At 41.6% G+C, this 57,671-nt stretch carries 56 protein-coding genes and 3 pseudogenes (2 of these 59 only partly in view); 29 read left to right on the top strand and 30 right to left on the bottom strand.

From position 1 onward, the window contains the following. The 13 genes and pseudogenes from glgP to HPE63_RS07330 form a co-directional block, all read left to right on the top strand. Positions 1–706, top strand: partial view of an alpha-glucan family phosphorylase gene (gene glgP / locus HPE63_RS07390; RefSeq protein WP_188313611.1) — the 3' end only. The gene continues 935 nt to the left of window position 1, outside the view; only the last 706 of its 1,641 coding nucleotides appear in the window; its start codon lies beyond the left edge, outside the window; its stop codon occupies positions 704–706. A 236-nt stretch (positions 707–942) separates the two neighbouring features. Continuing rightward, positions 943–1,272, top strand: coding sequence for a HesB/IscA family protein (locus HPE63_RS07385; protein WP_188313610.1), 330 nt, complete (start codon positions 943–945; stop codon positions 1,270–1,272). A 226-nt stretch (positions 1,273–1,498) separates the two neighbouring features. Then, on the top strand, positions 1,499–2,944 hold the full coding sequence (sufB, locus tag HPE63_RS07380) for a Fe-S cluster assembly protein SufB (protein ID WP_188313609.1): 1,446 nt from the start codon (positions 1,499–1,501) through the stop codon (positions 2,942–2,944). A gap of 22 nt (positions 2,945–2,966) precedes the next feature. Beyond that, on the top strand, positions 2,967–3,719 hold the full coding sequence (sufC, locus tag HPE63_RS07375; RefSeq protein ID WP_188313608.1) for a Fe-S cluster assembly ATPase SufC: 753 nt from the start codon (positions 2,967–2,969) through the stop codon (positions 3,717–3,719). 56 nt (positions 3,720–3,775) lie between these two features. After that, the gene (locus HPE63_RS07370; RefSeq protein ID WP_188313607.1) at positions 3,776–4,144 is read left to right on the top strand and encodes a four helix bundle protein; all 369 of its coding nucleotides are present in this window, start codon (positions 3,776–3,778) and stop codon (positions 4,142–4,144) included. Positions 4,145–4,198: 54 nt separating this feature from the next. Next, the gene (gene sufD, locus HPE63_RS07365) at positions 4,199–5,515 is read left to right on the top strand and encodes a Fe-S cluster assembly protein SufD (protein WP_188313606.1); all 1,317 of its coding nucleotides are present in this window, start codon (positions 4,199–4,201) and stop codon (positions 5,513–5,515) included. Between the two features lie 49 nt (positions 5,516–5,564). Further along, on the top strand, positions 5,565–6,233 hold the full coding sequence (locus HPE63_RS07360; RefSeq protein ID WP_188313605.1) for a porin family protein: 669 nt from the start codon (positions 5,565–5,567) through the stop codon (positions 6,231–6,233). Between the two features lie 162 nt (positions 6,234–6,395). Then, positions 6,396–7,610 (top strand): aminotransferase class V-fold PLP-dependent enzyme, encoded by a 1,215-nt coding sequence (locus HPE63_RS07355; protein ID WP_188313604.1) that lies wholly within the window; start codon positions 6,396–6,398, stop codon positions 7,608–7,610. Between the two features lie 71 nt (positions 7,611–7,681). Beyond that, entirely contained in the window at positions 7,682–8,104 is a 423-nt protein-coding gene (locus tag HPE63_RS07350) for a SufE family protein (RefSeq protein ID WP_188313603.1), read from the top strand. A gap of 11 nt (positions 8,105–8,115) precedes the next feature. Next, complete coding sequence (locus HPE63_RS07345) at positions 8,116–8,442, top strand: SUF system Fe-S cluster assembly protein (protein WP_188313602.1); 327 nt, start codon at positions 8,116–8,118, stop codon at positions 8,440–8,442. 28 nt (positions 8,443–8,470) lie between these two features. After that, a pseudogene (locus HPE63_RS18600) lies at positions 8,471–8,838 on the top strand (four helix bundle protein). Positions 8,839–8,850: 12 nt separating this feature from the next. Further along, positions 8,851–9,351, top strand: a complete 501-nt coding sequence (locus HPE63_RS07335; RefSeq protein ID WP_188313601.1) for a DUF2480 family protein — start codon at positions 8,851–8,853, stop codon at positions 9,349–9,351. Between the two features lie 77 nt (positions 9,352–9,428). Further along, on the top strand, positions 9,429–10,361 hold the full coding sequence (locus tag HPE63_RS07330; protein ID WP_188313600.1) for a DUF3078 domain-containing protein: 933 nt from the start codon (positions 9,429–9,431) through the stop codon (positions 10,359–10,361). 179 nt (positions 10,362–10,540) lie between these two features. On the opposite strand, the gene HPE63_RS07325 is transcribed toward HPE63_RS07330, so the two are convergent. From HPE63_RS07325 to HPE63_RS07280, 10 genes are all read right to left on the bottom strand, one after another. Beyond that, the gene (locus HPE63_RS07325; RefSeq protein WP_188313599.1) at positions 10,541–13,021 is read right to left on the bottom strand and encodes a ribonucleoside-diphosphate reductase subunit alpha; all 2,481 of its coding nucleotides are present in this window, start codon (positions 13,019–13,021) and stop codon (positions 10,541–10,543) included. A 201-nt stretch (positions 13,022–13,222) separates the two neighbouring features. Further along, positions 13,223–14,209 (bottom strand): ribonucleotide-diphosphate reductase subunit beta, encoded by a 987-nt coding sequence (locus HPE63_RS07320; protein WP_188313598.1) that lies wholly within the window; start codon positions 14,207–14,209, stop codon positions 13,223–13,225. A gap of 606 nt (positions 14,210–14,815) precedes the next feature. Beyond that, positions 14,816–15,235, bottom strand: a complete 420-nt coding sequence (locus HPE63_RS07315; protein WP_188313597.1) for a hypothetical protein — start codon at positions 15,233–15,235, stop codon at positions 14,816–14,818. Between the two features lie 28 nt (positions 15,236–15,263). Further along, complete coding sequence (locus HPE63_RS07310; protein ID WP_188313596.1) at positions 15,264–15,851, bottom strand: hypothetical protein; 588 nt, start codon at positions 15,849–15,851, stop codon at positions 15,264–15,266. A gap of 23 nt (positions 15,852–15,874) precedes the next feature. Beyond that, positions 15,875–16,576 (bottom strand): hypothetical protein, encoded by a 702-nt coding sequence (locus tag HPE63_RS07305; RefSeq protein ID WP_188313595.1) that lies wholly within the window; start codon positions 16,574–16,576, stop codon positions 15,875–15,877. Continuing rightward, positions 16,573–16,929 (bottom strand): hypothetical protein, encoded by a 357-nt coding sequence (locus tag HPE63_RS07300; protein WP_188313594.1) that lies wholly within the window; start codon positions 16,927–16,929, stop codon positions 16,573–16,575. Before HPE63_RS07300 ends, HPE63_RS07305 begins: the two co-directional genes overlap by 4 nt. A gap of 99 nt (positions 16,930–17,028) precedes the next feature. Beyond that, a complete protein-coding gene (locus HPE63_RS07295; protein WP_188313593.1) occupies positions 17,029–17,238 on the bottom strand; it encodes a hypothetical protein in 210 nt (69 codons plus the stop codon). A gap of 253 nt (positions 17,239–17,491) precedes the next feature. Next, complete coding sequence (locus HPE63_RS07290; RefSeq protein ID WP_188313592.1) at positions 17,492–21,532, bottom strand: two-component regulator propeller domain-containing protein; 4,041 nt, start codon at positions 21,530–21,532, stop codon at positions 17,492–17,494. 454 nt (positions 21,533–21,986) lie between these two features. Further along, a complete protein-coding gene (locus HPE63_RS07285; protein ID WP_188313591.1) occupies positions 21,987–22,550 on the bottom strand; it encodes a hypothetical protein in 564 nt (187 codons plus the stop codon). A gap of 30 nt (positions 22,551–22,580) precedes the next feature. Beyond that, the gene (locus HPE63_RS07280) at positions 22,581–22,739 is read right to left on the bottom strand and encodes a hypothetical protein (RefSeq protein ID WP_188313590.1); all 159 of its coding nucleotides are present in this window, start codon (positions 22,737–22,739) and stop codon (positions 22,581–22,583) included. Positions 22,740–23,079: 340 nt separating this feature from the next. Here HPE63_RS07280 and HPE63_RS07275 point away from each other — a divergent pair, with 340 nt between their 5' ends. Both HPE63_RS07275 and HPE63_RS07270 read left to right on the top strand, forming a co-directional pair. Then, on the top strand, positions 23,080–23,814 hold the full coding sequence (locus HPE63_RS07275; protein ID WP_188313589.1) for a LytR/AlgR family response regulator transcription factor: 735 nt from the start codon (positions 23,080–23,082) through the stop codon (positions 23,812–23,814). 8 nt (positions 23,815–23,822) lie between these two features. After that, positions 23,823–25,793 (top strand): tetratricopeptide repeat protein, encoded by a 1,971-nt coding sequence (locus HPE63_RS07270; protein ID WP_223198080.1) that lies wholly within the window; start codon positions 23,823–23,825, stop codon positions 25,791–25,793. Between the two features lie 9 nt (positions 25,794–25,802). On the opposite strand, the gene HPE63_RS07265 is transcribed toward HPE63_RS07270, so the two are convergent. After that, positions 25,803–26,375 carry a DUF3109 family protein gene (locus tag HPE63_RS07265; RefSeq protein WP_188313759.1) on the bottom strand — a complete coding sequence of 191 codons (573 nt, stop codon included), beginning with the start codon at positions 26,373–26,375 and terminating at the stop codon, positions 25,803–25,805. 126 nt (positions 26,376–26,501) lie between these two features. Between HPE63_RS07265 and HPE63_RS07260 the strand changes: the two genes are divergently transcribed. Continuing rightward, the gene (locus HPE63_RS07260) at positions 26,502–27,080 is read left to right on the top strand and encodes a MarC family protein (protein ID WP_188313588.1); all 579 of its coding nucleotides are present in this window, start codon (positions 26,502–26,504) and stop codon (positions 27,078–27,080) included. A gap of 3 nt (positions 27,081–27,083) precedes the next feature. Continuing rightward, positions 27,084–27,287: a hypothetical protein gene (locus tag HPE63_RS07255; RefSeq protein ID WP_188313587.1), complete on the top strand. Its 204-nt coding sequence runs from the start codon at positions 27,084–27,086 to the stop codon at positions 27,285–27,287. On the opposite strand, the gene HPE63_RS07250 is transcribed toward HPE63_RS07255, so the two are convergent. The 4 genes from HPE63_RS07250 to HPE63_RS07235 form a co-directional block, all read right to left on the bottom strand. Then, complete coding sequence (locus HPE63_RS07250) at positions 27,284–28,909, bottom strand: S41 family peptidase (protein ID WP_188313586.1); 1,626 nt, start codon at positions 28,907–28,909, stop codon at positions 27,284–27,286. The genes HPE63_RS07255 and HPE63_RS07250 overlap by 4 nt on opposite strands. A gap of 12 nt (positions 28,910–28,921) precedes the next feature. Continuing rightward, positions 28,922–29,362 carry a deoxycytidylate deaminase gene (locus HPE63_RS07245; protein WP_188313585.1) on the bottom strand — a complete coding sequence of 147 codons (441 nt, stop codon included), beginning with the start codon at positions 29,360–29,362 and terminating at the stop codon, positions 28,922–28,924. Between the two features lie 90 nt (positions 29,363–29,452). After that, positions 29,453–30,058, bottom strand: coding sequence for a HupE/UreJ family protein (locus tag HPE63_RS07240; RefSeq protein ID WP_188313584.1), 606 nt, complete (start codon positions 30,056–30,058; stop codon positions 29,453–29,455). Between the two features lie 87 nt (positions 30,059–30,145). Next, positions 30,146–30,880 carry a TerB family tellurite resistance protein gene (locus HPE63_RS07235; protein WP_188313583.1) on the bottom strand — a complete coding sequence of 245 codons (735 nt, stop codon included), beginning with the start codon at positions 30,878–30,880 and terminating at the stop codon, positions 30,146–30,148. A 133-nt stretch (positions 30,881–31,013) separates the two neighbouring features. On the opposite strand from HPE63_RS07235, the gene HPE63_RS07230 reads away from it, so the two are divergent. The 3 genes from HPE63_RS07230 to HPE63_RS07220 all read left to right on the top strand — a co-directional run bounded on the left by HPE63_RS07230 (position 31,014) and on the right by HPE63_RS07220 (position 32,883). Continuing rightward, entirely contained in the window at positions 31,014–31,424 is a 411-nt protein-coding gene (locus tag HPE63_RS07230) for a BrxA/BrxB family bacilliredoxin (RefSeq protein ID WP_188313582.1), read from the top strand. A gap of 62 nt (positions 31,425–31,486) precedes the next feature. After that, complete coding sequence (locus tag HPE63_RS07225) at positions 31,487–32,224, top strand: lysophospholipid acyltransferase family protein (RefSeq protein WP_188313581.1); 738 nt, start codon at positions 31,487–31,489, stop codon at positions 32,222–32,224. Beyond that, positions 32,221–32,883 carry an HD domain-containing protein gene (locus HPE63_RS07220; RefSeq protein WP_188313580.1) on the top strand — a complete coding sequence of 221 codons (663 nt, stop codon included), beginning with the start codon at positions 32,221–32,223 and terminating at the stop codon, positions 32,881–32,883. The genes HPE63_RS07225 and HPE63_RS07220 overlap by 4 nt, the downstream gene beginning before the upstream one ends. A gap of 53 nt (positions 32,884–32,936) precedes the next feature. Here HPE63_RS07220 and HPE63_RS07215 read toward each other — a convergent pair whose 3' ends face one another. From HPE63_RS07215 to hemH, 14 genes and pseudogenes are all read right to left on the bottom strand, one after another. Next, entirely contained in the window at positions 32,937–34,010 is a 1,074-nt protein-coding gene (locus HPE63_RS07215; RefSeq protein WP_188313579.1) for a PA0069 family radical SAM protein, read from the bottom strand. A gap of 103 nt (positions 34,011–34,113) precedes the next feature. Then, a complete protein-coding gene (locus tag HPE63_RS07210) occupies positions 34,114–35,670 on the bottom strand; it encodes a hypothetical protein (protein ID WP_223198079.1) in 1,557 nt (518 codons plus the stop codon). A gap of 22 nt (positions 35,671–35,692) precedes the next feature. Beyond that, entirely contained in the window at positions 35,693–36,475 is a 783-nt protein-coding gene (locus HPE63_RS07205; protein ID WP_188313578.1) for an enoyl-CoA hydratase/isomerase family protein, read from the bottom strand. 3 nt (positions 36,476–36,478) lie between these two features. Then, positions 36,479–37,912, bottom strand: a complete 1,434-nt coding sequence (locus HPE63_RS07200) for a sensor histidine kinase (RefSeq protein WP_188313577.1) — start codon at positions 37,910–37,912, stop codon at positions 36,479–36,481. A 174-nt stretch (positions 37,913–38,086) separates the two neighbouring features. Then, a complete protein-coding gene (locus HPE63_RS07195; RefSeq protein WP_188313576.1) occupies positions 38,087–38,635 on the bottom strand; it encodes a CopD family protein in 549 nt (182 codons plus the stop codon). A gap of 39 nt (positions 38,636–38,674) precedes the next feature. Beyond that, positions 38,675–40,450, bottom strand: a complete 1,776-nt coding sequence (locus HPE63_RS07190; protein WP_223198078.1) for an arylsulfatase — start codon at positions 40,448–40,450, stop codon at positions 38,675–38,677. 170 nt (positions 40,451–40,620) lie between these two features. Further along, complete coding sequence (locus HPE63_RS07185; protein ID WP_188313574.1) at positions 40,621–40,830, bottom strand: hypothetical protein; 210 nt, start codon at positions 40,828–40,830, stop codon at positions 40,621–40,623. 498 nt (positions 40,831–41,328) lie between these two features. Then, positions 41,329–41,886 (bottom strand): annotated as a pseudogene (locus HPE63_RS07180) (REP-associated tyrosine transposase). Between the two features lie 126 nt (positions 41,887–42,012). Continuing rightward, a complete protein-coding gene (locus tag HPE63_RS07175) occupies positions 42,013–42,528 on the bottom strand; it encodes a hypothetical protein (RefSeq protein WP_188313573.1) in 516 nt (171 codons plus the stop codon). A gap of 62 nt (positions 42,529–42,590) precedes the next feature. Continuing rightward, positions 42,591–43,148 (bottom strand): annotated as a pseudogene (locus HPE63_RS07170) (REP-associated tyrosine transposase). Positions 43,149–43,219: 71 nt separating this feature from the next. After that, the gene (locus HPE63_RS07165; RefSeq protein WP_188313572.1) at positions 43,220–43,942 is read right to left on the bottom strand and encodes a hypothetical protein; all 723 of its coding nucleotides are present in this window, start codon (positions 43,940–43,942) and stop codon (positions 43,220–43,222) included. 189 nt (positions 43,943–44,131) lie between these two features. Further along, positions 44,132–45,235 (bottom strand): lactonase family protein, encoded by a 1,104-nt coding sequence (locus tag HPE63_RS07160; RefSeq protein WP_188313571.1) that lies wholly within the window; start codon positions 45,233–45,235, stop codon positions 44,132–44,134. A gap of 49 nt (positions 45,236–45,284) precedes the next feature. After that, positions 45,285–46,664, bottom strand: a complete 1,380-nt coding sequence (locus HPE63_RS07155) for an MATE family efflux transporter (protein WP_188313570.1) — start codon at positions 46,662–46,664, stop codon at positions 45,285–45,287. Positions 46,665–46,872: 208 nt separating this feature from the next. After that, on the bottom strand, positions 46,873–47,904 hold the full coding sequence (gene hemH, locus HPE63_RS07150) for a ferrochelatase (RefSeq protein ID WP_188313569.1): 1,032 nt from the start codon (positions 47,902–47,904) through the stop codon (positions 46,873–46,875). Positions 47,905–48,160: 256 nt separating this feature from the next. Between hemH and HPE63_RS07145 the strand changes: the two genes are divergently transcribed. Next, complete coding sequence (locus HPE63_RS07145) at positions 48,161–49,234, top strand: mechanosensitive ion channel family protein (protein ID WP_188313568.1); 1,074 nt, start codon at positions 48,161–48,163, stop codon at positions 49,232–49,234. Positions 49,235–49,277: 43 nt separating this feature from the next. Then, positions 49,278–50,123 (top strand): N-acetylmuramoyl-L-alanine amidase-like domain-containing protein, encoded by an 846-nt coding sequence (locus HPE63_RS07140; RefSeq protein WP_188313567.1) that lies wholly within the window; start codon positions 49,278–49,280, stop codon positions 50,121–50,123. Positions 50,124–50,333: 210 nt separating this feature from the next. On the opposite strand, the gene HPE63_RS07135 is transcribed toward HPE63_RS07140, so the two are convergent. Beyond that, entirely contained in the window at positions 50,334–51,224 is an 891-nt protein-coding gene (locus tag HPE63_RS07135; RefSeq protein ID WP_188313566.1) for an AraC family transcriptional regulator, read from the bottom strand. Positions 51,225–51,424: 200 nt separating this feature from the next. On the opposite strand from HPE63_RS07135, the gene hemA reads away from it, so the two are divergent. The 7 genes from hemA to HPE63_RS07100 form a co-directional block, all read left to right on the top strand. Beyond that, on the top strand, positions 51,425–52,681 hold the full coding sequence (hemA, locus tag HPE63_RS07130) for a glutamyl-tRNA reductase (RefSeq protein WP_188313565.1): 1,257 nt from the start codon (positions 51,425–51,427) through the stop codon (positions 52,679–52,681). Further along, complete coding sequence (hemC, locus tag HPE63_RS07125) at positions 52,678–54,270, top strand: hydroxymethylbilane synthase (protein ID WP_188313564.1); 1,593 nt, start codon at positions 52,678–52,680, stop codon at positions 54,268–54,270. Before hemA ends, hemC begins: the two co-directional genes overlap by 4 nt. 102 nt (positions 54,271–54,372) lie before the next feature. Further along, entirely contained in the window at positions 54,373–55,404 is a 1,032-nt protein-coding gene (hemE, locus tag HPE63_RS07120; protein WP_188313563.1) for a uroporphyrinogen decarboxylase, read from the top strand. 18 nt (positions 55,405–55,422) lie between these two features. After that, positions 55,423–55,956, top strand: a complete 534-nt coding sequence (locus tag HPE63_RS07115; RefSeq protein ID WP_188313562.1) for a GNAT family N-acetyltransferase — start codon at positions 55,423–55,425, stop codon at positions 55,954–55,956. A 22-nt stretch (positions 55,957–55,978) separates the two neighbouring features. Then, positions 55,979–56,614, top strand: a complete 636-nt coding sequence (locus HPE63_RS07110) for a hypothetical protein (RefSeq protein WP_188313561.1) — start codon at positions 55,979–55,981, stop codon at positions 56,612–56,614. After that, complete coding sequence (gene hemF / locus HPE63_RS07105; RefSeq protein WP_188313560.1) at positions 56,611–57,516, top strand: oxygen-dependent coproporphyrinogen oxidase; 906 nt, start codon at positions 56,611–56,613, stop codon at positions 57,514–57,516. The genes HPE63_RS07110 and hemF overlap by 4 nt, the downstream gene beginning before the upstream one ends. A 10-nt stretch (positions 57,517–57,526) precedes the next feature. Continuing rightward, positions 57,527–57,671: the 5' portion of a hypothetical protein gene (locus tag HPE63_RS07100; protein WP_188313559.1), read on the top strand. It continues 455 nt past the right edge of the window; only the first 145 of its 600 coding nucleotides appear in the window; the start codon lies at positions 57,527–57,529; its stop codon lies beyond the right edge, outside the window.

The following is a 57,671-nucleotide window of genomic DNA, read 5'->3' as shown; positions in this document are numbered from 1 at the left end:
TACCAAATTGTATCGTGAAAGAAAGGTCGAATTGAAGAAAACCTTGTTCGCCGAGGTAATGAACCAGACGAACAAACTTTTCGACCCCAATGTGTTGACCATGGTTTGGGCAAGACGTTTTGCAGGATATAAAAGAGCCGATCTTTTGCTACAAGACTTGGAGCGTTTTGAAAAGTTGATCACCAATAAAAAATATCCGGTACAGATCATTTGGGCCGGGAAACCGTATCCCCACGATTTCTACGGGATCGATATTTTTAACCATTTGGTGCATTTTTGCAAACAGAAAACCAACTTGGCCGTTTTGGTGGGCTATGAAATTGAATTATCCAGAAAGTTGAAATGCGGATCTGATATTTGGCTCAACACCCCTAGGATAACCAGGGAAGCTTCGGGTACCAGTGGTATGACGGCAGCTATGAATGGCTCTGTCAATGTTTCCACCGATGATGGGTGGATTCCGGAGTTTGCCAAGGACGGTAAAAATTCCTTTATCCTTCCGGCCATAGATCCGAACATGCCGACATGGGATCAGGATAAGCTCGATAGTGAACATTTGTACGATATTCTTGAGAAAAAGGTATTGCCCACATTCTATGATCACCCAAAGAAGTGGCAACAGATCGTCTTCAATAGTATTGATGATGTAATCCCGGAATTTACCAGCAAACGAATGGCCACCCAATATTACAAGGAGCTCTATTGATCAGATCGGTCAACATCGTGATCTAAGAGTCCCTTTTCAGGGTCTTTAATACAATTCATTGTTTTCATGGGCGGTTTTTTTGGGCAATGACCCGAAAATATAACCATGGGGCTTGCCGTGGTTTTCATTTTCGATAGAGATTCCTTATAGATTCATACGTTATAATAATGTTAGGATTTGTTGCAAAACACCACATATAACCTATATTTGTAAACTATTTAGAATCAAAACAAATAATGATACAGGTTTCAGAAACAGCTAAACAAAGGGTCATCGGTCTAATGACCGAAGATGGCTTTGATGCCTCAAAGGACTATGTACGGGTAGGTGTCAAAAGTGGGGGATGTAGTGGACTTTCGTATGAATTGACATTCGATAAGGCTATGGCAGATACCGATAAGGTATTTGAGGATAACGGAGTACGTATTATCGTGGATAAAAAAAGCTTTTTATACCTGGCCGGAACAATATTGGAATATTCCGGAGGATTGAACGGAAAAGGCTTTGTGTTCAACAATCCCAATGCGCAACGTACCTGTGGGTGTGGGGAGAGTTTCTCTTTATAATTTGAAAATGTATTAATGTTCAAATTGAAGCATTTTCAGTGTTGAAATTCGGAATTTGTTCAATGTAATGGATGAAATAGGGTATTCAGACAAGAACCAATTGGCAGGATTGAGAAATGAAGTGATAGGAATTTCCAAACAACTGGCAAATTATATTAAGTATGTTAAAAAGAGGGGTAGTTGATTTTAACTCTTTTACTTTTTTAACTCTGAACTAACAAGAATTATGGCATATACCGAAGAGGAATTAAAAAAGGAACTCGAGACAAAGGAGTACGAATACGGTTTTTATACGGATATTGAATCGGATACTTTTCCGGTTGGATTGAATGAGGAAATCGTGATCGCCATTTCCAAAAAGAAGGAAGAACCCGAATGGATGACCGCTTGGCGTTTGGAATCCTTTAAGGCCTGGAAGGAAATGGTTGAGCCCGAATGGGCGAACGTAACCTATGAAAAACCTGATTTTCAGGCGATTTCCTATTATTCGGCTCCGAATAGTAAACCAAAATACGATAGCCTTGATGAGGTAGATCCCGAATTGTTGGATACGTTCAAAAAATTGGGGATTTCCTTGGATGAACAAAAGAAATTGGCCGGGGTTGCCGTGGATATCGTGATGGACTCGGTTTCAGTGGCCACTACCTTTAAAAAGACCTTGGCTGAGAAAGGAATCATATTTTGTTCCATTTCAGAGGCGATTAGGGAACATCCTGAACTCGTAAAGATGTACATAGGTTCTGTAGTTCCCCAAAGGGATAATTTCTACGCCGCCTTGAACTCGGCCGTGTTCTCCGATGGATCTTTCTGTTACATTCCAAAAGGCGTACGATGTCCGATGGAATTGTCGACCTATTTTAGGATCAACCAGGCCGGAACAGGCCAGTTCGAAAGAACATTGGTCATTGCGGATGAAGGCAGTTATGTAAGTTATTTGGAAGGATGTACAGCGCCTTCACGGGACGAAAACCAATTGCATGCCGCTGTGGTCGAATTGATTGCCTTAGATAATGCGGAAATAAAATACTCAACGGTACAAAACTGGTACCCCGGGAATAAGGAAGGTAAAGGCGGGGTGTATAACTTCGTTACCAAAAGGGGTATTTGCCATAAAAACGCTAAAATTTCTTGGACCCAGGTAGAAACGGGATCGGCCGTCACCTGGAAATATCCTTCCTGTATCTTAAAAGGGGATAATTCCATAGGGGAATTCTATTCCATTGCGGTAACCAATAACCACCAGCAAGCCGATACGGGGACCAAGATGATTCATATTGGTAAGAATACAAGGAGTACCATTATCTCCAAAGGTATTTCTGCCGGAAAATCACAGAATAGTTACCGCGGATTGGTGCAGGTCAACAGTCGCGCTAAAAATGCCAGGAACTTTTCACAATGCGATTCCCTATTGATGGGGAACGAATGCGGGGCACATACCTTTCCGTATATCGAGGTAAAGAACAAGACCGCACAGATAGAACATGAGGCAACGACCAGTAAAATCGGGGAAGACCAGATATTTTACTGCAATCAGCGTGGTATTGAAACCGAAAAGGCCATTGCGTTGATCGTGAATGGTTTCAGCAAGGAGGTATTGAACAAATTACCTATGGAATTCGCTGTGGAGGCCCAAAAACTATTGGAAATAAGCCTTGAAGGCTCTGTTGGATAAAATGAATAATAAAAAGTAGCACATGTTAAAGATCAATAACCTGCATGCAGGTATAGAGGGAAATGAAATACTGAAAGGTATAAATCTTGAGGTCAAGGCAGGGGAAGTCCATGCCATCATGGGGCCCAATGGCTCTGGTAAAAGTACCTTGGCGGCGGTCATTGCCGGTAAAGAGGAATATGAAGTTTCAGAAGGAAGTGTGGTTTTGGAGGGCGAGAATCTTGAGGATGCTTCCCCCGAGGAAAGGGCGCACAAGGGCATCTTTCTTTCGTTTCAGTATCCTGTCGAAATTCCAGGGGTATCTGTAACGAACTTCATGAAAACGGCTATAAACGAAACCCGTAAGGCCAAAGGGTTGGAGGATATGCCAGCCAATGAAATGTTGAAAATGATACGGGAAAAATCCGAGTTATTGGATATTGACCGTAAATTTTTGTCCCGTTCTTTGAATGAAGGTTTTTCCGGTGGGGAAAAGAAAAGAAACGAGATTTTTCAATTGGCCATGTTAGAGCCAAAGCTGGCCATTTTGGATGAAACGGATTCCGGTCTTGATATCGATGCCCTGAGAATCGTTGCCAATGGGGTGAACAAATTAAAAAGCAAGGACAATGCGGTCATCGTCATCACGCATTACCAACGGCTTCTCGATTATATCATCCCCGATTTTGTACATGTCTTGCATGAAGGTAAGATTGTAAAGTCCGGCACCAAGGAATTGGCCCATGAGTTGGAGGATAAAGGATACGATTGGATCAAACAGGAGACAGCGGTATAACTCTAAGTCTTAAAGTCAAAAGTCCAAAAGTCTAATGTTCAATCCAAATGTGCATTATGCCTAAAATAAACTTATTTGAAGAAATAACCGCTTGGAAAGAAAGTAGGGAGTTCAACAGGGATATTTATAGGATAACAAATAGAGGGCTATTTGAAAAGGATTTTGATTTAAAAAGACAGATTAGAAGAGCATCGGTTTCAATAAGTTCCAATATTGCGGAGGGGTTTGAAAGAAATACGGATAAAGAATTTATTTATTATTTATATGTAGCTAAGGCATCCGCAGGAGAAGTAAGGTCACAATTATACCTGTCCTATGACTTGGAATATATAGCTGAAAATGATTTTTTGGAATTAAAAAGTAAAATAGAAAATGTTTCTAAAATGTTGAGCGGATTTATCAAATATCTTGAAAAACGAGATTAATATTCGACTTTCGACTTTCGACTTTCGACATTTTAACATTGTAACACAAAACAGATGGATTTAAAAGATAAATTGATTTCTTCTTTCATGGCCTTTGAAAACAAGGTCGATGTAGAACACCCCGTGCACGATATCCGCTCTGAGGCCATCAAGAATTTTGAGGAAAAAGGGTTTCCGTCCAAAAAGGAGGAAGCTTGGAAGTATACTTCATTGAGAAGTCTGCAGAAGGTTGATTTCAGTATTTTCCCAAAAGAGTCGAATACCTTGGAATATAAAGAGATAAAGAAATATTTCTTGCATGAGATCGATACCTATAAGATTGTTTTTGTAGATGGTATCTACTCTTCCTTTCTTTCGGAAACTACACACGATGGGGTCGATATCTGTTTAATGAGTGCGGCTTTGACCAAGCCGATGTACAAACAGGTCATCGATATGTATTTTAACAAAGTGGCCTCAAAAGAGGAATCCTTGACGACGTTGAATACGGCCTTTTCCAGGGAAGGGGCCTTCATTTATATCCCCAAGAATAAAATGCCAAGAAAACCGGTTGAAATCCTACATTTTTCAACGGGTAACGAAGCATCTATAATGTTACAGCCTAGAAACCTGATTGTGGCCGAGGAAAATGCGGAGCTTCAGGTCATCGAAAGGCACCAAAGCCTGACCTCGAATGAGGTATTGACCAATTGTGTGACCGAGATTTTTGCTGCCGAACGGGCCATTGTAGATTATTATAAGATCCAGAACGATGCCAAGACCGCCTCGTTGATCGATAATACCTATATAGATCAAAAAAGCAACAGTGTCGTAAAAGTACATACGTTTTCCTTCGGTGGAAAATTGACCAGAAACAACTTGAACTTCTATCAGAACGGGGAGTATATAGATTCGACCATGAAAGGCGTGACCATTTTGGGGTATAAGCAGCATGTAGACCATCATACGTTGGTGCACCATATTGAACCTAATTGTGAGAGCCATCAGGATTATAAGGGCATTTATGGGGAGAATTCCACGGGCGTTTTCAATGGCAAGATCATTGTGGATAAGATAGCCCAAAAGACCAATGCTTTTCAGCAGAACAACAATATCCTGATCAGTGACAAAGCGACCATCAATACAAAGCCCCAATTGGAGATTTTTGCGGATGATGTTAAATGTTCGCACGGCTGTACCATTGGTCAATTAGACGAGGAAGCTTTGTTTTATTTACAATCCCGAGGAATTCCAAAGAAGGAAGCCCGTGCTTTGTTGATGTATGCGTTTGCCAATAACGTACTGGAAAGTGTCCGTATTACGGAGTTGAAAACACGTATTAATAAGCTCATAGCTGAAAAACTAGGGGTCCGTTTAGGGTTTGACTTGTAAGACTTACTATTTACATTTCATGGACTGATGTTTGGTTTAATATTTTAGAATGAAAAGTATCTATTTAACATGTATCTATCTTGTTTTTCTATCTACTTCTATATTTGCCCAGGAAACTAAGGTTGGCATCAAGGGAGGATTGAATTTGTCAGAAGTGAATGGGGATTTCACTGAAAGTCACGAATCCAGAATAGGGTATCACTTTGGGGGTTATGCAGACATTCCGTTGACCAATAGATTTTCTTTTAATCCGGAATTGCTTTATTCTTCCATTGGATATGCCTTTGAAAATAGGCTAATTCTATTCGATTTACCTCAGTCTCAAAATGTTTTCCCCAAATTGGTCCGCCGACTTAATTATCTTACCATTCCTTTGATTTTAAGGTTCGAATTCAACAAAAAATTTGGATTGGATTTTGGCCCGCAAATCGGATTTTTACTGAACTCGGTCAGTAAATTAAAAAAATCAACGAACATAGATCAGTCATTTGATAAGATGACTTCATCTGGGGATTTCCGTTTCGACTCCGGTGCAATTATTGGGATGAACTATAAAATCAATCACAAATTAGGTGTTCAGGTAAGGTATATTCATGGATGGACGAATTTAGATACAGGCGGATTGAGTGATAATAACAAACAATTCAACAGGGTTTTTCAGTTATCTTTTGGTTATGCCCTATTTAAAATAAGTTATGATTCTGCACTATTGAACTGATGTTTTTAAAGGGACAAAAACATCTCGACTGTGCTCGATTCGATAGTAAGTTTAAATATTGACCTTTAAGTCAACCACTTTGTTGGTTTAACCAAATTAGGATTTAGATGATGTAGAAGTTTAATGCTTAAACTTAACTTTGTCGCCTATTAGTTTTTCACTATGTTTAATGTGTCCAAAATACGAGTAGATTTTCCTATCCTAAACCGCAAGGTTAATGGGCAACCCTTGGTATATTTAGATAATGCCGCTACCTCCCAGACCCCAAAACAGGTCATCGATGCCATTGTGGATTACTACAGTAATTACAATGCCAATATTCACCGTGGGGTGCATACGCTATCCCAAGAGGCGACCGAAAAATACGAACAGGCCCGAATCAAGATCCAAAAGCACCTGAATGCGGCCAAACCCCAGGAAATTATTTTCACTTCCGGGACGACCCACAGTATAAATTTAGTGGCGAGCGGATTTTCATTCCTCCTAAAAAAAGGGGATGAGCTTATCGTTTCGGCTTTGGAACACCATTCTAACATCGTGCCTTGGCAAATGTTGTGCGAAAGAACAGGGGCCATTCTAAAGGTCATTCCCATGAACGAGGAGGGGGAATTGCTGATGGATGCATACTACACTTTGTTGTCTGACAAAACCAAGTTGGTTTTTTGTAACCATGTCTCCAATGCCTTGGGAACGGTAAACCCGATCAAAAAAATTATCGATGCCGCCCATAAGGTCGGTGCTGCGGTCTTGATCGATGGTGCCCAAGCCGCCCCCCATATCAAAGCGGATGTGCAAGCCTTGGATGTGGACTTTTATACGGTTTCAGCACACAAGCTGTGTGGGCCCACAGGCGTAGGCATGCTGTATGGGAAGGAAGCCTGGTTGAATAAACTGCCCCCTTATCAAGGCGGTGGCGAAATGATCGCCGAAGTGACCTTTGAAAAAACGACATATGCCGAACTGCCCCATAAATTTGAGGCAGGTACCCCCAATATTTGTGGTGGGATCGCTTTTGGCGTGGCTTTGGATTATATGAATGCCATTGGTTTTGATACCATAGCGGTATATGAACAGGAACTTTTGGACTATGCGACCGAACAACTATTGGCGATCGATGGATTGCGCATCTATGGGCCCGCTAAGAACAAGACCTCGGTCATATCCTTTAATATAGCGGGTATTCACCCCTATGATATGGGGTCTATTTTAGATAAATTGGGCGTCGCCGTACGTACTGGACACCATTGTGCACAACCGATCATGGATTTCTATAAGATTCCTGGTACGGTGCGAGCCAGTTTTTGTTTTTATAATACAAAGGAGGAGGTAGATGTTTTGGTAGCAGGGGTAAAAAGGGCCATATCGATGTTACTCTAGGTATACTGCCGGAATCGGCCAAACTATTGAGAACCAATAATACTTATCGTATTTTTGCATAAAGTCAGGTAATGGGAATAAAAGAAATACAAGAGGAAATTGTAGACGAATTCGCGATGTTCGAGGATTGGATGCAGCGCTATGAATATATGATAGAGCTGGGAAAATCGCTTCCTTTGATCGACGAGAAGTATAAGACCGATGATAACATTATCAAAGGGTGTCAAAGCAAGGTATGGGTACACGCCGAGTTAAAAGACGACAAATTGGTGTTCACGGCAGACAGTGATGCCATTATCACCAAAGGGATTATTGCCATCCTAATTCGGGCTTTTAGCAATCAAAGACCGCAGGACATCATCGATGCCGATACGGACTTTATCGATGAGATCGGTTTAAAAGAGCATTTATCGCCTACCCGTGCAAATGGTTTGGTCAGTATGGTGAAACAATTGAAACTGTATGCCATAGCCTACCAAACCCAATTGAACTAAATTTAGAAAAAATGAGTGAGACTGTAATAAATACCCAAGAGTTGGGGGAGAAGATCGTACAGGTGTTAAAGACCATCTATGACCCTGAAATCCCTGTTGATATTTATGAATTGGGATTGATTTATGACGTATTCGTCAATGAGGAGAGGGATGTAAAGATCCTGATGACCCTTACCTCCCCGAATTGTCCGGTCGCGGAGACATTGCCAGTTGAGGTTGAGGAAAAAGTGAAATCGTTGGATGCCGTAAAGGATGCCATGGTCGAGATTACCTTTGACCCGCCATGGACCCAGGAATTGATGAGCGAGGAGGCAAAATTGGAATTAGGCATGTTATAGATTTCAGATGTAAGATATTGGAAATCTGATGGAGAAGGGTTTTGAACAGATTATTTCATGGAAAAAGGCAAGAGAACTAAATAGGGAAATATATTCTTTGACCCAGAAAAGTGATTTTTCAAATGACTTTGCTTTAAGAGATCAAATACGTAGGGCATCAATTTCCATTTCTTCTAATATTGCAGAAGGGTATGGTAGAGCCTCAAACAAGGAATTTGACTATTTTCTTAAATTGCCCTAGCTTCATGTTATGAAGTGAAGTCACAATTGTATTTGGCCTATGATATTCAGTACGCAAGTGAATTGGAATTTAAAATATTGTATTCTCTTTGTGATGAAATTTCAAAAACATTATTTGGGTTGATCAAACATCTTAAAAAGGATCTGAACTCTTAATTCTGAAATCTTATGTCTGATATTGTAAACCGCGTAGCCCAAAGTCAATTGAAAACCATTGACCTAGAAGACTATTACCCTATTGGGGAACGTATATTCCTGGATATAGAACAATGGCTTTATGAAGGGTTGGTGTTGCGTGAAAAAGAGTTCAGGGCCTCAGTAGCCGGACATGATTGGGGCCAATATAAAGACAAATATGTGGCAGTCGACTGTTCTACCGATGCCATCATCCCGGGGTGGGCCTACATGCTTATTGTCACCCAGCTGCAACCCTATGCCAAAAAAGTGGTACAAGGAAATTTGGAAACCTTGGAAACCTCAATCTACCAATCCATCATTGAAAATCTTGATATTTCGGCCTATACGGGCAAACCTGTGATCATAAAGGGATGTACCAATAAACCGGTTCCGCCCAATGCCTATTTGTGGATAACTGCAAAGCTGATGGGCGTTGCGAAGAGCGTCATGTATGGTGAAGCCTGCTCTTCCGTGCCATTGTATAAAAAGTAAAATTGTTGATAACGGTAATTGTTTATTGTTAACAATTGTTATTTTTGCACCTCATTAACATAAAAACACTAAGCATTATGAGAAAATTAGTATTCACTTTGGTGGCCATTCTAACCATATCGGCTACCAACGCACAAACTGCGGATGAATTAAAGGCGTTGCAAGGCCCTAAAAAGGATTCCATAGCAGCGATTCAAGGGAGGGTCGATGCCATTCAGGCACAGATCGATGCCCTTCCAGGATGGAAAAAAGGGGTATTCGGTACCATTGGGGCCAACCTGTCCGGATCCAAAAATTGGTATTCACAAGGCACACCCAACAACTCTTCGGGAAACATAGGGGTTTCCCTTAACGGATTCGCAAATTTGAATAAGGAGAAATTCTTTTGGAGAAATTCGGCGAATATGAACCTACAATGGGTGAAATTGGACAATAAGGATATCGATACCGATGACGATAGCTTTAACAGCACAACGGATGTTTTCAATATCGTTTCTTTATATGGACAAAAGTTGAACGAAAAATTTGCGATTTCAACCTTGGCGGAATACCGTACCTCGATCGTCAATAATTTCAATGATCCAGGGTATTTGGATGTTGGATTGGGTGCTACGTGGACCCCGATAACCGATATGGTCGTCGTGATCCATCCGTTGAACTATAACTTTGTATTCGCGAAAGATGATGCAGCCTATGAATCCTCTACCGGTGCAAAAATCGTAGTCGATTATACCAAAAAATTGGGAGATGTAAACTTCAAAACCAACTTCTCGACCTTTCAAAGCTACAAAAGCAGTGATTTGTCGAACTGGACGTGGATCAACTCCTTCGGGTATACCTTATGGAAAGGGATCGGACTTGGTTTTGAATTCGGACTCAGGAACAACAAGCAAGAGGCTTTGGCCAATGCGCTTGGTCAGGTGCCTGCCATTGTACCTGCACCGACATTCGATAATATCGATGTTAAGACACAAAGCTATTGGCTATTCGGACTTAACTATTCGTTCTAATCCTAAAGATGTCATAACTAAGGCCGTCCAAATTGCATTTGGACGGCCTTTTTATTTGGGTTTGTTTCAAATCAAACCGACGTCATCATCCTAAAATATGAAAACAAAAAAGAGGCTGCCATATTGGGCAGCCCCTTATTTTCAATAAACACTATCACGTACCTATAAAAAGTACTTCGTTATGAACCGCACATAAGACAATCGTCATCGGCTTGGCCTTCTTTGGCCCGTGCGATCATTTCCTTCATTTCTTCCGGGGTCATGGGCTGTACGTCCATAGCTTGTGACTGGGGGGCTATAGAAGTGGGTTGTACTTCGATGGATTTTGTGGTCTTGGCTGCTGGAGGCATAGTGATGGCAACCTCAGCCTCTACAGGAACCGCTTCCTTTTGGCTATTGTCCAAGGTGAATTTTATAGCATCTACGGCCGCCTTGGTCCTTAAATAGTACATCCCTGTCTTCAGTCCGCTTTTCCAGGCATAAAAGTGCATGGATGTCAATTTGGAATAGTTGGCATTCTCCATAAAGAGGTTCAAGGATTGACTTTGGTCAATAAAGTATCCTCTATGTCGGCTCATATCAATGATATCCTTCATACTGAGTTCCCAAACCGTTTTATACAACTCCCGTATCTCCCGGGGAATGGTTTCAATATGTTGGATCGAACCATTGGCCCGCATAAGTTCCTGCTTCATTTGTTCGTTCCACATCCCAAGGTTTACCAGGTCTTCCAATAAATGTTTGTTCACTACGATGAACTCCCCAGAAAGCACTCGTCGGGTATAGATATTCGAGGTATAGGGTTCAAAACACTCGTTGTTGCCCAAAATCTGTGAGGTGGATGCCGTTGGCATGGGAGCCACTAATAGGGAATTCCGCACCCCGTGCTTTTTCACCTCTTTTCGCAATTTGCCCCAGTCCCAGCGACCGGAAAGCTCTTCATCTTGTATGCCCCATAGGTTATGCTGAAACTCCCCTTGTGAAATCGGGGAACCTTCGTAGGAAGAATACGTACCTTCTTCTTTAGCGGCTTCCATAGACGCCGTAACGGCCGCGAAGTACAGGGTTTCGAAAATTTCCTGGTTCAATTTCTTGGCTTCATCGCTCGTAAAAGGCAAACGCAATAAGATAAACGCGTCCGCCAAGCCCTGAACCCCCAACCCGATAGGGCGATGTCTTAGGTTCGAGTTTTCGGCCTCCTTGACCGGATAGTAATTCCTATCGATAACCCGATTCAGGTTTTTGGTCACCCGTTTGGTCACCCTGTATAATTCCTTATGGTCGAATTCCCCATTTTTGATGAACATGGGTAAGGCGATGGAGGCGAGATTACAGACCGCAATTTCATCGGGGGAGGTATACTCCAAAATCTCGGTGCATAGGTTCGATGAACGGATGGTTCCCAAGTTCTTTTGGTTGCTCTTACGGTTGGCGGCATCCTTATAGAGCATGTAAGGGGTACCGGTTTCGATCTGGGATTCCAATATCTTTTCCCAAAGTTCCCGTGCCTTTACGGTCTTACGACCTTTCCCTGCGGCTTCGTACCCTAGGTATAATTTTTCAAATTCCTCACTATGGTTGGTGTAAAGTCCTGGGCATTCATTGGGGCACATGAGTGTCCAATGTTCATTTGCCTCAACCCGTTTCATGAACAGATCGGAGATCCACATGGCATAGAAAAGATCTCGGGCGCGCATTTCTTCCTTCCCATGGTTCTTCTTCAATTCCAAAAATTCGAAGATATCGGCATGCCAAGGCTCCATATAAATGGCGAAGCTACCTTTGCGTTTTCCACCTCCTTGGTCCACATATCTTGCCGTATCGTTGAACACCTGCAACATGGGTACAATGCCGTTAGAGGTGCCATTGGTCCCTGCTATATAAGAACCTGTGGCCCTTACGTTATGTATGGATAAGCCTATACCACCTGCTGATTGTGATATTTTTGCGGTTTGTTTTAATGTATCATAGATGCCTTCGATACTATCATCTTTCATCGCTAAAAGGAAACAGGAAGACATTTGCGGTTTTGGTGTCCCTGCATTGAACAGCGTCGGGGTAGCATGGGTAAAAAACTTTTTCGACATCAGCTCGTAGGTTTCCTTTACCGCATCCAAATCATTCAAATGAATACCCACGGAAACCCGCATGAGCATATGTTGTGGACGTTCGGCGATCTTGCCGTTCAATTTCAGGAGATAGGAACGCTCTAAGGTCTTGAAACCAAAGTAGTCATACCCAAAATCCCTGTTATAAATGATGGTGGAATCCAACGCCTCCGCATTTTCTGAAATCACCTTATATACTTCGTCCGAGAGCAAGGGCGCCTTCTTACCAGTCCTGGGGTTTACATAGGTATAGAGGTCCTTCATCGTTTCGGAGAACGACTTTTTGGTGTTCTTATGTAGGTTGGAAACGGAGACACGGGCTGCCAATTTTGCATAATCGGGGTGCATGGTGGTCATGGTGGCCGCGATTTCCGCTGCCAGATTATCCAATTCCGAGGTGGTCACCCCATCATAAAGACCTTCTATAACGCGCATGGCGACCTTTAGGGGGTCGACTAGGTCGTTAAGACCATAACATAATTTTCGCACTCGGGCCGTGATCTTATCGAACATGACCACTTCTTTTCTTCCGTCTCTTTTTAGTACATACATAACTTGATTTACGATTTATGATTTTAGAATTACGATTTACGAATGTTGAATTTAGGTGCTTTCAATCAGGTTCGATATTTCGAGATTCTGGTTAATTAATTGATTTACGATTTACGATTGGTGGATTTTGGGGCCTACGTTATAATCTACACTTCCTATGTGATGTGAATTAATAATTGTAAAATTGTCCCTCGTAAATCGTCAGAAATCAGCATCAAAACTGATTTTTTGTGCGTCTTCGTCCTTATCCTTGTTCAAGACCCCGGCTTTTTGATATTCGGAAACCCTTTTTTCAAAGAAATTGGTTTTCCCTTGAAGCGAGATCATATCCATAAAGTCAAACGGATTGGTCGAATTATAGACCCTATCACATTCGAGCTCAACCAATAAGCGATCGGTGACGAACTCCAGATATTGTGTCATTAATTTGGCATTCATCCCTATTAAACTAACCGGTAAGGATTCCGTAATGAACTCACGTTCTATATTCAGGGCATCGACCAATATTTCGGTGATGCGCGTTTTAGGCACTTTATTGATGATATGATGTTTATGTAGGTGTACGGCATAGTCGCAGTGCATCCCCTCATCCCTCGAAATAAGCTCATTGGAGAAGGTCAATCCTGGCATCAACCCTCTTTTCTTCAACCAAAAAATTGAACAAAAGGAACCTGAGAAGAAAATACCCTCTACGGCGGCAAAGGCGATCAACCGTTCCGCGAAGCTTGGAGACTCGATCCATTTTAAGGCCCAGTCCGCCTTCTTTTTAATGGCCGGGAAATTCTCTATGGCCTTAAAAAGCATGTTCTTTTCCTTTTCATCTTTCACATAGGTATCGATCAGCAAGGAATAGGTTTCGGAGTGGATGTTCTCCATCATAATCTGGAAGCCATAGAAAAATTTGGCCTCTGAATACTGTACCTCATTGACGAAGTTTTCTGCCAGATTCTCATTTACGATACCGTCGGAAGCGGCAAAAAAGGCCAAAATATGTTTGATGAAATATTTCTCCTCATCGCTCAACTTGTTATTCCAATCGGCAAGGTCTTGATGCAGGTCGATTTCCTCAGCGGTCCAAATACAGGCTTCCTGTTTCTTATACCATTCCCATAGGTCGTGATGTTGTATAGGGAAGATTACAAAACGGTCTTTGTTTTCCTGTAAGATTGGCTCTAAGGCTGCTGGCATAATACTGTTGATTTAAAAAGTTAATTGACCAGGATGATACGTATCCTGCTGTCGGGATTAACAAAGATGTAAAATAGGAATCGGATTTTTAGGGGTAATTCTTAATTTCAGTCACAAAGTTTTTAACATCGAATGTTGAAATGTAGGTTCACACGTTATGATCACTACCTTGTTTAAAAGTGCGGTTTTCTGTTAAAATTTGAACAAAAAAATAAACCAAAAAGTATAAATGATGATACTGTTTGGTTTAATAATAGCACCTGGCATACCATGGGCCATTAGGGTAAGCCTACCCTTTTGTTTTAATCACTATATCAAAAATAATTGGCATTACGACTTGGGGTCCTTTCATTAAATGGTCAAGGCGATCACGATTAAATAAATGCCTACGGCCACCATGCCCATAAATACGATGGTACTGCCTTTTATTTTTCCGAGTATCATTTTTTCTTCCATTTTCTTGTGTTTTAAAATTTTGATCGACCTTAAAAACCTATCTAAAATCTTTAGATAACCAGTTAACCTCAGTAATCGTTTCATCCTTGTATCAAGAATGTTTGTTCTGCTTTCCCATGCTTCAAGCGATGAAAATACGTTCGTCTCATTTTATTGGGTTTCTAGAATTAATTCACCCTTTTTATTGGATATCACTTTGGCGCTCCCCGAACCCAAGCTTAACTGGTCACCAGGGATAAACCGAGTGCTTTGGAGTATCCTATTACTTGATAAATAAGGCTGGTCGGTATACATGATAATAGTGCTTCCTATAAGGGGTGCCACATTATTATCATTCAATTCATAACTTCCTCGAAGCAGGCCAATATAGAATTGGCAGTTCGGGTATTTCTCCAAGATCCCGTTTCCTTTTATCTTTTCAAAGGTGTTGAAAAGTGCTATTTGGCTTATGCCTTCCGATGCACCCTTGACAATCAGTACCACTTTGGTTTCATTGGTGGTCAAGGACTGGGCATGGCCAAAACCCATGCTGACCAATAAAAGCAAAACCAAACCGCTTTTTCTTTTCATAGTTCCTCTATTTTTTGAATCATAGCGGCTAGGTATCAAACCCTTTTAAATTTAGTGCATCTATGAATGCCCAGATTTCTTCTGCGGTTTCGGCGTTCGATTTTACCGACACCCCGTATTGCTCCTCGAGCATAAACTTGATCAGGTATTGCCCTGCCGGTGGGGCCAAATATTTTTCCTTGGCCTTTATACCGTTACGTACCAACGTCTTTTCATAACCATATTGGTTGGAATGGTCGCGCTCAAGCTCGGCAATCCCTAAGTGGTCCCGCATTTCCCGTTTGCCTTTTTCGGTGCTGCCGTCAATAAGCTGAATATCGATCCATTTTTCACCTGTTTCATACCGTGCATTGGCCGAAGACAACCCTTCCAATTTAAAAGGATCGGTAACAAAGCGTACAAGTGTATAACCCGAAAGGGTTTTGGGCGGTGCCCAGCTTCGCCATGCATCCGTTTCTACGTAAACATCTAAAGCTTTGTTGGTACTGGCGGTGGGTGCACTGTTGTTTTCAGAACTTCCGTGCTTATCTTTTTTGCCCATATTACAGGCTATGCCCGCTGACAGCAGTAATAGGATAATAAACAGTCTTGCAATTGTCTCTATGGGTTTTTTCATGGGGTTATAATTTCTTGGCAATTCTAGCCGCTACAGCTTAGGGCCTCCATCTTTTCTGCTATTTTTAGGGTTGCTCCCAAGATATGTCGAGGGGTAAAAAATGAAATCATATATTTTATCGTATATGCCAAATGATCTGGTGAATCCCCCCAAGTATTATTTTGACCTAATTCTTGAATAGCTTCCCCATGATAGTACCAATTGGCAATATTGAGAAATTTTAACCATAATTTAAGATTCGTATTCCCTCGTGAATATTCCTGACTAGCTTTATCTAAATCAATGGCTATTTTTTTTAATTCATCAATACTAAGTTGAACCATCTCTTCGGGACAATACATAATGGTTGTGGAGGCTGCCAAGGCTAAGGTTTGCATACCGTAGGCATCACATGCTGACATCGAAACATTCCCGATTTTATGTTCCTCTTTAAGTCTAATATACGCATCCACGTATAAAATCATAAGTGCTGTACATTTTAGGTATTTGGTGTCTAAGGCATCTAAAATATCAGCATTTTCCTCCCTTTCATTATCCCATGCCTCTTGCCATTCATTCTGGCCTTCGGGGGCAGCTCCCTGGTTAGTTTCGCTTTCCCCTTCCGGATTAGCTTCATTGTACATCTGAGCGGTTTGTTTTAGGGCATCCAACAGATCTTGGGCTTGGGCCGTTGGGCTGCCTATAAGCAGAAACAGCAATACCATAATTGTTGTTGTTGTTTTCATGATGTTTTCTTTTTTCGTGTTTCTTTTGCTTTGCAAAGTTGTATCCCTGTCCATTTCAGGTGCCATTTATACCTTTTCGCCGTTTCGATCTTTAAAGGGTTCAATTCGCCGAAATGGCCATTGTCGTCCGTCCATCTGATGTACACCCTGAACCCGGTGGGTGTAGCATCGTAAATTGCATTGGCCCCATTGGCGCACCAATGATGGCTTTTGCCCTCGAGCGATACCAGATAGTGCGGGGTTGCCGTAAAATTCCCTGCGGAGGTATCAACATCCACATAAATGCCGCCCCTGGAACTCTGGTAGTTGACCCAATCATTTGGGGATGTTTTCCCCTGCGCTATATGTAACATATCTGTAAATTTTAATTTTCATAGTGCATAGTCCATTCGCCTTTCAGTTTCCCCATTGAAATCGATACCATGGCACTCCACGGTATGGGCGGGGAAATGTTAAAATTCCTCAACACGAAGCGTGTCTCTTTGCTCCGTGCGTTCACTACCTTCCGGAATACTGCCATCAAGGTCATCACAATTGCCGTTTTGAAGGCAGTCGAAAGTATCTTCAACCACCTCTTCGGGGTCTTTGTCACAAGCGGTTACCCAAAGGGCAAAGCCTAGAATGGTGGACAGCAATACGATTCTTAAACGTTTTATTTTCATGATCTTTCAATGTATTTGTTTCATGTTTAAATTGCTTTCCGGGGGAAATGGGTCTTAGGGTTCTTGCCAAAAATAGCCCGTAAGACCATTTTACCATACCACGTATGTAACCATCTATGCAAGTGATGTAACATTCAGGACAACATGCTGTTTTTCTGTGGTTTAGGTATTGGATTTTGAGTCCAGGGGGACAAGGAAAAACATATCGGGAAAGGTACGGGAGCCCCTTGGGGTTTAACGTAAAGCCTACCGTTCACTCGGTCGTCTGAACAAATTCCGCCGGAGTTTTTTTATAGGTTTCCTTAAAACACTTGATAAAATAGGAAGGCGTATTGAAGCCTACGGTATAGGCCACCTCGTTGATGGTGGCGTCCGAGGTCCTTAAAATGTGGGCGGCTTGTTTTAACCGTTGCGAGCGAATGAATTCCGTAGTGCTCAGGCCGGTGTAGGTCTGTAGCTTTCGATGCAACTGCATACGGCTCATGCCTACTAGGGAAGCAAATTTCTTGGCATTGAAGGCAGGATCGGCCAAGTGGTCGTCCAAGACCTTTTGCACCTTGTTCAAGAACAGCTCATCGGTAGGGGTGATGGCGATATCCTTGGCTTTTAAGACCACTTCCTGACTGTAGCGGTTTCGCAGGGCCCTTCTGTTGGCGATAAGGTTCTCTACCCGGGTCTGTAGTGGGCGTAGTTTAAAGGGTTTGGTTATAAAATCATCGGCACCGGATTGCAAGCCTAACAGTTCGTCTTCTTCCCCAGCGCCTGCGGTAAGCAGTATTATGGGAATATGGCTGGTGCGCTCATCGGTCTTGAGGGTATTGCAAAGAGTTATACCGTTGCAGAGGGGCATACGTACATCGGTAATGATCAGATCGGGTACTATTTGAAGGGCCTTTTCAATGCCTTCCTTCCCGTTATTCGCCTCATACATTTGGTACCTGTGCTTCCAGACAGAGGTGAGAAACTGCCGTACTTCTTTATGGTCTTCGACCACCAAGACCAGGGGTCGTTCGTCAGATCCTTCTTGCTGCATAGCGGACGCTTCAGGTTCATCAACGGGATCGATAGTGACTGTTGTTTGCGTTTCTACCTTTTCAGCAACCGATGTCAGCAGGTCTTTTTTCTTAAAATCGGCTCTTTCTGTAGGCAGGATGACCTTAAAATGGATGATATCTTCCCCCTCTAGGCCCACGGATATTTCACCCTTGTACAATTGCACCAATTCCTTGACCAGGGCAAGGCCCACCCCGGCCCCCTCGGCAAATTCGTCTTTTTGGTAAAAGCGATCGAATATTTGGTTAAAATCGATATCAAGGGTGTCGACCACCGTATTTTCAACGCCTATATGGGCCTTCCCCTCTTTTTTATGGGCATAAAACCGGCAAAGTCCGTTTTCCTTCCCATATTTCAGGGCATTGGAGAGCAGGTTGGCCACGATTTTTTCCACAGCATCCTCGTCATACCAGGCATCGTTCAAATCTTCAATATCTATTTCATACTGCATGTTTCTCGATTCGGCCTTATATTCGAACGAAGTGGCGATCATGCCCAAAAAGAGGCCGAGATTGCCGTTGGTGACCTTCAACCTCAACTTACCCTTTTCCAACTTGGCCAGATGCAGCAGTTGGTCTACCAATGCAATGAGCCGATTGGTGTTGCGTTTGATCATCGAAAAGTTGGTGTAATCGGACTCGGAGAGCTTACCTTCGGCCAGTTTGGCATCTACCGGTCCCGAAATCAGGGTGAGGGGTGTTCGGAATTCATGGGAAATATCGGTGTAGAGTTTCGATTTAAAATCGTTGAGGCGTTTTAGCCGTTGGGCCTCCTCTTCCTTTAACTGTAGGTTCAACTTCATTCGCAATCGCCACTTCAGATAGGTGTAGATACCATAAATGGCAGCCAGCAACAGCATCCCGTAAACTATTCTTGACCAAGTCGACCAATACCAAGGTTGGGCGATTGTAAACCTAAAGGAGGTGGGTTGCTCGTTCCAAACCCCATCATAATTGCTCGATTTTACCTGAAAAATATAATCATTGGGGGGTAACTGTGCATAACGCACCGTATTGATATTCCCCGAATACACCCAATCCTCATCATGGTTCACCAATCGATATTGGTATTCATTTTTTTCAGGCAAGGAATATTGTAAGCTTGAAAAACTGAAGGAAAGGGTATTCTGGTTATACTTTAATCTCGTTCCGGAAACCATAGGGGTTGATTTTCCCAGTACCCCAAAATCCGTAATCGATGTTTTGGCAAGTATCTGATTTTCCCTAATATCCTCTGGGCGGAACCAATAAAAGCCATCCAATCCCCCAAAATATAAGGTACCGTCCTTACCGCTATGATAGGCCCCGGTATTGAACTCCGTCGCCAGACCATCATAATTGCTATAATTAATTACAATGGGTTGGGTGGTCATATTCGGGTTGGGGGTAAATTTGGTAATCCCCCTATTGCTACTTAACCAAAGACTGCCTTGGGCATCCGGTAAAATCGCATAAATAACATTGTTGGCCAATCCGTCTTCCGTTGTATACCGATAAAATTTTTCCTCGGTAGTATCAAAGGCGTTCAAACCACCTCCATTGGTCCCGATCCACAGCATACCGTTGGGCGAATAATACAATGCCTTAATACTGTTGTTTGTGTAGGAATTACTACCGGAGTCCTGATAAAAACGTTCAAAAGTATTTAACGTTGGATCGTACCGGGCAATGCCGTCTTCTTCGGTACCGATCCATAGCTTTCCATTGGGGTCTTCAGTGATTACTCGTACATTGTTACTGGGGAGCGAATTACTATCCTTTGGGTCGGTAACCAACTGTTTTACCACCCCTTTGTTTTTGTCAAATTGAATAAGTCCGTTTTCCCTTGTTCCCAGCCAAATGGTATTATTACGGTCTTTAAAAATGTTCCAAACGGTATGGGCGGAGAGCGGTATTTTAGAGGTTGTATTAAACGGACGAAAATTCCCGATCGTGTCCCTTAGGATAAGACCATCTTCTTGGGTGCCTATCCAAAGATCGCCATCGTCATCGACCAATAAGCTCATGATCCTATTTGAAGTGATCCCATTGCCACTGGCAGTACCGGTAGTAAATGTTTGCCAACTATTATTCCCAGGTTCATACTGTGTAAGCCCCTTGCCGGAAGTCCCTATCCAGACCGCCCCTTTATGGTCGGTAGTGATCGATCGGACTACATCGATATTGATGCCCTCAGGAGTCTGGTTGTTGGTAAAAGAGTTGAACTTTTCCAAGAATTCATCGTAGTAACTAATACCGCCCCCATCGGTACCAAACCAAAGTGTACCTGAATTGTCCTCGTAAATACACAAAATGTCATTGTAATGTATGGCCCTTGGGTTGTTCTTATCGGCATTGAAATGTGAAATCGATTTTTTTTCAAAATCCAACAAATACAGTCCCCGGCCATAGGTGGCCACCCATAATCTTTGCTTTTTATCCAGATGGATATCCAATATATTTAGGTTTGCGGGAAGTGGATCGGTAAATGCAAGAAGGGATACCCGTTGCAGTATTCTTTCCGACCCGTTTCTAAAATAAAGTCCGTCCCCGAAAGTCGAAATCCATTGCCTTCCCTGACTATCAGTAACCATGTCACTAAAATTCCCAATGATATCCTCACCGTAGTAATCCTTGAATCGTACATGTGAAAAGCTTTGGGATTTTTTATCGAATTCGATAAGCTGCCCATCGGTCGCCATTACAATAGTGCCCTTATTATCCGATGAAATAGTATATATGGGTCCGTTGAACTCGTTCCCTGAAAGTACTTTTTTCGAACCCTCATTTCTAGGGTCAAATTGATATACGCCCTTTGAATAGGTGCCCACCCAATACGTTAGGGCCTCGTCCTGAAATAGTACACTAACATCCTCAAGGCCGGGGAAAATTTCAAAAATATTTTTTTGGGGATTTAGCTTATAAAGTTTCTTATCTAAAGGGATTACCCAGAGACCGCCCTCTTTATCGCGATATATTTTACCCAAATGGCTATAATCGGTTTTCGTGATATCCACGAATTTGAATGGGTGGATGTTGAATTCCCGACCATCATATTTGTTAAGGCCATCTTGGGTGGCTATCCATAGATAGCCTGTACTATCTTGGGCTATGGAAATGGCGCTATTTTGTGAGAGGCCATCTTTGACGGATAATTGTCGGAAAGTTATTTGGTTTTGGGAGGTAACCATGTGTAACCCTAGCAAATAAGTGGCCCAGACCAAAAATTTTGTTTTCCCTGTTATGAACCGATTTGTTCCCATATAAATCTAAAAGACCATTATACAAGTATAAGTTAAGATATTTGAATAACTATTTATTATAGGAAATAAATGAAAAAGCCAGATTATTAAAAATCTGGCAAGTGTTAAATAAGTGTAGTGTTTTAAAATACTGCCAAACCGTACGGCCCTCTGATAAATCAAAATCAATTTGACTACATCTTGCGCTGATCTAGGTAGTTCCCCCGAAACCCATAATCAAGCAACGCTTAAATCAAGTAATTGACATAAGGTCAAAATGCAGTTCTCATCAGTTAGGCTGTTGCTATAACAGTCGTATGTTTGTAATCGACATACCCTATTGAGCCGTACCTTTTTGATTGGCAGTTATTTTATTTAATCATATACTTTCTACTATTTGGTCTAGTGTTTTAATCATAGTTATGTTTAAAAATACATAATTTATACGATAAATTCTATACATCGATACTTTGTATCATTTCCCGCTATAGCTCACGGCGTGAAAATTACCCTTGACAAATAATGCATTACCGTTATTGTCATTATCATTGAAACGTACATTCAAATATCCTCTTATGTTATCGGCATCTATTTGGGTAATGACCAATTTGCCCTTTTTGGCGAACAACGGTTTATCGCCCAATGACTCGATATCGGCATACCCAAAGACCCCATCAAAATTGTTCAGAAACCCCTTGATGTGTTTTGATAACTCGTACTCACCTATAGTGAATTCCTTGGCATTGTCCTGTTTTTTAATATAAAACCCCATAAGCTGTTCCTGGTTTTGCTCTTCTGACTCAAATTTCAAGGATATAGAAGCATAAGGCGTGCCTTCGTCCGCAATACCCTTGCTGGTTTCAAAGGTAACCCTGCCATCCAACAGTTCCTGAAATGCCCCATTGGCGCGCATTGCTAAAACATCTTGGGTCTTCTTGGCCTTGGCTATTGGTTCTAAATCCGAGTTTGTAATAAAAAACAACGGAATCAGGAACCAAAATCCGATTTTGTAAGATTTGAGGATGTCGTGATTCATCATTAGGGCTTTTTATCTATTTGAATAACCGGTTTACTCCGAAGTTGCATGTAAATCGAAAGACGGACTCTTAACATGGTTCTCGCTAATGAGCACATCGGGATTGGTCGTAATTTTCCTGTCTTTTTCCATCCATACGGCAACAATGAGCGCCGCTATCAATAAGGCGAACATTAGTATACATTTTTTCATGGGTCTGTTTTTTATTCCTATCAGTTCATTGAAACATTGATATGTGGGGGAAACAAAAACAAAAATTAATGGCACTAATTTATTGGATGCATTTAACTCGCTAATAACATTATGTATAAATGGTGTTAAAATATGTATAATTGGCAATCAGAAAATTCACCAGCCCCGTCACAAGGGTATTTGTAGGAAAATACAACACCTATTAAGCTTGAAACGCTGCCATGCTGTATTTAATTGAATAACCACCAATCACACTTAAATCACTTCCATTGACACAAAAACGGTTGAATACTCCCAACTTAATTTTAAATTTGAGTATATTACTATACGACTTTTCATTATGCTAGAAGCTATTATTGTTGATGACGAAATAAAAGCGCTCCAGAGTCTTTCTTGGGAGCTAACTAACTTTAGCAAGGAAATTAAAGTAAGTGCCTCCTTTACAGACCCTTTTGAAGCTTTGGAGTATCTGAATAAAAACACCCCCGATTGTCTTTTCCTGGACATAGAAATGCCCACAATGGATGGTTTTCAATTTATACAAAAGTTGACCAACAAGAATTTTCCGGTCGTAATTACAACGGCATACAACCAATATGCGATAAAAGCGCTTAAAAATGAGGCTATTGATTATCTCCTAAAACCCATTGACACCGACGATCTTAAGGAGACGATCGTGAAAATCAAAAAATTCAATGCAAAAAATTATACGTCCGAACGCTTGGAGCGTATACTCCTGAATTTCAATGCCAATACGCATCATAAAAAAATCACGTTCAATACCGATGGCAAATTGCTCTTTTTGGAAAGTGATGAAATCCTTTACGCCGAATCTGACGGGAATTATAGCACGATATTTCTTGCGGATGGCCAAAAAATATTGTTGACCAAAAAATTAAAGGAGGTGAACGAGCTATTACCAGACGATTCTTTTTTCAGGATCCACAATTCATACATCATTAATCTCCATAAAATAAAGGAGTTCTTAAAGACAGATGGGTATGTGATTCTAAGCTCAAACCATAAAATTCCGGTCTCCAGACAAAAAAAATCAGATTTTCTGGATATGATATAAAAGCTTTAATGTTCTTCCAAAACTTCTTTTTTACGAATCTCGGACCAATTTCTATGGGTAAATGGAAATACGTATTTTTCTGTTTTTTCCTTTGCTCCCAACTAGGGATTGCCCAAAACATAACAGATTCCTTTAAAGCAACCATTGACAGCCTTATTAAAGTCCGCCCAAGGACCTATGCAGAGATCGATGCGGCTGTACGACCTTCGAGAAAGGACACTACCTTGATGCGATACTTTGCCAAAGAAGCTGTTGCCCAAAATTATTATAGCGGACAAGCGTACGCCCTTAATCAATTAGGCAGAAGGTATAGGGGCTTTTCACGATTTTCACAGGCCATTCGACTACATCAGGAGGCTTTGGAGGCTGCCAACAAAGGTGATAATTTGGAATTCAAGGTCTATAGTTTGAATATGCTCAGTGTGGTACATCGAAGAAGGGATGCCATAAAATCGGCCTTGGATTATAATCAAGAAGCCCTTGCCCTTGCCGAAACCGTGAAAAATCCTTCGGAGGGACTAAAAAGGAGCATCAATGTTTCCTTGAATGGTATAGGGAATATTTACCAAACCCTTGAACAATATGATTTGGCCATAGAACAATTTCGAAGATCTTTGGAACTCGAAGCGGAATTGGGCAATACGTTAGGCCTTGCCATCAACCACCAAAACATTGGTGAATGCCAGGAAATGCAGGGCAAATTGGAAGATGCGCTCAATAGCTATAGAACGTCATTGGCCTATAACGAAGAGATCAACAGCGATATGGGGAAGGTAATCTGCAAAAACAGTATCGCACATGTTTATATTCTACAGCGGAAATTGGACGATGCCTTGGATATATTGGAACCTGCCCTGCACGCTTCCCAAGAGTTAGGGGACAAATACCTTACCTCAGGAATTTATTTGAATCTTGGACGGGCATACATGCTGAAGGAGAACCCGGCAAAGGCAAAAGAGAATCTTGAGAAAGGCCTTGCCATCGCAGAAGAGTACAATCTTCCCACCAATATATCACTTGCAAATTCCTATTTGTCATCGCTGGCCGAAAAACAAGGCGATCATAAGGAAGCATTGGCCCGTTACAAACTGGCCCAGGAATTTGAAGAGAAAACGGTTAACGAACGCAACTTGCGATATGTTGGCGATATGATAAGTCGTTACAATATTGAAAAGAAGAACAATGAAATAGCGATAATCAATAAAGATTACGAAATCGTAAAATTAAAACTTCGAAAAAACCAAACGAGGTTGTTGATCGGTGGTTTGGCCCTGATATTTTTAACAGGTGTTTTTTACATTCTTTATAGGCAATACCAACTTAAGAACGATAAGAAGCTGTTGACTTTAGAGCAGGCGATGCTTCGTAGTCAAATGAACCCCCATTTTTTGTTCAACTCATTGAATAGCATTAAGTTGTACATTATTAATAACGACAAAAAGAATGCGGTACATTACTTGAATAAGTTTTCCAAATTGGTTCGAAAAATCCTAGAGGCCTCTTCTTTGAAAGAGATTTCATTGGCCGAAGAACTCGAAACCGTTGAGCTGTACATGAATATCGAAAACATCCGTTTTTCTAATGAGATTAACTTCAAGATCTCCATTGACGACGATATCGATATCCATACCATAAAAATTCCATCATTGATCCTTCAACCTTTTTTGGAAAATGCCATTTGGCATGGACTCTCCTCAAAAGAGGGCGAAAAAAACATCGATCTACATATTAGCAAAGGGAATAAAAATTTTATAGACATCAGTATCACCGACAATGGCGTTGGCAGGGATGCCGCGGAAATCATAAAAGAGAGCAAGGTGTTAAAACGGAAATCCGTTGGTTTGGAGATTACCAAAGAGCGACTCGCCAATTTTGCCAGGGATTATCAGAATACTTTTGATGTCACCATTATTGATTTGTTCGACGAGGATAAAAATGCGACGGGGACCAGGGTAGTTTTACACCTACCTACGATTTAGAGCCTGTTTTCAAGCCCCAGTATGTTGGGCGGCGATTTGTTCCAATTCGGCATACCAGTCTTCCCCGAATTTTCGTATCAAGGCTTCTTTCACAAACTTATATACGGGCACTTTCAAGCTTTCCCCTAGTTCACATGCCGGATTGCAAATGTGCCATTTGTGGTAATTAACGCCGGTAAACTTGGTATATTCCTTGACACGTACAGGGTACAAATGGCATGATATCGGCTTTTTCCAGGAGATGGCGCCTTGGTTATACGCTTCTTCGATACCACATTTGGCGATTTGGTTATCGGTAAAAATGACATATGCGCATTCACTGTTGTTCACTAAGGTCGTTTCCCATTCGCCATCTTCACCTTTTACAAAAGCACCTTGTTCTTCAATGGCCGCAATACCCTCTGGGCGAAGAAAAGGTTTTACATCGTTGTAAATATCAACGAGGATTTCCGTTTCCCCATCCTCAATGGGAGCCCCGGCATTGCCGTCTACGCAACAGCCCCCTTTGCAAGCCGTAAGATTGCAGACAAAATCGTTCTCTATAATTTCCTCGGACACTATGGTTTTACCCAGTTGGAACATACCCTTTATTTTTGCGTTCAAAGATAGGGTTTTGCCCTTAGATTAAAATCCATAAAAATCCACCAAAGAATCCTTAATTTCTAACTACTTAACGTAGATTTGCCAATTGTTTAAAAAACGGGCATTATGGAATTGCATTTAAACATAAAGGAAATCGCCACCTCGGGCATGGTGCTTTTTGCAGTAATCGATATTATAGGTAGCATCCCTATTATCATTGGCCTCCGCAATAAGGTTGGCCATATTCAATCGGGCAAAGCCTCGGTTGTGGCAGGCTTGATCATGATCGCCTTTCTTTTTGTGGGCAAGGAAATCCTGAATTTGATCGGTATCGATGTGTATTCATTTGCCGTTGCGGGTTCTTTTATTATCTTTTTCCTCGCCATAGAAATGATCTTGGGTATTACCTTGTACCGGGATGATGCCCCCGAAAGCGCCTCTATCGTGCCCATTGCCTTCCCCTTAATAGCCGGTGCGGGAACTATGACCTCATTGTTATCGCTCAGGGCGGAATTTGAGGTTGAAAATATTATTGTGGCCATAGTCATAAACATTATCTTTGTTTATCTCGTTTTAAAATCATCGAAGCGTATTGAAAGATTTCTTGGCAAAAACGGGATCAGTGTTATTCGAAAAGTATTCGGGGTAGTCTTATTGGCCATTGCGGTAAAGCTTTTCACTGCCAACATTTATGCATTATTTTAAAAAATGGGCAAAAATATTACCGTCATATTAATTGTTTTGGCTATCGTGCTTATAGGTTACAATGTAACCTTTATAGATTTCAATAACCCTTTTAAAGGGAATAGTGTCATAGCGCTTATTGGCATTTTGGCCGCACTCTGTGCTATAATATTGTTGTTGATTTTCCTGACCTCCAAAAAAATACAAAAGAAGATCGACGAGGATTAATTGGTGGCCTCGATTTCATCGGCTTCAGCTTGCCTTATTGTGGGTTGGTTCAATTCCAAAACCTTTTTGAGCATGGCATCTACCGAACCTTTTATTTTGGCATGGGTGTTTGCCCCGAACAATTGTTCGGCCAAGGCCGCTTTTATATAGCGTTTAAGCGGATCCTCAAAATCGTAGAAATCCATTTTCAGACCCCGGTTGACCGAATAATCAACAAACCGCTCAAAGAGAATGTCATCTACCCTATAGTCGTTTATAAATTCCTCTTCGGAAATATCGGCAAATCGGTTGCGATCTTCATCTAAATATTCGAAAACAAAGAACGATAGAAAACCTAGACTATCCATACTTTCGACCGCCTCTTCCTCATTGGAACCTATGGGCACGAATACGTCCGGGATAATACCTCCGCCACCATACACAACACGGCCTTTAGGCGTGGTAAACTTTAGGGAGTCTGCCACTTTAATACTATCTACAGAGACCAACTCACCATTATGATATCTATCGGTAAATCTCTTATAATAATCCTTATTGCCATTTTCATAGGTGCGCTGTATGCTTCGTCCGGTTGGGGTATAATATCTTGAAACCGTTAAGCGAACGGCAGAACCATCCCCTAAATCCATTTCGCGCTGCACAAGGCCTTTCCCAAAAGAACGGCGACCCACAATGGTTCCGATATCGTTATCCTGTAGGGCGCCAGCGATTATCTCACTGGCCGATGCGGAACGTTCATTGATCAATACATAGATGGGCTTATCTTCAAAACTGCCTTTATCGGTGGCAAAAATCTTGTCTATTCTTCCTTTTTTGTTCTTGGTATAGAGGATTAATTTACCGTCTTCCAAAAACTCATCGGCCATCTGCTCCGCTATACCTAGATAGCCCCCGGGGTTATCCCTTAAATCCAAGGTAAGTTTTTCTGCTCCTTGTTTCCTTAGCTCTTTCAGGGCTTCCTTGAATTCACGAAATGTGGATTCCGCAAATCGATTCACTTTTATATATCCCATTTTTGGGGTCATCATATAATAAGACTCGACGCTTTTGATAGGAACTATATCCCTTCTGACCATGACCTTGAAGGTCTTGTTCTCACTTTTACGATACACGGTAAGCTCAACATAGGATCCTTTTTCCCCCTTTAACTTTTTAACGATATTATCGTTGGCCATGTTCTTGCCGAACAAGGTGTCATTGTCTGCCATCAGAATACGGTCACCGGGTAAAATGCCTTTTAAAAAACTCGGGCCATTGGCTATTGTGCGTATAACGGATATGGTATCCCTATAGGGGTAAAAATTTATCCCGATGCCTACAAAATCCCCCTTCATGTTCTCTGAAACCTGATTCATTTCACGTTTGGGGATGTAAACGGAATGGGGGTCCAATTTCTCAAGAATATTGTTCACCGTAACATCGACGATACTGTCCGTGTCGATATCATCAACATATTCATAATCGATATAGTCTATCAACCGGTTGAGCTTGTCCTTTTTCGAATTTGTAGTGAACAGTCTTTCGGGCGAATCATTAAAATGAAGTTTTCCACCAACGAAAACACCTATCGCCAAGGCTGCTGCAATAATCGTGGGTAATATGTAACCGTAATTTTTTTTCAAAATTTATAATATTTATACCATCGATTCCTCGATGATAGGCATATGAACCAATTCAACCCCCGCTTTTTCCAAAAATTCCAATCCCGAGGTGTCTTTGTATCCAATTTTATATACTACACGTTTTATGCCAGATTGATGGATCAACTTACTGCATTCCCTACAAGGGGAGAGGGTAATGTAAAGGGTAGCCCCTTCACAGGACTGGGTGGAGGAAGCTACTTTGGAAATGGCATTGGCCTCTGCATGAAGCACATACCATTTTGTATATCCTTCCTCGTCTTCACAAATATTCTCAAAACCCGTTGGGGTACCATTATAGCCATCAGAGATGATCATACGATCTTTTACCACTATCGCCCCCACCTGTTTGCGTTGGCAATATGATAATTTACCCCATTCCTGGGCCATTCTCAAATAGGCCCTATCATATTTTTCTTGTTTGGATTTCTTCATATCAACTATAACAACCCATTCTTTATAGGGGGACTAAGATACCCGCTTTATAAAAGCCTGACAATACTATAGGACAAAATTAACATTAACCTACCAAGGAAACGTAGCAATGAGCAAGGGTATTGTGATGAGTATGATCAATATTGAGGCAATTTTGATAAAATGGTCCTGTTTTACGTTAAATTTCGACAGCAAGACATAAGCAAGGGCAAGTACGGCCAATACAATAATAAGTTGTGATAATTCAATACCCGTGGCAAAACCTAACAAGGGGGACAATTTTTCTTCTTCCCCCGACATGAGCATCTTAAAATAATTGCTGAACCCAAAACCATGGATCAGACCAAAGAAAGAGGTAAATAAAATAGAAAGTACAAATCCAAAGATGGCACTTTCATCGGTAGTGCTTTCGGGTTTGAATAAAACAAAGACCAAATTGAGAAGTGCCGTAAATAGGATAGTAATCGGGATGAAAAATTCTATCAATGCAGTGTCCACAACCGCTATCCCATAAACCGACAACCCCAAGGAAAGACAATGTGTAAAGGTGAATATTGAGACCAACACCAGTAATTTCTTCCAGCTTCTAAAAGTAAATGGCACACTCAATGCGACCAAAAACAGAATATGGTCATAGGCCGAAAGGTCCAACACATGATTAAGCCCCAATTTGATATAAAACCAGATATTTTCCATTTAGTCCTTGCTATTGGTTTCTTTGTCTTTGGTATGTTCCATAACTATAGAGAGGATGATTTAACTTTGACAACATATAGCGGCATACTATACCATTCCCCTTTCCTGTTGTATTTGTTCATAGGCCTTTTGAACCTCCTTGAACTTCTCTTCGGCCCCTTTTTTTATGGCTTCATTCTCTGTATTCACCCGATCCGGATGATATTTTTTTGCCATGGTCCTATAGGCCTTCTTAATCTCATCTTCGGTTGCCGTTTTATCGATTTCCAAAATTTTATAGGCATTGTCGCCAGACTTTATGAACATGGCCATGATACTTTCAAAATCACGTAGGGCCACCCTTAAATATCGGGCTATCTCTCTTATTTTGTTGATTTCGGGAGGTCGTATCGCCCCATCGGCTTGGGCAATACCAAACAAGAAATGCAATAATTGCAACCTCACTTCATAACGGGTTCTTTGGTTTAGATACGTACAAATACGTTCTGCGGAGATTTCATGTTTTTTATTGATCTCGTTAAAGGTCCTAAAAATGGCATTGGCCTTTTCCTTGCCATAAGTAGCAACAAAATATTGGCGTACATAATCCAATTCCCGTTGGCTTACAGAACCATCCGATTTTATAACAATGGAACAGAGCGAGAGTAGGTTCAATTCAAAATCGGCCGGGGAAACCTGGGACCGGGTCATGTCCCTAAAAACCGTACTAGACCGACCACCACCACTAAGACTATCGATAAAACTGCCGAATAAAAATCCTATAATCGCTCCAGCAAAACCCCTAATGGCAAAACCGACTATGGCCGCTAACCATTTAATCATAGTACAACTTAATTTTTGCCAAAGATAGGATATTACATAGCAAAACAAGTGGTAATGAAAAGTTAAGTAATCATGTGTAGTACGACAAATTGGTTATCTTTGACGACTTTTATAAATCGATAAAAAACAAAATATGTATCCAGCAGAATTGGTAAAACCTATGAGAGATGACTTGGCGAAGGCCGGGTTCGAAGAATTGTTTACGGCCGATGCGGTCGAAAACGCCCTTAAGAAAGAAGGTACGACATTGGTGGTTGTAAATTCAGTTTGTGGTTGTGCGGCTGCAAATGCAAGACCTGCTGCCAAAATGAGTTTAATGAACGATAAGAAGCCCGATCATCTTGTTACGGTTTTTGCGGGTGTTGATACCGAAGCCGTGAATGCGGCGCGTAATCTTATGATTCCATTTCCTCCTTCATCGCCAAGTATAGGCTTGTTCAAGGATGGGGAATTGGTTCACATGATAGAAAGGCATCATATCGAAGGTCGCCCTGCAGAAATCATCGCGGAGAATTTGACCGAAGCCTATAATGAGTTCTGTTAGTCCTTCATAAAAAAGACCACTAAAAAACCGCTTTGAAAAGAGCGGTTTTTTATTTTTGTGACATGCAAAAAATCTTGGCATATCCGCTTACCGTAATTTACTTCCTCTTTTTTGGAATCGCCCTGGTCGTGTTTCACCCCATTCAATGGATTTGCTTTACCCTTTTCGGGTATAACGCGCATAAGGCAAGTGTAAGTCTGCTTAATTTATGTTTAATACGCTGTACGCACTTTTTAGGAACTACTTACAAGTTCAATAATCCACATCGATTACCGACCGACCGTCCTTTGATTATTGTATCGAACCATCAGAGTATGAACGATATTCCCCCTATCATATGGTTTATGCGGGCACATCATCCAAAATTCGTTAGTAAGATCGAGTTGGGAAAAGGCATTCCCAGTGTTTCCTATAACCTAAGGCATGGGGGTTCTGTATTGATCAATCGAAAGGATAGTAAACAAGCCTTGGTCCAAATTGCCAAACTAGGCAAGTATATTGAAAAACATAAACGTAGTGCGGTAATTTTCCCGGAAGGTACCCGCAGTAGGGATGGGCACCCTAAAAGGTTTCAACCCACAGGACTCAAAGTTTTAATAAAACATGCCCCTTCGGCATTAATTGTACCGCTCAGTATAAATAATTCATGGAAATTGCTTCGTTATGGCAAATTCCCTTATGGCATAGGGAATCATATTACCTTTGATGTACAAGAACCTATTGAAAACAATGGTAATTTTGATGAGGTGTTTGCCCTTGTCGAAGCAAGGGTAAAATCCGGTATACATCCTCCCCAATGAAAGACTCCGAAATCGTAGTAGAGACCATTGCTTTTGTAAAGGAGACTTTAAAAGAAGCCGAGGGAGGGCATGATTGGTTCCATATTCAAAGGGTGTATTCGAATGCGGAACAGATTGCCCGAGGGGAGGATGTAGATCTTCTCGTAGTCTCATTAGGTGCCTTATTGCACGACATTGCCGATGCCAAATTCCATAACGGGGATGAATCCGTAGGGCCCAGGATTGCGAAACGGTTTTTAGACTCGCTTGGCGTTGGTCAGGACGTCATTGCGCATGTGGTACATATCATCAACAATATTTCATTTAAAAATAGCCTGTCTAATAATGGGCAACCCAAGTTCGATTCCAAGGAACTGCAAATCGTCCAGGATGCAGACCGGCTCGATGCCATGGGGGCCATCGGAATTGCGCGTGCCTTTAATTATGGGGGGTTTAAAAATCGGGAAATGTACAATCCGGACATTGCCCCTAATTTAAATTTGACCAAGGAGGAATATAAAACATCGAAAGCACCCACTATTAATCACTTCTACGAAAAACTGCTATTGCTCAAAGACCAAATGAATACACCCACCGGTAAGAAAATGGCCGAGGAACGACATGCCTATATGCTCGGTTTTTTAAAGCAGTTTTACAAGGAATGGAACGGACAATCTTAAGAAATCAGCAACTTTTCCGCCATCCAACCCTAGTGCGAATTAGGTCTATTCTCTTAAAACAATTTCATTTGACCATTTTTATAGGTTGCATGGAGCGATTTGTTCAATTTGGGCAGTTCCTTATCCTTAAAATAGGTATGTCTGGCCAATCGTAACAAATCGTGAATGTGCTGGGCAATCTTACCTTCCCCCTTACTGCGGATGCCAAAACGACTATCGTTCAAAGTTCCCCCATGACAGGACCTGATCTGGGAGAGGACCTTATCTGCCTTATGGGGTAACGACTTATATATCCAATCAGTAAAAATAGCACCTATGGCCCCATTGAGACGTACTACGGTATACCCGAAAGACAAGGCTCCATGATCAGCCACGGCCTTGGCCATATCCATGATTTCATGACTGTTGATACCTGGGATGATCGGTGCCAACATCGCATTGACCGGAATACCATTGTCTGCCAGTAGCCTAATAGTTTCCAGCCGTTTCTTAATGGACGCAGTCCGTGGTTCCAAAATCCTTCGGGTTTCCTCTGAAAGCGAGGTGATAGATACATTCACCGCTATCAAGTGGTCTTTGGCCAGTTCTTTAAGAATGTCCAAATCGCGCAGCACCAAAGCATTTTTAGTGATAATCCCTACGGGATGTCTGTAGTTTAAGAACACCTTTAAACACTCCCTAGTGATTCCGAATTTCTTTTCCGCAGGTTGATAACAATCCGTATTTCCGGAAAGCACGATGGTTTCGGCTTGCCAATTTTTGGATTTCAATTTCTCCTCCAAAAGGTTGGGGGCCTCTTTTTTGACCAGAATAATCTGTTCAAAATCCAATCCTGCCCCATAGCCCCAATACTCATGGGTATTTCTAGCATAGCAATAAATGCATCCGTGTTCACAACCTTGATAGGGGTTTAACGAATATTTCATGCCCACGTCAGGGCTGGTCACTTTATTGACTATGGTCTTTGGAAAAATCGGAATGTAGTTGGTTCTGCTCCTATGGGCCTCTTCCCCTTCCACCCTGCAAAATTCAAGGAAATCGTCCCGGGATTCATGCATATATTGCATAAATTTATTGGCAACATATTTTTGTGCCCCTCTTCCTTTACGATATTCTGAATTTTTCAATATAGGATTTATTCCAAAAATATGGAATATATCCTAATCTCGTATGTTTTCAATGTTAAAAAGAAGGATGTGATTTCTGCGTATTGCAGCAATGACCTTTGGGTTAATTAAGGGAAACTTTAACCAGTTGCTTTTTACTTCCCCTTTTGGCGTAGAACACAATTTGGTTTTCCCTTTTATTTAGTAAGGGCGTGGAGACCATTAAGGGAAGGCGGGCATCCTTGTCGTCGATCAACTTTTTATAACTTAAGTGACCATCGGCATCCAATTTGATGACAAAAACATTTCTGTTTCGACTCAACCCTTGTCTGAACAATAATCGGTCACCTGGCAATACTTGAGGATTTTCGGCGGCTGTACTTATAAAGAAGTACGTATTGCCGTCTTTGGTATACGAACTATAGGAAGCATAGGCGCCATCGCCTTGGGTTACCTCGGCCTTGTTTATGTTCCTAGTCCATAACATGTCGCCATCCGCACTAAGTTTGGCACTGACGATATCGTTATGGTGGTATCTGGTTACCTTAAGGCGACCACCACTTGAATTTGCTTGTACACTTGAGGTTACAAAATACTCTTCGGCATTAAAATGGATCGAACCATCATGGGCCACATTCACATTTTTGAACACCAGATCCTTGATCACCTTATCCTCATCCCGCCCAAACTTATCCATCATAAACTGCTCGGAAAAAGGACTGTATTTTCTCGAGTTTATGGCTAAGGTAGTAGGGTTTATATTGAAATAGGCCAACCCATTATATCTATTGTCCTTTCTATTCGAATAGAACCCCACGCATAACAATTCGTTTTTATTGATAATGGGGGTCAGGGCCTCCGAGAATTTTCCTGGTCCATCAAAAGTCTGTGTCCAAGCACCATTTTGGGATACTTTGATCAATTCATATTGGAATTTTCGTTCTGATACCTGAAATCTTTTTTTCTTAAAATAGGCCTTACCCACAATATAGGCCTCTTGTAAATCGGTAGAAAAGGCAACGTTCTCAAAGGCATAGTTCTTTTCTTCTACCTCGGCGGAGAAATCATGTTCCACAACTTTTTGCAAACCTGCGTTGAATAGGTAGATAAAATGCTTATTGGTCTTTCCCTTTTTAAAATGGGTGCTGATCACAAAGGCATTCTTCTTGTCGTTGAATAAAACAGAAGTGGTAAAGCCGGAAGAAAAATTACGGTTGTAATAGTTTTTATCCAAGGGTTCGGACACCTCTTGTGATGGGATGGTCAACAAGGATTCCCTAGTGAAGTTCATCCCCGAAAGAGGACTGCGATGCACTGAATATTCATACGCAAAGGCATCATAGTCATAATCCAAAAATATAAGATAAATCTGCCCGTTGGCTACATAGCCGTCGACCAAATTCGAATTTTTGAGCTTATAATTATACTCATTGATCAATTGCATATTAGCGTCATAATGCTCTATCAAATAGCCCTTAGGCCTTAGGATTACCCCGGTATAATAAGAGCGGACCAGAAAAGTACCCCCTGTACCATCGTTGGAAATGGTCAAAAGATTCGAATATTTATACCTGTCGTTATATTTTTCCCCTATTGAAAAATCAAGAGGAATATCCTGTGCCAACACCATACAGGAAACCATAAGGAAGCAAAACAAGGGGGTATATTTTCGAAAATTCATTGGTAAGATTTTTTAGGGATATTCATTCACCGGGGAATCGGGCTTTTCGCTTTTCTAAAAATGCATTGGTACCTTCCTTGAAATCAGCAGTTCCAAAGCACTTGCCAAAACCCTTGATCTCCGTGTCATATCCATTTTCACTACTGTTAAAACAATCATTTATTGCTTTTATTGCGTAACGGATGGCAACGGGAGAATTATTCGATATTTTGTTTGCCAATTGGGTACAAAGCGCCAACAATTCCTCTTGTGGCACTACATAGTTGACCAACCCATAGTCCAATGCCCTGGGGGCATCGATCATTCCAGCGGTCATAATCATTTCCATGGCCCTGCCTTTACCCACTAATAGAGGCAAGCGTTGGGTTCCCCCATACCCTGGTATGACCCCCAAGGACACTTCGGGAAGGCCCATTTTGGCATTTTCACTGGCCACCCTAAAATGACAGGCCATGGCCAATTCGAGTCCTCCACCCAATGCAAAGCCATTGATGGCCGCGATTACCGGTTTGGACAGGTTCTCGATAAAGTCAAAAAGCAGTTCCTGACCTTTGGCCGCCAATTTCGTTCCTTGTTTTACTGAAAAATTCGCGAATTCGGCAATATCGGCACCTGCAACAAAGGCTTTTTCCCCACTGCCCGTGATGATGATAACGTTTACCTTTTTATCTTTTTCCAGACCTGAAAGGGCCTTATGTAATTCCTTGATGGTATCCTTGTTGAGGGCATTCAGTTTGTTGGGACGATTTATGGTGATCAGGGCCAAAGGACCCTCAAAAGTCACCAATATGTTCTCATATTCCATATGTTATTTTTTCTTTTGGTTCTCTGTAGATTGATTTCTTGGGAAAATTACGGTAAATACGGTTCCTTTTCCTGGTTGGGAGGTAAAATCGATACTTCCGTTGAAGGTTTCCACAATATTCTTTACCATCCCCAATCCGAGGCCCATACCGCTGGACTTGGTAGTAAACTTTGGCTCGAAGATTTTTTCGGTAAAATCCTCGGCAATACCTATGCCATTATCGGCAACCGAAATCTTCACGTTTTCACCCTGAGAAGCCACAGTCACCGATACCCTAGGGTTCGGCTGGTCGATCATGGACTGGGTAGCGTTCTTGACCAAATTGGTCACCACCCGGATCAATTGGGTCCGATCCCATTTTGCGATAATCTCTTCTTCATCACATATAAAGTGAATGTAAGGCTCGTTAAAAATATCCAATGCCAAGCGAACAATTTTTACCACATCCAGGGTTTCATTCTGCTGGGCCGGCATTTTGGCAAAATTGGAGAATGCAGAGGCAATACTGCTCATAGTATCTATTTGTTGGATCAGCGTATTGGAATACTCCTCTACTTTCTTTTTTATGTCCGGGTCTGTCGGATCGAACTTGCGTTGAAAACTCTGGACACTCAATCGCATGGGTGTTAAAGGGTTCTTGATCTCATGTGCCACTTGTTTTGCCATTTCACGCCAGGCCTGTTCCCGCTCACTACGGGCCAATTTCACCGCACTTTGCTCCAGTTCGTCGATCATAGCGTTATAGGCATTTACCAATTTCCCGATTTCGGAACTGGTTTCCTTTACAAATATTTTTTTGTTGCGTTTGGTTAAATCGGTTTTGCCCATCATCTCGGTTACTTCATCGAGTGATCTCGTTATATATTTTGAAATGAAGTAGGCAAGACCAATCGCGATGAGTAGCATCAACAAATAAACCCCTGCTAATCGTCCCAGGAATTCCTTAAGTTCCATATCATTAAAGGTAGGATCTTCGTAATATGGCAAATTTAATATACCAATAGGTTTAAACTTATTGTCATTAATATACGTATATGAAGCTTGGTATTTGTCGCCTGCCGCGGAGTTCTCTTCAACATATCGTTTTTCGGCACTGGCTTCAAGCCTATTGAGAACCTCCACGTCTAAACAGTTAGATATGGAATCTTCTTCAAATTTCGGCCTAGAGCTTTTGATCAACTCACCTTCAAGATCATAGATATTGAAATTTACATTTTGAACGTCGGCAATATGATATATTTCTTCAAAAAATATCGAACCCAAATTTTCAGTAGTTACAGGATAAGTGGTTTTTTGAAGCGTATATCTGATACTCTGTTTAATTTGTTCTTCCTTACGCTCCAAGCGATCTTCGTGGTAATCCCTAGTCTGTTCGCGATATTGATATACCGTAATAGCTGCAATCAAAATAGATGCAATGAGAACCAACAATATCATTGCTGAGAAAATTCTTGATCGGAGTGATAGATTTTTGAACAAGTTCCTGGAATTTGTGGTTAAAGATAGCAAATATCAGGCCATTTTAAGGGAGTCTAAGGCAGTCCGATCCAGCTGACATGGCAATATCTACATACGTCGAATGAGCCAAGGCCCACTTTGCGCGTCAACTACCTATGCATTTGGATTTTTTTGTTGAATACGTCTATACAATCGGATGCCCAACATGAGTAGGATTCCCAAGACGATGATGCCGACCACCCCGAAAATCCAGGTAAAGGTACTTTTGAGAATGACCAAAAACACCACGGCAAATAAGATCAAGGTGGCCCCCTCGTTCCATATACGCATAAACCGAGAGGTATATTTAATCTCATCGCGCTGCAATTGCTTAAAGATCTGATGGCTCTTCATATGGTATATAATCAGTAGCACAACAAACCCCAATTTAACGAGCATCCAGGTTTCCGTTAACCAAATCGGTTGTAGTACCACCAACCAAATGGCAAAAATCGTCGATAAAATAGCCGAAGGCCATGTAATGATATTCCATAAGCGCTTGGTCATTAATTTTAATTGGGTAGTTAGGATTTCCTTATCGGGAGAGGGTTTTTCAGAGGCTTCAATATGATAAATGAACAAGCGGGGAATATAAAATAGGCCAGCAAACCATGTAACTATAAAAATCAGGTGTAATGCCTTTATGTAATTGTAGTATTCCATTTCTTAAACTAGTTTTTAAAGTTGGTCCATGGGATAAATTTAGGATTTATTACTGACATCCATCCGTTCCATCTTCACCCAAAAGGGAAATATTTTCTTGTCATCGACGGCATAAAATGGAATCAAGTCACAATGCATGGCTGGAAGGTGGATGTTTTTCATTTCCAGAATTTCACTATTTTCCAGGCTATTGCCGGCCTTATGAATTCTAGGCCCTGTTTCAAGGTACATTATTCCCCCTTTGGGAATCGGTTCAACAAATCTAAATGTAATGCGATATGTTCCTTCTGCAATGGAGACCCTCCATTTCCCAAAGATTTCTTCCTGTGCCCATATTCCTCTTTCCCCACCTGCATCATTTCTATTGAGGAAAATCGGATTTTCATTTTCATGACCTATCTGGATTCGGGGTGGATGCAAAATATTAGGGGCGGATATCAATTGGTCGTACCACTCGTCCAATTCAACTTTAAGGGAGACGGCTTGATCTATTTTTTGGTGTACCATATTATGCTCCTCATAAGGATCTTCTTCGATGTTGAACAGTTCAAATTCCGAGATAGCCGCATTATAGTCCGTTTGGCCCACCAATTTAAAGGGTCCTTTTTGTATGGCCATATTATGATATAATTCAGGATAGCGGCGTGTCCAATAAAAAAACAGGGGCCTGTTTTCCCAATCCACTTTTTTAGCATTCAGAAGGGGAACCAAATTCTTCCCATCTATGTTTCTATTCGCCGGGGGTTTTACATTGCAAATCTCCGAAAGGGTTGGTAATAGGTCTATATGGGCCGTTGTGGTTTCAATATCCCTATTGCCTTTATATTTCGATGGATATCTCAAATAAAATGGCACCCGAACACCCCCGCGATAGACACTACCCTTTCTGCCTCGCATACCGGCAATATAACGGACTTGTTGCGGGCCATTGTCGGTCATAAAAACGACTAGCGTATTATCGGAAATATTCAACTCATCGAGCTTTAGCATCAATTTCCCAATATGGTCATCAATATTCGATACCATGGCATACACTTTTCGTGCATCTTCCTTATCCTGTTCATTCATTTCAACAAAGGGTCTTGAATCGCCATCAAAACCTGAAGAAGGGTCAATGGCTTTGTAACGCTGATAATAACTGTCAGGCACCTGTAGGGGCGTATGGGGCGCGTTGAAAGACAAATAGCAGAAAAATGGCCGTTGATGGTTCTCTTCAATAAATTCAATGGCTTTGTCGGCAAAAATATCACTACAGTAGCCTTCGTAGGCCTCTTGTGTACCATTATGCCATAATACAGGGTCAAAATAACTGCGGTCTCCCTTAAAATAGGTGGTAAAGTCCCCGACTTGGCCCATACCTCCGGAAAGATGAATGAGCGATTCATCAAAACCTTGGTCCATAGGTCTGGACGGATAATTATCGCCCAAATGCCATTTGCCAAAAATCCCTGTTTTATAATCGGCCTGTTTTAACATTTCGGCAATGGTCACCTCACTCGCGGCCATGATAGCGCCCCCGTTGTAGGTATCCCGGATTCCGGTTCTTAGCGAATAGCGCCCCGTCATAAGACTGGCCCTTGTTGGGGCGCAGACCGGGGAAACATAAAAGTTTGTGAAACGAACGCTTTCCTTGGCAAAATTGTCAATATTCGGGGTTTTTACATGCGGATTGCCGGTATACCCCAAATCGCCATACCCTTGATCATCGGTGATGATGATGATAACATTAGGTCGTTCCGGTACTTGGGCATTGATAACCGCAGATTGATAACACAAAACTATCAAGAATGACAAAATGCTTTTTCTTCGTATCATGCCCTTCATGGTCGAATTTTATTTCTTTGGGCCAAGGATGATGTAAGAAAAAGGAAAAAGGCCAGCAGTATTGAGCTCTCCCAAGCGTAGAGGTCTTTCATTTTTTAAAGGTTCTGATTCGTCAAGGTTAAAAGTAACCATAAAACCATTCCCTTAAAAAAATGAAACGGTCAAATACCGGAAAATGGCTTTAAAAAATCACGGGAAAATCTCTTAAGATTTTCAATGTCGTATGATATTTGTCCGTTGACCAAAACAACGGGCATGGTAACATTCTTAAGTTCAGGTTTCTCCAATCTTAATAAATCCCACATAAGAATCTGGTTTTTTTCATCGCTGGTGGTATCCAATAACTTAAAACCAATATCATTGTTCAGCATATAGGTTGTAACATAATTGCCCCCCCGCTAGCGCCCGTCTGTGACGGGTGCCCATGAGAAAGTACTATTACCAAAATTCAACGAGATGCCAGCAATAATATTACTCCAAAAACTCCCCCGCTAGCGCCCGTCTGTGACGGGTGCCCATGACGCTAGGAGTAGGAAACACAATCATCATCCCAAAAATCCAATGTCATCGATTTCAAAGGCAGGATCTTGCCCAGCGATATTTCTTGCACTACTATATTTCTCCCCCGCTAGCGCCCGTCTGAGACGGGTGCCCATGAGAAACACAATCATCATCCCAAAAATCCAATGTCATCGATTTCAAAGGCAGGATCTTGCCCAGCGATATTTCTTGCACTACTATATTTCTCCCCCGCTAGCGCCCGTCTGAGACGGGTGCCCATGAGACGAGTTGGTCCTGCAAAGCAATTTCCCCCGCTAGCGCACGTCTGTGACGGGTGCCCATGACGCTAGGAGTAGGAAACACAATCATCATCCCAAAAATCCAATCGCATCGATTTCAAAGGCAGGATCTTGCCCAGCGATATTTCTTGCACTACTATATTTCCATTGTGTTGGTTCGGTAACAAAACCTGCGGTCACAGGATTATTATGGATATAATCCAATTTTTGTTTTATTACCCCAGCACTCCAAAGCTCTATGGGTTTGTTGTTATGTTGCCAAAATTGATATTTTGAAATATTGCCTTTTTTCTTGCCTGCCCGTTCAAACATAAATAGTAGCCATTCTTTTCTACTTTCTTGTGGATTACTTTGAATGGCTTCCAATATTTTCTTAGCGGTATGTTCCTTGAAATCACGCAATAAACTTGACGGGTCTTCATTGGAATCCCGAAAGATAAAATGAACGTGGCTCGGCATAAAACATTAGGCAAAGAGTTCCATTCCCTTATGGGCTCTACAATACCTTATACTATCTACCAAAGCCTTGAGATACATCTCCCGTGTAAAAACATCGATCCAGTAAACGGTAGCGAACGAAACAAAATAAGCCGCTGTTGGATTATGGAACTTGTATTTTCTACTCATGGTTTATTAAAAATACAAAAAGCCATGGTTTTGGTAATGACCCTATATATTCTTATCTGGTACGGCACTCGTCACAGACGAGCGCTAGTGTGTGGGGAAGTAATATTAATTCTTCTCTTACAACAATTAGAAATCATTAGATTTTTTTCTAATGTTCAATTGTGTCTCGTCTTTCTTATGATAAAGAGTGAGGTCAATCTGATAATCCTTCTCTTGCCATCTAATAAATAATGGCTTGTCCTCAAACCTGCACTTTTCCAATTTTCCCTTTTGTGATGTAATTTGAGTGCCATTTTCATGGTTAATTATCTCTTTTTGCTCACTATCTGCTACTCTATAGATATAGGTTGGATCTCCAAATTTATCAACCATTTCGTCGTAAAATTCCTTATCTATTACTCTGTTAAAATCTGTCAATACAGATAGTATAACATTTTTAGTATCTGTTTTAACTATAATCATATCAATGGACTTTGACAAGAAACCACACTCAATATCTTTTAACAAATACGTGTTTCCTTTATCATCATTTTCTAATAAAACAAATGAATCACTAAATTGAGTGATATTTTTGCCTAGCATTTCTTCCATAGAAAGATTCTGAATAGTAAGAAAAATAAAAATAACTAAAATTCTACTCATAATCTATTTACAATTAGTTGCTTCTCTCACAACGCTAGGAGTAGGAGTAGGAAACACAATCATCATCCCAAAAATCCAATGTCATCGATTTCAAAGGCAGGATCTTGCCCAGCGATATTTCTTGCACTACTATATTTCCATTGTGTTGGTTCGGTAACAAAACCTGCGGTCACAGGATTATTATGGATATAATCCAATTTTTGTTTTATTACCCCAGCACTCCAAAGCTCTATGGGTTTGTTGTTATGTTGCCAAAATTGATATTTTGAAATATTGCCTTTTTTCTTGCCTGCCCGTTCAAACATAAATAGTAGCCATTCTTTTCTACTTTCTTGTGGATTACTTTGAATGGCTTCCAATATTTTCTTAGCGGTATGTTCCTTGAAATCACGCAATAAACTTGACGGGTCTTCATTGGAATCCCGAAAGATAAAATGAACGTGGCTCGGCATAAAACATTAGGCAAAGAGTTCCATTCCCTTATGGGCTCTACAATACCTTATACTATCTACCAAAGCCTTGAGATACATCTCCCGTGTAAAAACATCGATCCAGTAAACGGTAGCGAACGAAACAAAATAAGCCGCTGTTGGATTATGGAACTTGTATTTTCTACTCATGGTATATTAAAAATACTAAAAGCCTCGGTTTTGGTAATGACCCTATATATTCTTATCTGGTACGGCACTCGTCACAGACGAGCGCCAGCGAGGGTACTACCGGATGCCCCACTATTTCCTATGAGTATATGGTAATTATACAAATGTGCATTTTGCCGGGTACCAAAGGTAGTATTCACTATTGTGCTGTTATAAGTGAACGAGAAGGTCTCCCCAGGGGCTATATGACCTCCACCGCCACTACCATCCGAGCCAATGGTGCTACCACCACAATCGCCCGATTTGCCCACTCTGTTGTTCTTACTGTCGGTAAAGAAACTATCGAAATTGTAGAATCGTTGTTCGGCCCTGAAATACCGGAAATCCATATCATGGGCCATAAAATTCTCGAAATCGGCATCGGTCATTTCATAACCGATGACATAGGGCTCGTCCAAGGTTCCGTTCTTGGCCCTGCTGACGATCAGGGTATAAAAGGCATTCTCGGGGGCATCATCGGGGTAGAGGTCGAAGGTATAGTTGATTACCCCGTCCTTGTTCTTTACCCGCCGCGCATGGCGCATATTGATCATCGCCTTGTTAAACCGGATCTTTCCCTCAAGGTCTGCGACCTTACTATAAGTTGTAGCGGTTTTTGAGGCGATACTTTCAACGATGTCGGGAATGTCCTCTCCCATTACAGTATCTACCTTAGGTCCTTCTTCCTGGGCTACGGTTTCGACCTGTTCGGTCTCTAACATCAGGTCGCGAAGTTCTTCTTCTTGACAACCCATTGTAAACAGTAAAAAGGTCATCGTTAGGGTCAAAATCTTAAAAGGGATACGGTTTTTTATAACGGTCGGGTTTTTAATAATTAACAATGCCCTTTCAATTTCAAGGATTTTATTTAAAAACCGATATAGGAATACCATATAAAAACCAAGGTTTTTCTTTTTTTCGACGAAAAGTTGCTTGTTTACAACATAGAAACCAGATGCAATACCCTACTCCAAAAACTCCAAACACACTGGGCTTGGAAGTGCCACTTCATGAAGAAAACGTAGCGTACCTGCGGTTTTGTCCCGTTTAAACACAACGATATTGTTGCTGCGTTGGTTGGCCACCAAAAGAAAATTATCACTGGGGTCCAATGCAAAATTACGGGGCCAATCGCCCTTTACAGGTTCCCTCCCCACCAAACTCAGTTTACCCGTGTTTTGATCCACTCTGAAAATCACGATGGTATTCTCCCCTCGATTGGAGCCATAAAGAAATTGTCCATCACCCGAAAGATGGATGTCCGCACAAAAACTCTCCCCTGTAAAATCCTCGGCTAAGGTTGATAGGGTCTCAACTTCGGTATAGGAACGATCCGTATTTCTTTGCAATACGGTAATCGTCGCATTCAATTCATTGATGACATAGAGGTATTCGCCCTCTTGCCCAAAGGTAAAATGCCGGGGTCCGGCTTTTGGGGCCATAGCCAAAGGGGGTTGTTCGTAAGGCACCCATTTGTTATTCCTCAACATATATCGCAATACGGCATCCAATCCTAAATCGGCCACAAAAAGTCCATCTTGGGTGAATTTAGCAGCATGGGCATGTGATATACTGGTCGTATCAAGAACTCTGTGGTCGATAAATTGGGGATTTGGTAAAAGCTCCCCCTTGGTCCCAATCCTAAAAATTGAAACACTCCCGCCCGTATAACTGGATGCGGCTAGAAATTTACCGTCTTCAGATAGTCCAATATGGCAGGGATGTGCCCCTACGGTGGCGTTTGCATTGATTTTTACAAGGCTATCGCCATCGATACGAAAAGCGACGACTCCCCCGCTTGAATTTTCATAGGTATCGGTTTCTTCGACGGCATATAAAAACTGCTTATCTGGTGAAACCTTTACAAAAGACGGATTTCCGATTTTGGCCGCCAGTTGCTTTTGGGTTAGTTCCCCTGAATTGGAATCGAAATGATAGCTATAAATGCCCTCACTACCGTTTTCGGTATAGGTGCCCACAAAAAGCGTGGTGGACGTCGAGGGTTCATGGGTCTGGCAATCTGTGCCCAATAGGATGGTAATTAAAAGAAAGGCGTGATATTTATTCATAGGATCGTAATAAGTCAATATTTCAAAAATACGTCAAATTGTTCAGTGGTTACGCGATCAAAGTGCTTTTGACTTCCCGCCGTAAATAATACCCGGTGACCACTGTGGCAAGCACATCGGCGATAGGGAAGGATATCCATACCCCAAGTTCTCCCATAAAATGAGGCAAGATCAAGATCAAGGGAATAAAAAAGAACCCTTGACGCGTCAAGGTCAATAACAAAGCCGGAACGGCCTTACCTACCGCCTGGAAGTATGCGGCCCCTATCAATTGCAGGGCAATGATGGGAGTCGCCGCAAAAACCCATCGCATGGCCGAAGGGGTGTGCTCCAAAACAAAGGCATTGGTGGCGAGTTCAAAATCGGACATGTCGGACTTATTGCTTAAAAACAAGGAGGCGATTTCGGCAGGAAAAACCATGAGTCCGATAAATACCAATGTTGCCAATAGGGCGGCATATTTAATGGCGGTATTGATCGATTCCCTGACCCGTTCATATTTATGGGCACCATAGTTATATCCGGCAATGGGCAAGAAGCCTTGGGTTACTCCAAAGACCGGAAAAAGGGCGAACATCAACATTCGACCGATGATGGCGTACACGGCGACCATGGCCTCGCCTCCCAAATCGAACAGAATATTGTTCAACAACAGGTAGATGATACTCACCACGGCCTGTCGGGCCAGGGTAACAAAACCCAAGGAACCGATTTCTTTCAGTATATCGGCTTTTAATCTAAAATGGGGCCATGTAACCTTAAGTTCCGAATGCTTGGAAAGAAAAAAATACAGCACATAGGCAAAACAAAGGACATACCCGATCGTCGTGGCCCATGCGGCACCCGCCATACCCCAGTCAAAAACATAGATAAAAAGATAGTCCATGAACAGGTTCCCAACGGATGGGATGATCATGGCGATCATGGCGAATTTAGGCTTGCCTTCGGCACGGATTACCGTGTTACCCATCATGCAGAGGGCTAGGAAAGGTACGCCACAAACCACGATGATATAATAGATTTTAGCGGGATCAAAGATGGCCCCTTTACCGCCAAAGGCGGGAATCAGGTCATCGACAAACGTTAAACCAAGAATGACCATAGAAATGGTCACCAAAAGGGTCAGGGTAATCTGGTTCCCAAAAGTTTGTAAGGCTTTTGGCTTATTTTCGGCCCCTAAGGCTCTAGAGATTATACTGGAACCCCCAATACCGATGGCCATACCCAGAGCGCCGATAAAGAAGGAAATCGGTAACACCACGTTTATAGCAGCTATGGCGATGGAACCGATCCAATTCCCCACAAAAATGGAATCGACCAAAATGTTCAAAGACATGACCAAGATACCGATAGATGCCGGTACGGCCTGTTTCACCAATAATTGGCCAATGGGTTCGGTGCCGAGCTGATCTGATGTGACTTTAGCCATTTGAATTAATATTAAGACCTGCTAGGCATCATAGAGGCACAAGCAATCCTTGTAGGTCTAAACCACGAAAGTTAGGTCCAATTAAGCCTATGGGGCGAACTTGTCATCGGACCCACACGGAGCCCCACCGCCGTGGGGGAACACCTTGCAGGTCAGTTTATGGGTAATTTCCCACTTACCTCCCGTTCATTCACCCACTTTCTAACCCCTATGCTGGTAAAGCTTCTGTAGCATGCCAACTTTTTATCCAATCTGCCATTACTTTTACCCAAGCATCGCTATCATTTAGACAGGCTATATGCTTATAGGCTTCCCCACCAGCTTCTTCAAACTGATGTTTCCCCTCCATGGCAATTTCTTCCAAGGTTTCCAGACAATCGGCGACAAAGGCCGGAGTAATTACCGCAAGTCTTTTCTTTCCTTCTTTCGCAAGTCGTACAAATTCAAAATCGGTAAACGGTTTCAACCAAGGGTCATTGGGCAATCTCGATTGGAATGAAATGCTGAATTTGTCGGCATCAATTCCTAAATACTCGATCACCCGCCTTGTGGTATCAAAGCATTGATGGCGGTAACAAGTGTGATGTGCCACGGAATTGGTAGTACAGCACGATTGATCGATCTTACAATGGAATTTGGTCGGATCTGATTTTCGAATATGCCTTTCGGGAATGCCATGATATGAAAAGAGGATATGGTCGTATTCAAAACCCTTCAATCCTTCGGCTATGCTTTCGGACAATACTTTAATATAGGCTTCATTCTTATAAAAAGCGGGCAAGGTGGTGATCTGTATATTTGGAAAATACTGCTGTTGGACCTCCATAGCCTTTACCACGACAGTTTCAAAGGAAGACATGGCGTACTGTGGATATAGGGGCACCAACAATACCTCATCCACGCCCTTATCTATTAAGGATTGGATTGCATTTTTAATGGTCATGCTACCATAACGCATGCCCAAGGCAACGGGAATTTCAACGTGCTTACTCACTTTTTCAGAAAAGCGTTCAGAAATGACGATCAATGGCGAACCTTCTTCCCACCAGATTTTTTGATAGGCTTCGGCCGATTTTTTAGGACGCGTCTGCAAGATAATCCCCCGGACGATAATATTACGCAGCCATTTGGGAACGTCGATTACACGAGGATCCATCAAGAATTCATCCAAATAGGGTTTTACATCCTTTGCTGTGGGGCTATCCGGGGAACCGAGATTTACCAATAAGACTCCTTTCATTTTTTAAACGGTTTTATATCACTTGAACTTGTCGGGCATTCCTTTTAATAAAAAGATTATATCATCTTCCATTGATTATCCAAAAGGCTCAAATGTATGTCGGCAACAAAAATAGGTTTTGTGTTAAAACAAATCTTGATCTATTTTCATAAGTTTCTTATGCCACTATGGGAAAAATCTATTTTTTACATGGATTTAACATGTTTTGATGGTATTTTATTTATGTTCCCTCACTAAATGAAATAAATACAAGGTAATGATCGATACTTTTTTCAAAAATACAGACAATCAGTCGCTCATCTATGTGATAGTTGCTTTTTTACTGATTCTCCTAGTGTATTTCATTATGGTACAACTACTACGTAGGTTTGGGAAAGACCCCAATTATGTCATCCCCAAACATGCATTTAAAAAGGTAACCTTTCCCTTTTTCGTGATTCTTCTGTCCTTTCTAGTACGTATGGAATCACTTCGTGATGTTCTGGGCCTTGAAGACTATGCCTATACGTTTAAAAAGGCCAGTACTTTGATGTTTATTTTTGGAGCAACCTGGCTGATCTTGAATATCATAAAGATCGTTAAAAAAGGGATTATCGAAAAATATGACATTCACACCTCAGACAATCTTAAGGCTAGGAAAGTCACGACCCAGTTCAATATATTGGAGAGGATTATCATATTCGTGGTTATTATTCTTGCCTTAGGCATTGCCCTTATGAGCTTTGAAAGCATACGCGAAATAGGGGTGAGTATTTTTGCCTCGGCCGGGGTTGCGGGAATCATCATTGGTTTATCGGCCCAAAAAATGATAGGTACCATTTTGGCCGGCATTCAAATTGCCATTACACAACCCATTAAAATCGACGACGTCGTAATCGTTGAAGGGGAATGGGGCCGGATCGAAGAGATTACCCTAACTTATGTTGTTGTTAAAATATGGGACAAAAGAAGATTGGTCGTCCCTTCCACCTTTTTTATTGAAAATTCCTTTCAAAACTGGACAAAGACCTCTGCCGATATTTTGGGTACTGTTTTTTTGTATACCGATTATAAGGTTCCTTTTGATGCGCTTCGCAAGGAATTGACCCGAATCTTGAAATCCACCGATCTTTGGGATGGGGAAGTCAATAACATCCAGGTAACCGATTCAAAGGCCAATTACGTTGAGGTCCGTGCCTTGATGAGTGCCAAGGATTCATCGTCGGCCTGGGATCTCCGGGTCATGGTGCGTGAAAAATTGATTGTTTTTCTACAAAAGAACTATCCGGAAAGCTTGGCCCATACCCGTATTTACCTGAATAAAGCGGAAGCAAATGAAAAAGTGGAATAAATGGCATCCTATTTGCTATTTTTGTCTCTATAATCCTAAGAAAATGAAAAAAGCAGCCCCCTATGTTATATTACTATGCTTCTTTGCGGTAGCCCTGGGCTATACCCAACAAATTACCTGTTCCGCCCAGGACAAACAGGCTTTTGAGGATAAGATCATCGCGATTGATGGTTTATTGGAAAAGGATTTGGGAAAAACTATGGTATCGGTAGGCAAAACCTTTCTACAGACCCCTTATGTGGCAAAAACCTTGGAAATAGGGGAGACCGAAACATTAGTGGTCAATCTTCAAGGGCTGGATTGTACCACCTTCGTTGAAAATGTCCTGGCTTTCACCCTACTATTACAGAAAGAAAAGACAGATTTTGATTCTTTTGCCAAGGTTTTAGAAACCATTCGGTATAAAAACGGCAAGCTCGATGGATACGCCTCTCGACTCCATTATTTTTCGGAGTGGATCGCCAATAATGAACAAAAAGGATTGATAACGGACATGACCTCTGAGATAGGGGGAAAGGAGATTACCAAGGAAATCAATTTTATGAGCACCCATAGGGATTTATATCCCTTTTTGGTCGATGACATGAATTTTGAAAAGATAAAGGCTTCCGAAAACTTTCTGAACAATGAAGCCATTTGCTACTTGCCCCAAGATCAGATTGAAGCCAATGAACATTTGATCCGTTCGGGGGATATCATCGCACTCACTACCTCTATTGAAGGGTTGGATATTACCCATACCGGTATCGCATCAAGGGAAAAGGATGGAAGGATCCACCTTTTGCATGCCTCATCTTCGGGAGAGGTTGAGGTTTCTGAACTACCACTGGTCGATTATCTCAAAAAAGTCAATAAAAACACGGGGATTATGGTGGCCCGCATCAACTGAAGGCGCATCTTTTGCATTGGAAAACAAACCGATGGGTCTGTTTGGGTACTCCAAAGAAGGTTTAAAGGAAAAATCGATGCACTACCCCGATGTTTTAGCGATTTTCGTCCCTTTGGTTGGGATTACGATGATTCACGCCTAGCATTGGTACAGACTGATCGGTCGGAAATGTAAAAATCCGCTAAAGCATGGCACATTTAGCATTTTTCATCATGATTTCGCCAATGACATCACGTATTTCTTGGGGGTGGTGCCATATTTCTTTTTAAAGGCAGCTATAAAATGACTCGATGTGCTATATCCCACCTTTAATCCCACCTCATTCACATTGTTCTGGCCAGTCTCCAATAATCGGCGTGCATGTTCCATTTTATAATCGAATAAGAAACTATAGACCGAGTCCCCGTATATCTGTTTAAAACCTTCCTTCAGTTTCTTTAAACTCAGTCCGACCTGTTTCGCCAATTCAGGTAATGATGGGGGTTCGGCCATATGGCTGATCATAATCTCCTTGGCCTGTCTAATTCGTTTTACATTATCCTCATCGACTAAAAACGGACATTGTTCCAGATCGGCATCCGTACTTTTATTAAAATAAAGTGAAATAAGCTCATAGACCTTACCCTTGATATACAATTCCTTTATCGAAGGATGTAGGTTATAATTCATTATTTGGCTTAAAACCACGGCAATGGCAGGCGTAACCATTTCTTGGGCATAATACTTTTTCTCCTTGTTCCCAGCACTTAGAAACGGAATATAATCAGCCTCTTTTGAAAACAGGGAATGAAATTTTTGAATGGTCATGACTATGGAAACCATCCAAGAATTGGGGGCCATTTCCATATTCATGGGTAAATCTACCTGTGTATTGTATAATAAAAGGGAGTTTTCCTCGGAAACTTCAAGGGCATACATGCCCTCATTGAAGATAAATTTAGCATTACCCTTTAAACAGAAATGAAATTGAATGAAAGTACTATCTATCTCACGGGTGACCCTTTGCTTTGCCAGCGTATCATTCTGTAGCTTCAATACGTAAAAGCCGTTTTCGATCAACACCTCCGTGTAGGATCCTTGAGCGACATTTTCTTTTTCCATAGCGCGTAAAAATAGAAATATTATTTAGATGTATTCTAAATAAGGTTAATTTAAATTCTTTTGAACAGCCATTAAATCATCGTTTAGCGGGAAGTTACAACGAATTGGGATTAAAATCCCGAATTTCGATACTAATTGTTCCTCAAGCGTTATTTTTATTCGAATGATGCTCCTATTTTTGTGACCGTTCGAACAAATTTATGAAAGCGTACCACATTTCCAAGCATAATTCATTTTATACCATTGGTCTAAGTTATAAAAAAGCTGATGCGCACATTCGGGGTAAATTCAGCTTGGATGAATCCTCCATAGATAATCTTTTAAAGCAGGCCAAAGCCCAGGATATAGATGGTTTACTGGTTACTTCTACCTGTAACCGTACCGAATTGCATGGGTTTGCCCAACATCCTTTTCAATTGATAAAGCTACTTTGCGATAACACTCAAGGTACCCTTGAAGATTTCCAGGAAGTGGCCTATGTGTATAAAAACAACGATGCCATCTCCCATTTATTCCGTGTGGGCACAGGTTTGGACAGTCAGATTTTAGGGGATTTTGAGATCATAAGTCAATTACGCCATAGCTTCAACCGTTCTAAAAAGCATGATATTGCCAATCCGTTTATGGAACGGCTTACCAATTCGGTGATCCAGGCGAGTAAACGCATCAAGAATGAGACCGACCTCTCTTCCGGGGCCACTTCGGTTGCTTTTGCCTCGGTACAATACATTCTTCAGAATGTTGAGAATATTTCCAACAAGAGTGTTTTGCTTTTTGGTACCGGGAAAATTGGGCGGAATACGTGTGAAAACCTTATCAAGCATACCCAGAACTCACAAATTACCCTGATCAATCGAACTAAGACCAAAGCGGAAAAAATTGCAGGCAAATTTAATCTAGTGGTCAAGGACTATGGTGATCTGCAAACCGAGATTCGAAATACCGATGTATTGGTGGTTGCTACAGGGGCCCATTCCCCGACGATTTCAAAGGAATTGATCTATACCAAGAAACCCTTGCTGATATTGGACCTCTCGATTCCAAAGAATGTGGCCGATGATGTTTCCGATCTTGATAACGTCACGGTTATCCATTTAGACCATTTATCACAAATGACAGATGAGACTTTAGAGCGTCGAAAACAGTTTATACCGCAAGCAGAACGTATCATCGAGGATATAAAACGGGAATTTATCCAATGGTTGGAAACCCGAAAATTCGCTCCTGTAATCAAAGCTTTGAAAAAGAAATTGAATACCATGAAGGAAGAGGAGTTGGATTATCAATCCAGAAAACTTACCGATTTCAATACGGAACAAGCCGATGTTATTTCAGACCGTATCATTCAAAAAATAACAAAGCAGTTTGCAAATCATCTAAAGGATGCCAATGGGGATGCCGAGGACAGTCTTGAGCTCATTCAAAAAGTTTTTCAGCTAGAAATAAAATCCCAATGAGCAAAAGCATAAGAATTGGCACACGCGATAGTGAATTGGCACTATGGCAGGCAAATACCGTTAAAAACAAGCTTGAAGCCTTAGGTTACCAAACCACACTTGTCCCTGTTAAGTCCACAGGGGATTTGGTGCTGGACAAGCCTCTTTACGAAATGGGGATTACGGGTATTTTTACCAAAACCCTCGATGTGGCTATGCTCAATGGGGATATAGATATTGCGGTACATTCTATGAAAGATGTGCCCACAGCTTTGCCAAAGGGAATTGTGCAGGCTGCCGTATTGGAACGTGCCAATTATCTCGATATCCTGGCTTATAAGGACAATGAGGAATTTCTTGCCAGCCGGGATGCCATTATTGCCACGGGAAGTCTGAGAAGGAAAGCGCAATGGTTGAACCGGTATCCGACCCATACCGTGGTCGACTTGCGTGGCAATGTGAACAGTCGCATGCAAAAGCTTAAAGACAACGATTGGAACGGGGCCATTTTTGCTGCGGCCGGTTTAGATCGAATCGGCCTCGAACACGAACATACCATTGGACTCACTTGGATGTTGCCTGCCCCGGCCCAAGGGGCGATTATGGTGGTTGCTTTGGAAAAAGACGACTTTGTTCTCGAGGCTTGTGCAGAATTGAACCATGAAGCCACTGAAATTTGTACCCAACTTGAGCGGGAGTTCCTCAGATTGTTGGAGGGCGGCTGTAGTGCCCCTATTGGGGCCCTAGCCTATATCAATAGCAAAACGGAGGAGGTTACCTTCAAAGGGGTGTTGCTATCTGTTGACGGAACCAAAAAATTGGAGGCTGAATTTACGGCGCCTTTTGGGGAGCATAAAAGCCTAGGCCGTGATTGTGCCAATAGTATTTTAAGCCGCGGGGGCAAAAACCTAGTAGGGGAAGTACAACGTGATACCAAAAGCATAGAAATATTTTGTACTAAAAAATTGACCCAAGACCAACGCTCATTATTCAAGGGTGGCCTTCAGGTAGATTCAGAGGATTTTATAAAAACCAGTCCAACCCGTATCCCCAGGAAGGTGTTGACGGCAAAAATGCAAAATGTCATCATTACAAGCAAGAATGCGGTCGAAGCTTTATTGACCAATGTGAGCGCTTCCCAATTGCAATTCAAAAATATCTATTGTGTAGGTCGACGCACCAAACGGTTGATCGAAGCCCGAATTGGCTTAGTGCGGCATTTCGAAAAAAACGCAAAGAAATTGGCGGAATACTTGGTGGACTATTTGGAAGGGACCGAAGTTACCTATTTCTGTAGTAATCTACGTATGGACGATCTTCCCAATATATTGACCAATAGTGGTATTACGGTGAACGAGATTGAAGCCTATAAAACCAAGCACACCCCTGTCAAAGTTCCTCCGAATGTAAAGGGGGTACTCTTTTTCAGTCCGTCAACCATCAAAAGCTATTTAAAATTGAACAGAACGGATATAATTGCCTATTGTATTGGCGAAAGCACGGCTAAGGTGGCCCGGGAGCATTTTTCAGAGGTATATGTTGCCAAAATTCCCGATATGGAAAGTGTAATTGATTTGGTTAATGCCAAATACCTAAAGGGCAAAGGCTAAGAGAGAAGAATAAGATATGAAATGGGCCATAACAATACTTGATAAATCTGGATATTCATTGGTGAATTGTATCTGACCGATAATAAAAATAAACTTAAGCAGATGAAAAACGACTTATTCTTAAGAGCCCTAAAAGGCGAAATTGTCGATAGACCACCAGTTTGGATGATGCGGCAGGCAGGGCGTTATTTGCCTGAGTTTATAGAAATACGAAAAAAATACGATTTCTTTACCCGTTGCCAAACCCCTGAGTTGGCTTCCGAAATTACGGTGCAACCCATTCGCAGGTACGGAATGGATGCCGCTATCCTTTTCAGTGATATCTTGGTTATCCCACAAGCCATGAACATAGAAGTGCAGATGAAGCCTAATTTTGGGCCTTATTTACCTAATCCCATACAAACCCAAAAAGCCGTTGACAATGTTATCGTCCCTGATGTCAATGAAACATTGGATTATGTAATGAAGGCCATTACAATGACCAAAGAGAAGTTGAACGATGGGATTCCTTTGATCGGTTTCGCTGGATCACCATGGACGATCCTTTGCTATTGTGTGCAAGGGCAGGGGAGCAAGACGTTCGACAAGGCGAAGGAATTCTGTTTTACACAACCCATTGCCGCCCATGAATTATTGCAGAAAATAACCGATACGACCATTGCCTATCTCAAAGCCAAAGTAAGGGCGGGTGTCAATGCGGTACAGGTATTCGATTCTTGGGGCGGAATGCTTTCCCCTGACGATTATCAAGAATTTTCATTTACATACATTCAGCAGATTATAGATGCCTTGAAAGATGAGGCCCCGGTCATCGTCTTTGGTAAGGGCTGCTGGTTCGCTCTGGGTGGGATGGCCAAATCCGGTGCGGCTGCCTTGGGTGTTGACTGGACATGCTCCCCAAAAAACGCCCGATATTTAACGGGTGGAAATATTACCTTACAGGGTAATTTCGATCCGGCCAGATTGTTGTCCCCTCCTTCGGAAATCAAAAAAATGGTAACCCGGATGATCGATGAATTCGGGAAAGACAAATACATTGCGAATCTAGGTCACGGAATTCTTCCGAACATTCCATTAGAGAATGCCAAAGCCTTCGTAGATGCCGTAAAAGAATATAAAAGTCCCACACAATAAAAAATACCGTTTGGTTTAATGCTATTTGACTTCGATGCCTATTTTATAGAACCCATTGCCGAGGAGGATGCTTGGAAACTCTGCGATTTCAGTATTGCAAATACGGAACGGTTAAAACGTTTTTTCCCAAAAACACTAGAACAGAACCTTACCCCTGACCTATCGAGGATTTTTGTTTCGAAGAAAGTAAAACAATTTCAGGAAAAGGAAGAGTTTCTTTTTAAACTCAAGGAAAAGGAGGGCCGAACGATTATTGGGCTTGTGTATATTAAAGAACTTAATTGGGACAAGAAACAGGCAGAATTGGCTTATTGTATCGGCTATCAATTTGAAGGAAGGGGTTGGGCAACACAATCTGTACAGGCACTTACGAATTACGCTTTTGACACCTTAGGACTTACCGATCTTCGAATTATCACCCATAAAACAAATCTGGCAAGCGTAAAGATTGCGAAAAAATGTGGGTACATCTGGCAACGAACCTTATTGAAAGAACATACACCCCCTGGTGAGGATGCCCTGGATATGGAACTTTATGAATTGTACGCATGAATCTTGCTCCTATTGATAATAAATGATGAATATCATAGAAAGATACAATCGTCAGTTTGAATATGCCGGTCTATTGATGACGCTGATCATTGCATTTCAATTTTATCGTCTTTGGCATAATCCAATTATTGGTGATACTCCCAAAATCATTACAATGGGCATTTTGGTAATCTTTGAATTTATAATGATACACTCGGGAGTACTCATGTCCACAATGCCAAAAAAGATCTCACTTTATGGCCTTTTACCATTTTATGGTTTATTCGCATTGGCTTTTAGTGCAGCTGCTCAAGATCCAATTGTCTTATTAATTTATTTGTTGGTCGTATTTAATAGAATGCGTTTTGCCTTTTCAGATGTCCCAAAGGTATTAAAGCAGCAAACTATTCTAAAGTCAATTCTGGCGGCTCTGGCATATTTTGTGCTAATATTTCCTTTTATTTTTGGAAGTGAACATGTACCAAAATGGGGAATGACCATGGACACATTGCAAGAAATAGGGTATCCCGGGGATTCAGATGCGGTCAGGCTATTTAATGAAATGCCTCATGTTGTAATTGCTTTTGGTTTTACTTACTATTGCCTACTTGCAATTATTGAAGTACTTGCTCTAAACCCACGATTTGGCGCCCCCTTTATAAAGCATCCTCAAAAATGAAAGATAAATTCTTCGAATACATCCAAAAACTACAGGATACCATTACGACCGCAGTGGAAGCTGTTGATGGTAGCGCAAAATTTCGCGAAGATCTTTGGGAACGGCCCGAGGGAGGCGGTGGTCGAACTCGGGTTATTGAAAACGGGATTGTTTTTGAAAAAGGAGGGGTCAATATTTCAGCCGTGCATGGGGCGCTCCCGGAAAGTATGCAAACCTATTTTGGTGTGGGGGACGCCGATTTCTTTGCTTGCGGACTCAGCTTGGTACTGCATCCTAAAAGTCCAATGATTCCTACGGTTCACGCCAATTGGCGATACTTTGAAATGTATGATAACCAAGGAAAAATCGTTGACCAGTGGTTTGGCGGGGGACAAGACCTGACCCCTTATTATCTGTTCGATGAGGACGCTGTACATTTTCATACCGTTTGTAAAAAGGCATGTGATGCCCATAATCCAGAATTCTACCCGGCTTTCAAAAAAAAATGCGATGATTATTTCTGGAATGCCCATAGAAATGAGGCTCGTGGTGTAGGCGGACTCTTTTTCGATTATTGCAAAGCAAACGAGACCATGAATATGAACGATTGGTATAATTTTGTAACTACGGTAGGGGATAGTTTTCTGGAAGCCTATGTCCCGATTGTCGAAAAAAGGAAAAAGCTTACCTATTCAAAAGAACAACGCGATTGGCAAGAAATTAGACGTGGGCGCTATGTGGAATTCAATCTGGTGCATGACAAGGGAACCCTATTCGGTTTAAAAACCAATGGTCGTATTGAAAGTATACTTATGAGTCTACCACCCCATGTTCAATGGCGCTATGACCATCATGCCGAAGTAGGCAGTGAGGAAGAAAGACTCCTTCAGGTTTTAAAGCAGCCTAAAAACTGGATTTTATAGTATTTTAGCTATGCGAAAACAACTATTTCTAATGGTCTTATTTATAAGTTTCGGTTTTACCTCTTGCAAGAGGTCAAAACCAAACAAAAGTGATATCGAAATAGGATTTAACCAGGATACTTTAGACGTAGGATACACCTATTGGTGGCCAGAAT

Origin of the sequence: Maribacter arenosus (assembly GCF_014610845.1) — a bacterium.
Classification (GTDB): Bacteria; Bacteroidota; Bacteroidia; order Flavobacteriales; family Flavobacteriaceae; genus Maribacter_A; species Maribacter_A arenosus.
This window is presented reverse-complemented; position numbering and strand designations above follow the sequence as displayed.

Bases quoted from the DNA above. Each gene is read 5' to 3' on its own strand.
- HPE63_RS07145 (WP_188313568.1), top strand. From the start codon at position 48,161: ATGATCGATACTTTTTTCAAAAATACAGACAATCAGTCGCTCATCTAT.
- hemF (WP_188313560.1), top strand. From the start codon at position 56,611: ATGAAAGATAAATTCTTCGAATACATCCAAAAACTACAGGATACCATT.
- sufD (WP_188313606.1), top strand. From the start codon at position 4,199: ATGGATTTAAAAGATAAATTGATTTCTTCTTTCATGGCCTTTGAAAAC.
- HPE63_RS07300 (WP_188313594.1), bottom strand. From the start codon at position 16,929: ATGTTACATATAGCGCAGGGGAAAACATCCCCAAATGATTGGGTCAAC.
- HPE63_RS07220 (WP_188313580.1), top strand. From the start codon at position 32,221: ATGAAAGACTCCGAAATCGTAGTAGAGACCATTGCTTTTGTAAAGGAG.
- HPE63_RS07310 (WP_188313596.1), bottom strand. From the start codon at position 15,851: ATGAAAAAACCCATAGAGACAATTGCAAGACTGTTTATTATCCTATTA.
- HPE63_RS07305 (WP_188313595.1), bottom strand. From the start codon at position 16,576: ATGAAAACAACAACAACAATTATGGTATTGCTGTTTCTGCTTATAGGC.
- HPE63_RS07135 (WP_188313566.1), bottom strand. From the start codon at position 51,224: ATGGAAAAAGAAAATGTCGCTCAAGGATCCTACACGGAGGTGTTGATC.
- HPE63_RS07295 (WP_188313593.1), bottom strand. From the start codon at position 17,238: ATGAAAATAAAACGTTTAAGAATCGTATTGCTGTCCACCATTCTAGGC.
- HPE63_RS07265 (WP_188313759.1), bottom strand. From the start codon at position 26,375: ATGTTCCAACTGGGTAAAACCATAGTGTCCGAGGAAATTATAGAGAAC.
- HPE63_RS07335 (WP_188313601.1), top strand. From the start codon at position 8,851: ATGTCTGATATTGTAAACCGCGTAGCCCAAAGTCAATTGAAAACCATT.
- HPE63_RS07190 (WP_223198078.1), bottom strand. From the start codon at position 40,450: ATGATACGAAGAAAAAGCATTTTGTCATTCTTGATAGTTTTGTGTTAT.
- HPE63_RS07345 (WP_188313602.1), top strand. From the start codon at position 8,116: ATGAGTGAGACTGTAATAAATACCCAAGAGTTGGGGGAGAAGATCGTA.
- HPE63_RS07385 (WP_188313610.1), top strand. From the start codon at position 943: ATGATACAGGTTTCAGAAACAGCTAAACAAAGGGTCATCGGTCTAATG.
- HPE63_RS07360 (WP_188313605.1), top strand. From the start codon at position 5,565: ATGAAAAGTATCTATTTAACATGTATCTATCTTGTTTTTCTATCTACT.
- HPE63_RS07200 (WP_188313577.1), bottom strand. From the start codon at position 37,912: ATGATATTGTTGGTTCTCATTGCATCTATTTTGATTGCAGCTATTACG.
- HPE63_RS07155 (WP_188313570.1), bottom strand. From the start codon at position 46,664: ATGGCTAAAGTCACATCAGATCAGCTCGGCACCGAACCCATTGGCCAA.
- hemH (WP_188313569.1), bottom strand. From the start codon at position 47,904: ATGAAAGGAGTCTTATTGGTAAATCTCGGTTCCCCGGATAGCCCCACA.
- HPE63_RS07255 (WP_188313587.1), top strand. From the start codon at position 27,084: ATGGGCAAAAATATTACCGTCATATTAATTGTTTTGGCTATCGTGCTT.
- hemC (WP_188313564.1), top strand. From the start codon at position 52,678: ATGAGCAAAAGCATAAGAATTGGCACACGCGATAGTGAATTGGCACTA.
- sufB (WP_188313609.1), top strand. From the start codon at position 1,499: ATGGCATATACCGAAGAGGAATTAAAAAAGGAACTCGAGACAAAGGAG.
- HPE63_RS07285 (WP_188313591.1), bottom strand. From the start codon at position 22,550: ATGATGAATCACGACATCCTCAAATCTTACAAAATCGGATTTTGGTTC.
- HPE63_RS07325 (WP_188313599.1), bottom strand. From the start codon at position 13,021: ATGTATGTACTAAAAAGAGACGGAAGAAAAGAAGTGGTCATGTTCGAT.
- HPE63_RS07165 (WP_188313572.1), bottom strand. From the start codon at position 43,942: ATGACCTTTTTACTGTTTACAATGGGTTGTCAAGAAGAAGAACTTCGC.
- HPE63_RS07210 (WP_223198079.1), bottom strand. From the start codon at position 35,670: ATGAATTTTCGAAAATATACCCCCTTGTTTTGCTTCCTTATGGTTTCC.
- HPE63_RS07280 (WP_188313590.1), bottom strand. From the start codon at position 22,739: ATGAAAAAATGTATACTAATGTTCGCCTTATTGATAGCGGCGCTCATT.
- HPE63_RS07330 (WP_188313600.1), top strand. From the start codon at position 9,429: ATGAGAAAATTAGTATTCACTTTGGTGGCCATTCTAACCATATCGGCT.
- HPE63_RS07350 (WP_188313603.1), top strand. From the start codon at position 7,682: ATGGGAATAAAAGAAATACAAGAGGAAATTGTAGACGAATTCGCGATG.
- HPE63_RS07355 (WP_188313604.1), top strand. From the start codon at position 6,396: ATGTTTAATGTGTCCAAAATACGAGTAGATTTTCCTATCCTAAACCGC.
- HPE63_RS07275 (WP_188313589.1), top strand. From the start codon at position 23,080: ATGCTAGAAGCTATTATTGTTGATGACGAAATAAAAGCGCTCCAGAGT.
- HPE63_RS07160 (WP_188313571.1), bottom strand. From the start codon at position 45,235: ATGAATAAATATCACGCCTTTCTTTTAATTACCATCCTATTGGGCACA.
- HPE63_RS07195 (WP_188313576.1), bottom strand. From the start codon at position 38,635: ATGGAATACTACAATTACATAAAGGCATTACACCTGATTTTTATAGTT.
- HPE63_RS07115 (WP_188313562.1), top strand. From the start codon at position 55,423: ATGCTATTTGACTTCGATGCCTATTTTATAGAACCCATTGCCGAGGAG.
- HPE63_RS07225 (WP_188313581.1), top strand. From the start codon at position 31,487: ATGCAAAAAATCTTGGCATATCCGCTTACCGTAATTTACTTCCTCTTT.
- HPE63_RS07290 (WP_188313592.1), bottom strand. From the start codon at position 21,532: ATGGGAACAAATCGGTTCATAACAGGGAAAACAAAATTTTTGGTCTGG.
- HPE63_RS07175 (WP_188313573.1), bottom strand. From the start codon at position 42,528: ATGAGTAGAATTTTAGTTATTTTTATTTTTCTTACTATTCAGAATCTT.
- HPE63_RS07240 (WP_188313584.1), bottom strand. From the start codon at position 30,058: ATGGAAAATATCTGGTTTTATATCAAATTGGGGCTTAATCATGTGTTG.
- HPE63_RS07185 (WP_188313574.1), bottom strand. From the start codon at position 40,830: ATGCTGAACAATGATATTGGTTTTAAGTTATTGGATACCACCAGCGAT.
- HPE63_RS07235 (WP_188313583.1), bottom strand. From the start codon at position 30,880: ATGATTAAATGGTTAGCGGCCATAGTCGGTTTTGCCATTAGGGGTTTT.
- HPE63_RS07245 (WP_188313585.1), bottom strand. From the start codon at position 29,362: ATGAAGAAATCCAAACAAGAAAAATATGATAGGGCCTATTTGAGAATG.
- hemE (WP_188313563.1), top strand. From the start codon at position 54,373: ATGAAAAACGACTTATTCTTAAGAGCCCTAAAAGGCGAAATTGTCGAT.
- sufC (WP_188313608.1), top strand. From the start codon at position 2,967: ATGTTAAAGATCAATAACCTGCATGCAGGTATAGAGGGAAATGAAATA.
- HPE63_RS07315 (WP_188313597.1), bottom strand. From the start codon at position 15,235: ATGAAAAGAAAAAGCGGTTTGGTTTTGCTTTTATTGGTCAGCATGGGT.
- HPE63_RS07205 (WP_188313578.1), bottom strand. From the start codon at position 36,475: ATGGAATATGAGAACATATTGGTGACTTTTGAGGGTCCTTTGGCCCTG.
- HPE63_RS07370 (WP_188313607.1), top strand. From the start codon at position 3,776: ATGCCTAAAATAAACTTATTTGAAGAAATAACCGCTTGGAAAGAAAGT.
- HPE63_RS07110 (WP_188313561.1), top strand. From the start codon at position 55,979: ATGATGAATATCATAGAAAGATACAATCGTCAGTTTGAATATGCCGGT.
- HPE63_RS07230 (WP_188313582.1), top strand. From the start codon at position 31,014: ATGTATCCAGCAGAATTGGTAAAACCTATGAGAGATGACTTGGCGAAG.
- HPE63_RS07320 (WP_188313598.1), bottom strand. From the start codon at position 14,209: ATGCCAGCAGCCTTAGAGCCAATCTTACAGGAAAACAAAGACCGTTTT.
- hemA (WP_188313565.1), top strand. From the start codon at position 51,425: ATGAAAGCGTACCACATTTCCAAGCATAATTCATTTTATACCATTGGT.
- HPE63_RS07270 (WP_223198080.1), top strand. From the start codon at position 23,823: ATGTTCTTCCAAAACTTCTTTTTTACGAATCTCGGACCAATTTCTATG.
- HPE63_RS07260 (WP_188313588.1), top strand. From the start codon at position 26,502: ATGGAATTGCATTTAAACATAAAGGAAATCGCCACCTCGGGCATGGTG.
- HPE63_RS07140 (WP_188313567.1), top strand. From the start codon at position 49,278: ATGAAAAAAGCAGCCCCCTATGTTATATTACTATGCTTCTTTGCGGTA.